The following is a 42,090-nucleotide window of genomic DNA, read 5'->3' as shown; positions in this document are numbered from 1 at the left end:
AAAACGATTTGTCTCAAAAATATAAAAAATAATGGAGCAACAAGCAAAATATAGCTTGTTTATAAAAAAATGTTACAAATTAAAGAGATTTTTAAAATCAACACAAAATAATTTGAAAAATCTACTGCGTTTTATACCATAAAAAAATTACCTAAACTTATGTAAATATACGATAAATATATATGAGAAAGAAGAATTAAAAATTTGGACATATAAGTTAACATAAGCTCTATTTAACTTGATATCAATGTAGTAATAAGGTTGTTCGAACAAATAATGTCAATATCAATTGATGAACCAACATTTAAATCTGTTGTTTTCATAACTGAGTGTTTCTTTTTATAACTACTATTTAAAAAATGATTTTTTGAGTGCATTTTTTGAGTTTTAATTTGATAATCAAGTTGTTTTGGACTATGTGAGTTATCAACTACACTATTTTCCATGTCTATTAGAATTTTTTGTAAATTTACCCTTTTGTTAGCAATACCATCATCAAAAATATATTGAGAGTTAATTTCTGAGTGGAAGAAATTCAGAGTCTTTAACTTTAATTTATTTCAAATGAATGATTCGAAATGAGAATATGATTTAAAATCCATACAAAAAACTTCTGAAGAAACTTCTAGAAAAATTCCTAAAAATTCATGAAGTATAACATTTTTAATTTCTGCTGGATCAATAGATACCTTACCAAAGACTCAACTAATTTTTCTAGACAAAACATCTATTGACTTACTGTGCTGTATACTGAAAGCAGAAATGATTTTTGAAACTGAATAATACTTGTCATTTTCGAGTTTCAAAAATTCAGAGAGAAACTTATCGTTCAAATGATATTTTCTTATCATTTAGTTAATGCATCGAACACAATAATACCTGTTGCTACTGATACATTTAAAGATTGCACATTCCCCCTTTGTGGAATATAGATTGTTTGATCAGTGACTGAAAGCACGCTTTTTGATACTCCATCGCCTTCGTTACCTACAACTAAAATTGTAGGTCTGTCGTATTCCACTGTTGTGTATGGGAGAGCTTTTTCATCTAATACAGTCGAATAAACTCAATAACCTCTTTTTTTGAGTTGAGTTAAGGTTGCATTAAGACTATTAACTCTGTAAAAATTCATATTTACAAATCCACCTGATGAAACCTTTAATACAGTTGAATTAATTACAGCTGCATTATCTTTAGGGAAAATAATATGTTTAATTCCCCCGGCATTTGCTGTTCTTATAATTGCACCAAAGTTATGTGGATCTTGAATTTTATCCAACACAAGAATTGGCGAATTATCCTTATGCAATCTTTCTAAATCGTCAAGTCCCTTGTAATTAACAGATTTTAAGATTGCTTTAAAACCTTGATGGTTTTCTTTTGTTTCTTCATCTAAAGTTTTCTTATTAGTGATAACAATTTTTATACCCCTTAAAGTGTTATCGTCTTTAAAGTACTTTAAACTTCCTTCATCAGTTATGTGTATTTCAGAAATATCTAATTTATTATTGACACAGTCAATAACAGAATTTTTCCCATACACAATTAATTCTCCCACTTTTTTAGTGGTCATATCATATTTTTTTTGTTTTTCGTGTAATTTTTTCATATTTACCCTATATTAAATTATTTTCAATCAATTCGTTTCTTAATTTGTCGGCATTTTGATAATCTTTTTGAGCTAAAAACTCTTGTCATTTTTGATAAATTGGAACATATTTTTTGTAATCGAATTTATTAAATTCAAAACCTAACTTATTAAAAATATATACTAATGTAGCTATGTCCAAGGTGTTTTTGTCTTTATTAATATTTTTAATTAGATCATTAATAAGTTTATTAAAGTCAGAAAACCTCTGTTCAAAAATATATGTGAATGCTTCTTTAGCTAATTCATTGTTAATTTGTGAATCGTTTTGTTTGTTTAATAGTGCATTTAAGAAGTAAATTTTGCTAATTTTCTTGAAAATCACTTCAACATTATTAATTAAATTCTCATCAATATTAATCAAACCTGTAAATGAGTTTAATAATAAAATCATTTTAAAATAGTCAGCTGAATAATTTTTAAGAAAGTCAGAAGCTAAAATTACGTTTTGTAATGACTTTGACATCTTAATTCCATTTAAATTAATTTGACCTGTTCTTAATCATTTATTCGAAAGCTGTTTTTGATTTAAAGCATAGAATTGAATATTTTCATTTTCATGGTGTGGGAATGTTAAGTCCATCCCTCCTCCGTGAATATCTAAACCAGAATCCCCAAAATGTTTTTCAATTAAGGCAACACATTCTGTGTGTCATCCTGGTCTACCTTCACCAAAAGAAACATTGTATTTAACACCCTCAGTTGTGTTTTTTCATAAAGCAAAATCAGCAGGTGATTTTTTATTTGAAGAAAGTTCACTATCTTCAAATTTCATGTTTTCAATTTTTTGATTTGAAACAATACCATAGTCATTTTGGTTTTTTATGACATCAAATCAAACATTACCTTCATTATCTAAATATGCATTATTCGATTTAATTAATCTTTTAATGAAGTTATCAATTAAATCAATATTTTTAGTTACGTATTCAATGTCAGTTATAGTGTCAACACTGAATTGTTTAAGTAAATCTAAATATAAATTGCCATACTTTTCCGATACTTGAGTTTCTGAAACACATTGCTCTTGGGCTTTTTTGATAATTTTGTCATCAATATCAGTAATATTATGAACAAATTTATATTCAATTCCTAGTTGTTTTGCAGCTTTTAAAATTAAGTCCATAGTTACAATCGGTCTCATATTTCCTATATGAACATCATTGTAAACTGTGGGTCCACATACATATATTTTTAACATATTGTTATTATAATAAAAAATAATATTTAATTACCATTTTATATAAGCAAAATTAACTTTTATAACTATGTATAAGGTACATAAAACTAGTTGTTTCCTAGCTATATAAAAAATATTTTTTAATATAATAGATATATAAAATATATCTATAAATAAGGAGGATTATGACGCTAAAAGAACAGTTAAAACAAAACATCATTGACGCAGTTATGAAGTTGCAAAATGAAGATTTTGTTAATAAGGATCTTAATGTGAAAGATTTAGTTTTTAATATCACTCAACCTAATGTTCCTGACAATATTAACATCGATCAAGTTGTTTATGACTTTAGTACAAATATTGCATTTATTTTAAAAAATCATTGTGCTGTTAAAAATCCAATTGAAGTAGCAAATAAATTGGTTACTAAAATGTCAAATTCAAATATCTACCAAAAAATAGACATTGCTGTACCTGGATTTATCAATATTGTTTTAAGTAATCAATTATTTTTATCAACAGTACAAAACATTAACTTAAATCCAACAAAATATGGAGCTGACTTTATTAATAAAGAACATGTTAATGTTGAATTTGTTTCAGCTAATCCAACAGGATTTTTACACGTTGGTCATGCTAGAGGTGCTGCTTATGGAGATTCTTTAATTAGAATTTTAAGACATGCTGGTTACGATGTTGAAGCAGAATATTATGTAAATGATGCAGGTAATCAAATTAATGTACTTACAAATTCAGTTTATGTAAGATATCAAAACTTATTTGGTATTGATGCACAATTACCTGAAGATTGCTACAGAGGTCAAGATGTAGTTTGATGTGCCACAAAAATTAAAGAAAAATATGGTGATTATTTCTTAAATGCTGATGAAGTTAAATTAAGTGAATTATCAACTGTGGCTAAAGATATTATGCTTGATAAAATCAGAGAGGATCTTGGTAGATTAAATGTTTCATTTGATACATTTGCTTCTGAAAAAGCAATTAAAGAAGATGGTTTAATTGAATCAGTTCTTAAAAAATTAAGCAAATACACATACACAGAAGATGGTGCATTATTTTTAAAAACTAAAGAATTTGGCGACGATAAAGACCGTGTGCTTATCAAAGCCGATGGAAATTACACTTATTTCTTACCTGATATTGCTTATCACGAACTTAAGTTCCAAAAGTCACCTAAACTTATTAATATCTGAGGAGCAGACCATTCAGGATACATTCAAAGAATGAAAATTGCGATGCAATGCTTAGGTTATAATCCAGACAATTTAGATATATTAACTATTCAATTAGTAAGATTAATCAAAGATGGAGAAGAATTTAAAATGTCTAAAAGAGCTGGTACAGCAGTTACTTTGCAAGATCTTTTAGATTACTCTTCAGCTGATGCAGTTAGATTTATGATGCTCACTAGGGAAATCAATAATAAATTTGATTTTGATATTGATGCAGCTAACTCAACTGATGTTAATAACCCTGTATTTATAGTTCAATACGCTCACTCAAGATCTGTATCATTATTAAATAGATTAAAACAAGAAGAAGTTAATGCTCAAATTAACTTTACAAACAAAGCTAAAAAACTTATTATTGAATTAGACTCATTCCCTGAATTAATTAAAACAATTGTGTCAACTTCAAAAGTCAACTTATTAACACAATACTTAATTAATTTAGCTAAATCATTTAACAGTTTTTATGCTGAAACTAAATTATTAGGCCACGAAGATGAAGCGACATATGCTCACCTTATCAAATCAGTTCAAGCAATTTTAGCTCTTGGACTTAACTTAATTGGTGTTTCTGCACCTTTATCAATGTAATTGAAGGAGAATTTATTATGTACAAAACAATGTTAGAAATCGCATACGAATTAGTATCATCACGTCCAACAGACGAATTTGCATTTATGGAAATCTTTGAAAATGTTGAAGACGAGTTAAGATATGACTGAGAAGACAGATTCGTTTCAATGAACACACCATATGAAAAAGTTAGAGAAAGAAAAATTGGTGAGTTATACCGTTTATTAACAGTTGATAAAAGATTCAACAGACTTGCAAACGGAAACTGAGAATTAAGAAATATCTAATAAGTAGGTTTTTATGTCATTAGTTAATGCAAAAGATATGCTCAAGAGAGCTAAAAAAGGTAAGTACGCAGTTCCTCATTTTAATATTAATAACTTAGAATGAACAAAAGCAATTCTTACAACATGTCAACAAATGAATTCACCTGTTATTTTAGGAGTTTCAGAAGGAGCACTTAAATATATAGGTGGATATGAAACTGTAACAGGTTTAGTTTCAGGTCTTATTAAGGACTTAAAAATTTCAATTCCTGTAGCTCTTCATTTAGATCACGGTTCATTTGATGCTTGTGTTAAAGCTATTGAGTCAGATGGTTTCACTTCAATTATGTTCGATGGTTCACACCTACCATTTGCTGAAAATAAAGAATTAACTCAAAAACTTGTTTACTTAGCTCAAGGCAAAAATATGACTGTTGAAGCTGAGGTTGGCTCAATCGGTGGTGAAGAAGATGGCGTTATTGGAAACGGCGAAATTGCAGATATTGAAGAAGCTAAACAATTAGCTGCTGAAAAAATCACAATTCTAGCAGCAGGAATCGGAAACATCCACGGTAAATATCCAAAAAACTGACAAGGTCTTAATTTTGAAGTTCTTGAAAAATTATCAAGTGAAACTGGTTTAGGAATTGTTCTTCACGGTGGTAGCGAAATTCCACTTGACCAAATCCAAAAAGCAATCAGTTTAGGTGTTACAAAAATTAACATCAACACCGATTTACAATTAGCAAACCACGCTGCAATTAGAGAATTTATTATTAGCAACAAAGATCTTGAAGATAAAAATTATGATCCTAGAAAACTTTACAAACCTGGTTATGAAGCTATGTGTAGGGTAATTAAACAAAAAATATTAGAGTTCGGATCAAATGATAAAGCTTAGCATCATCTTGATGCTTTTTTATACACATTATTTCTAAATAGGAATAAAATTATATTTATATACAAATAGAAAAGAGACAAGATGAAATTTAAAAAATTATCTTTATTCAGTTCACTTGCAATTTTACCAGTTGCTACTACATTATCTATTTCATGTGGTAATAAAAACGATGTTCCAAAAGAATCATCAAATCCTATTAATAATGCAAATAGTGAACTTATCCAAAAACTAGAAACAGTTAAAACTAATTATTCAACTGACAATAATTTGGTCGAATTAGTTGACGGCTACAAAAATAAAATAAACTCAAACAGTACTAATCAAGATTTATTAACTCAAGCAGGAAATGTTGTAAAAGTTTTTGATAGTGCTAATGAAATGACTGCTGAAATTAGACGCCAATGATTTTTAGGTTCAAAAACATATAACAATTTAACTGAAACATCAAGATTTTTAAGACAAACTTATGCAAATGAGCAAAACTTAATTGAATCACTTGATAAAATTGATGTAAATTTAGAAATTTATAAAAGTAAATTATTTTTAGCTTTTGCTAGTCAGCAAGAGATGGATTACTTGTCATCATTAAATTTACAAACAAGTTTAGGTTTTAGCACAACAATTAAAAAAACATTACCACAAAACTATGCTGTCGTTGATATGTCAGGAATTGTTGATGGCGACACATTATATGGTGCATATATGAATTTAGTTAGTGGTATTCAACCAGGAACTCAATCAACTAATCGTCGTAATGGCAAAAGTCTAGGATTAAGATCTAGAGGAATCGATACTCCTGAAACAGATAAAGGTTCAAATTCAGATGAATTAGCTTCAAAAGAAAATTATTGAGCTCAAATTTCTAAAAAATACTACGTAGAGCAAGTTCAATCACATGGTTTCTTCTTCTGCTTTAATAAGTTAAAAGAAGATGATTATGGAAGATGAGTTGTATTCTTATATCCAGACGAAAGAAAAAATCCTGATTTAGAGTTTGGAAACCAGCTTATTAGATCAGGTTTAGCTAGAGTTGCTTACATTACATTAGACCCTTCAGATACAAAATTCTACGCAGAAACTGAAGAAGAACAAACAATGTATCACACAATTAAGAATTCTCAAAATTATGCAAAAGAAAATAGATTAGGTTTCTGAGTTGACCCAATCGAAGATGTATTTTATAAGAACCCTAGAAAGAACTGATAATTTGATCAAGCGAAAGCTTGATTTTTTTATCTAGTTTGAATATCTTAAATTATGCATATTAGATATGCATATATCAGTTAGTAAAAATAGACATTTTTTTACTTTTATCATAGTGTACAAGCTGTAAAAGTAAAAACGAACTTGCACAAATATAACAATCTATTTTTCTGAAAAATCTATATAATATTTTAATAAATATGTAATATTTATTAAAATTTACATTCCACATGGAGGTATAGATGTCTGAAGTTAAAAAAGAGCATAATTATGATGCAAGTAATATTCAGTTTTTAGAAGGGTTAGAACACGTTAGAAAAAGACCTGGTATGTACATTGGGTCAACATCTAAATCGGGTTTACACCACTTAATTTGAGAGATTGTAGATAACTCTGTCGATGAAGCTATGGCTGGTTTTGCTAATAGAATTGATATTGTCATTACACAAGATAACTCAATTATTGTTGAAGATAATGGTCGTGGAATTCCCGTTGATACTCACGCAAGATTTGGAATTAGTGCACTTGAGGTTGTTTTAACAAAGCTTAATGCTGGTGGTAAATTCGAATCTAATGCATATAAAGTTTCTGGTGGACTTCACGGGGTTGGGGCTAGTGTTGTTAATGCTTTATCAGACTCATTTAAAGCTTGAGTTAAAAGAAACGGAAACTTATACTATGCAGAGTTCGCTAATGGTGGAAAAACTATTAAGTCAACAGAAGCTATTGAAAAACTTACTAACCCAAATGAAACAGGAACAAAAATTCAATTCCATCCTGACTATTCAGTTATGGAAGAATTACCATTTGATAAAGAAATTATTTTAGACCACGCGAAACAAATTGCACACCTTAACAAAGGTTTATATGTTTCAGTATCTGACTACAGAGATAACACACACTATGAATTCTTATATGAAAACGGAATTATTGACTACGTACACGAATTAAGCGACGGTTACAAACCAGTTACACCTGTTATTTATGCAGATGGAGAATTCGCTGTTAAAAATAATAAAGATGAGGATGTTGTTATTGGTGTTGAAGTCGGTATGCAATACTTATCTGATTTATATCGTGGAAACATTATTTCATATACAAACAATATTTCAACACATGAAGGTGGTTCTCACGTTTCTGGTTTCTATGATGCTTTAATGCGTTTAATTAATAACTATGCAATTGAAAAAGGTGTTATTAAATCTGAAAGTGACAAATTTACTCGTGACGATTTAATCGAAGGTGTTACAGCAGTTATCTCAATCAAACACCCTGATCCAGAATTTGAAGGGCAAACAAAAGGGAAATTAGGTTCAAAAGATGCTCGTCAAGCTGTTAACAGAGTGTTTAGTCCAATTTTAGAAAGATTCTTAAACGAAAACCCTGCTGATGCTAAGAAAATTATTGAAATTGCATCTATGGCTAAAAAAGGACGTTTAGCTTCTAATGCAGCTAGAGAAAATGCAAGAAGAAAAAATGTTTTCGAATCAGGTGGATTACCAGGTAAATTAGCTGACTGTACATCTAAAAATCCTGAAATTTCTGAATTATATATTGTCGAAGGGAACTCAGCTGGTGGTTCGGCTAAAATGGGTAGAGATAGAAAAACTCAAGCTATCTTGCCATTAAGAGGGAAAATTATTAACGTTGAAAAATCTCGTCAAGAAAAAGTTCTTTCTTCAGAAGAAATTTCATCATTAATGACAGCTATTGGTACAGGTTGAGGAGAAACATTTAACATCAACAAATTAAGATACCACAAGATTGTTATTATGACTGACGCCGACGTCGATGGTGCTCACATTAGAACTTTATTATTAACATTCTTCTACAGATACTTTAGACCTTTAATCGAGTATGGATTTATTTACATAGCTCAACCTCCTTTATACAAAATTCAACAAAATAAATTTGTTAAATACGCTTTCAACGATAATCAAAAAGATGAAATAATCGCAACATTAAACCCAAGTCAAAAAATTACAATTCAACGTTACAAAGGGCTTGGAGAAATGGATCCTGAACAACTATGAGAAACAACTATGGATCCTGAACGTAGAAAAATGCTTCAAGTGCAAATTGAAGACATTTATAAATCAGATTCAATTTTTGAAACCTTAATGGGTGAAAGAGTTGAACCGAGAAGAGAATTCATTCAAAAGAATGCAAAATACGTAAAAAATATCGATTTATAATGTCAAAAATGCACATCCAAAAATGAACTGGATGTGCATTTTTGTTCACTAAAATTTAGGCTTAGATTTAAAACTTTATTGCAACTAATTCTTAACAAAAATTACAAAATCCTAAAATTACATGAATGGAATATATAAAATTTTTTGAACCTCAAAATAAGGAAAAACTTTTATCACTTACACACTATTCTAAAAGTCAAAAATTATTTTAAAAAATATTTTTATGCTCATAATTTTCTTTACTAAAAAGGAATATGATATAAGTGCGACAAGTATATTGTCGCAACAAAAGGGAAATTCTTTTATATATCAAAAAATATTCTATTATTTTAAAATTTAATTTATTCAGTCACAAAATAGACAGACATTTATTATTAATCATTAAAATTATTAGGTTTTTTATACAAGTTTATTATTATCAATAAAGATATTCACTATATTTTTGTTATATATTATATTTAGTTGTTTTAACTTTTTATTTTTATCATTATTTTATAGAGTAAATTTTGGATTTACACTTCTTTAAAATAAAGAAATTTTAATCATATTTATTTGAGTAATTTTGTAAATTTAAACACACAGTTCGTCATATATAAATTTTAAATTTTCAAAATATTAACTATCTTTATTAATTAGTAGATATTAATATTCTTTGGTAATTCCATAGATTACTCCTTTATCAAAATTGATTTTTCAATTAAATAATTTGGTTCGAGAGTCGTCACTTGAACCAATCATAAAATATACATATAATATCCTATTAGCACATCCAATTTAATGGTAGTTGGATGTGTTTTTTTGTACAAAAAAAGATGCAAAAAGCATCTACATTTTGTTCATTTTTTCCTCAATTTTAAGCAAATTATGAATTGCTTTATTAACTGCATCAGTTGCAGCTTGTCTACTTGTAGCCATCACTTCAGCAACTTCTGCATATGATAAATCTTGCTCATAATATAACTTAAAAACTTGTTGTTGATTTTGAGTTAATAAATTACCATATTTATCAAATAACTCTGTGTATTTAATTACGTTTTCTAACGACTTATTGTTCATTATCAATTAATGCTTTTGTCATTTGATAAATAAATAATTCAAGATCAAATTCTTGTAAGTCATCTAGCTTTTCACCTAAACCAACATATTTAACATCAAGGTCATATTCATCTTTAATTGATAAAACAATTCCACCTTTTGATGTTCCATCCATTTTAGTAAGAATAATCCCAGTTAAGTTAGCAATTTCTTTGAAGTTTCTTGCTTGAGATAATCCATTTTGACCTGTAGTTGCATCAAGAACTAATAATGATTCATGTGGTGCTGAAGGTTCAAATTTTCTAATAACACCAATCATTTTTTCAAGCTCTTTCATAAGGTTAACTTTATTTTGCAATCTACCGGCAGTGTCGATGATTAATAAATCATAATTTTCTTCTTTAGCTTTAGAAACTGCATGATAAACAACACTAGAAGGATCAGCTCCTTCGTGAGCAGGTTTAACAATTTCTGCACCAATTCTTTGTGCTCAAACACCCAATTGATCAACAGCACCGGCCCTGAAAGTATCAGCAGCAGCTATTAAAACTTTTTTGCCTTCTTTAACATATTTGTTTGCTATTTTAGCAATAGAAGTTGTTTTACCTGATCCATTAACACCAACAAAAACAAAAACATTTAATCTACCAGCTTCATAGTTTAGGTTTGTATTAACAACTGAGTTATTTGTGTAAATTGTAAACATTTGATCAGCGACAATTTCTCCAATCATTTTTGGATCATCAATATTGTTTAATCTAATTTCTTGTTTAATTCTTTCTACCATAACATCAACTAATGAAGCATTAATATCAGACATAATCAATAACTCTTCAAACTCATCAAAAAAGTCTTCATCAAGTTTTACGTGTCTATTTTGTAGCTCTAAAAGTTTTTTTCCAAATGATGCAGAAGAATTTAAACCTTGTTCATATTTCTTAAATTTCTCACTTGTGATTATTTTTTTATGCTCTTTTTTGTCTAATTCTTCTTGAACTTGTTCAACATCTTTAGGTTTTCTATTGAAAACCTTATTTACTAAATTTTTAAAAAATCCCATATCTATATTTTACTTTATAAATCAAAATATCACATCAGCTAAATAAAACTAAAAACATAGTGTGCAAGTCGTAAAAATAAAAATATATTTGTGCTTTATATTGGGTATAGGTATTTAAATATAGTAAAATAATTTTATGAGTAGTTTAGTAATGGTAGCTATGCAAGTAATACTTACTTTAATCATTTATTACTGTGCATATAGATTAATCAATTACCTTAAATTAATTAAGGGTAAATTCGCATACAAAGATATGCAAATGAAATCAATTTATTCAGCTTTAGCTGGATTTGGCTTCTTTGCAATTAGCTTAATTTTATTTGTTTTAAATGCTACAGAAGTAATTAAATTAATTGGTTCGCAAGTTAATGAAAAAACAAAAATAGCCGAAACAGTCACACTTTCATTCAGTGCAATTTCAGTTTCATCAATAGTATTCTATTTATCTTGTGTTATGCTTGCAGTTTTAATTTCATTTATGATTATTGTGATTGTATTTGTTCAAAAATCAAGAATTCAAATTTCTAAGAAAGAATTTGATGAATTTGATATCGAAAAATATGACATTAACATTCTTGGTTCATTCACAAGAGCAAACAAATATTCAAGAAACATACCTGTAACATTCAGGGATCAAGTTGGGAATATGTTGTTTTTCAAGAAATTTGGAACAAAAATGTTTTTAAGCAAAATTGTAGATCAATCAATTTTCTTTATTTCGCAATCACCGTATGTTAATAAAGTTTATGAACAAAATGAAGTGACTTTTACAGAAGATACATTGTTAGCTTCACATTTTAGCAATAACAAAGAATATATCCTTTTTGTGCTTAAATCAGCACAAAAAGAAGTGTCAGTTATTAACAAAATTGATGAAAAATTATTTGAGGAAATAGTACTTAAAAAGTTTGCATAAAGAGCTTAAATGCTCTTTTTTTGTAATAAATTAATATTATTAATTTATTATGCTAAAATAAAAAGGAATTTAAAGAGGTACGTAAAAATGAGTGTTGATAGAGAAACTAAATTATTTAAAAGAATGAAAATTCTTGCAATAAATGATGATGAAGAATTGAAAAAAGAATATGAATGGTTGTATAAAACATTTTCAAACACTTCTGTTTTTATCCCAAAATACATCAACACCATTTCAAACACTAAAACAATACCTAAATCAGATTTGTATAAACCTCATGAACAAATCTTAAAAATCAAAGAGCAATTAAATAAGCTTGAATTAAATCTTGAAATCAAATCAATTGACTTCATGGATGATTATGTAATTTTCGATAATAATCTACCTGAATTAAAATATGTCCTAAATTCTCTTTATCCAGAGAACAATAAACAGGAAGATACAAAAAGTACAAAAATCAATAAAAATAAAATAAAACTTTAAAGAGGTAAATATGAGAAAAGTTAATATAGCTATTGATGGTCCAAACGGTGTCGGTAAATCAACTGTTTCTAAAAATCTTGCTCAAAGATTAGATTACACTTTTATTAACAGTGGTTCAGTTTATAGAGCAATCACATTAAATGCTCTTGAACACAATATTTTAACAACTGATACAGCAGGTGTAATTAAATCTCTTGAAACAATCAACATTGAGTTATTACCTAACGATATAACTTTACTAGATGGAAATGATATCTCACTCAAAATTAGAGCTGACTATATTTCAAAAGTTACTCCTACTGTGGCTAAAATTCCTGAAGTTAGAGCATTTGTTGTTAAATTTATTCAACATATGACTTTAAGACACAAGGGTTACATCATTGATGGAAGAGATACAACTTTCAGAATTCTACCTCACGCTGAAGTTAAAATTTTCTTATGAGCTACACCAGAAATCAGAGCGCAAAGAAGATATGAACAAAACAAAATATTAGGTTACAACACAAACTACCAAGAGGTTCTAAAAGAAGTTGAATTACGTGATCAACAAGATATCCATAGAGAAGTTGATCCATTACATAAAACAGAAGATGCTATTTATATTGATTGTACTGAACTAACAACTCAAGAAGTTGAAAACAAAATTATTGATATTGTTAACCAAAAATTAAAAGCAAAGAAGGAACAAAATGCGTAATACAGTTGCAATTGTAGGGAAACCAAATGTAGGGAAAAGTACTTTTTTCAATAAGCTTGTAGGAAGAAAAGTTTCTATTGTGCACGATCAACCTGGTGTTACACGTGACAGACTTTACGAACGTATTGTTTGAACTGGTCACGAAATTAAAATAATTGACACTGGTGGAATTGAAATTGAAAACAGACCATTCCAAGAACAAATTCAAATCCAAGCTAAAATCGCTATTGAAGAAGCTGATGCAATCATCTTCTTATTTGATGGAACTAGTGAAATTACAAATGATGATTTATTCATTATGAACATTTTACGTAGATCTAAAAAACCAATCATTGCTGTAGCTAACAAACTTGAAGACACACAACAATTTGATTACTCTTGATATAGTTTAGGAGTTGATCACATTTATCCAATTTCAGCTCTTCACGGAGAAGGGATTGGGGATGTTTTAACTAAATGTATTGAAGTTTTAGATTATTCAGACCCTGAAGAAATCGATGCATTTAATTTAGCTATTATCGGAAAACCTAACGCAGGTAAATCTTCACTTTTAAACAATTTAGCTAAAGAGGAGCGTTCAATTGTTTCAGATATTGCCGGTACAACTCGTGATTCAGTTACATCATTAATTGATATTGATGGAAAAACATACAATGTTATTGATACTGCCGGTATAACTAAGAAGTCAAAATTAGTTGAATCAGTTGATCACTATGCACTTATGCGTGCTATGAACTCACTTTCAGAAGCTGATTTATCACTTATTGTTATTGATGCTTCACAAGAAGAAGTTTCACACTTTGATTCAAGAATTATCGGTTATGCATTAGATAATGAAAAACCAGTTATCATTGTAATTAACAAGTGAGACTTAATCGAAAAAGAAACAAACACAATGGCTGAATATGAAAAAAGACTTAGAAACAAATTCCACTTTGTTCCATGAGTTCCTTTTGTATTTATTTCAGCTAAATACAATCAAAGATTAAACAAACTTTATGACACAATTAACTTAGTTAGAACAAACTTAGAACGTCAAATCAAACCATCATTATTATCAAACTTGATCTTAGAGACTCAAATTATTCAACCTGCTATTCCATTCAATGGTGGTAGATTAAATATCTACTTTGCAAGACAAGAAAAAGCAAAAATTCCTACATTCACTTTCTTTGTTAACAATAAAAAATACTTACACTTCTCATATCAAAGATTCCTTGAAAATCAATTGCGTCAAACATTTGATTTTAGAGGTTGCCCTATTAAAATGAACTTCAAAAACAAGAAAGATGCTATTGAATAATTAAAAACCATGCATATGATTTCGATCATATGCATTTTTTATCGAAACATAAAACTCTCTTAACAACATGAAAAATAAAATTAAAATAAAAAAGATAGCCTAATGCTATCTTTGAATAAATTAATTAGCCTTCTTAATATCCTTTCATAAATAAGGAAATCTTTTTGGTGTATTTTCTAATTTCTTAATTGAGACAATGTAATTTTCTCTATCAATATTCTCATCAATAAAAGGTTTTACTAAATATTGAACTTTAACATCTTTTAAAACGCTCTTTGCATCATTAAGTTCTTCGTTAGCTTTTTTACCTTTTAATAAAGATAACGAACCATTAATTTTAACTAAGTGTAAAGCGGCCATACTTAAAGCTTTTACAGTTGCTACAGCTCTTGCTGTAACAACATCAAATTGATTAGTTTCATTTACATCTTCAGCTCTATATTTGTAAACAGATACATAATCTGATAAGTTTAACTTCTCAATAACTTCGTTTAAGAAGTTTACTCTTTTTAAAAGTGGTTCATATATAACTACTTTGTTTTTAGGTTTTGTTAACACATATGGAATTGATGGGAAACCTGCTCCAGCTCCAATGTCTAAAATAGTTCCACTTTGTAAGTCTTTAGTGATTTCAATCATAAATACTAAAGATTCGTAAATACCTTCATTTCAAAGTCTTTCATCTGAAAAACCAGTTAAATTCATAACTTTGTTTTTCTCTTCAATTAGATTAACATAAGCTTCAAATAAGCTAAAATCTCAGTTATTTTTAATGCATAATTCTCTAACAAGTTCTTTACTTCTCATCATTGTAATTATTTATTTGTTCCTTTATTTCTGCGTATACATTTGTAATGCTTCCACCATTTAGAGATGCATTAATCACTTTTCCTATAAATTCACCTAATGAAACAATTTGTAATTTTGAGTATTTTTCTAGTAACTCAGAGTTATCAATACTGTCTGTAACAATAACTTTTTCAATGTTAGGGTCGTTTTCGAAAATATCAAACCCTTTTGAAAACACACCGTGTGTTGCAACAACAATAATTTTATTAGCACCATTATCTTTTAATGTTTGTGCTGCTTTTTTAATTGTTCCACCTGTATCAATAATATCGTCCACAATAACTGCATTTTGATCTTTGATATCACCGATAATACCCATTACTTCAGTTTGATTATCAGCATTTCTTCTCTTGTCGATAATTGTAATTTTAATTGTGTTTGCTATTAATTCAGCAAGTTTTCTAGCTCTTACAGTTCCACCGTGGTCTGGAGATACAACTGTGAATGATGTATTAAGTTTTCTCAATGCTAATGCAAGTGGATATTGTGCTCTTAAATCATCAACAGGAATATCAAAGAACCCTTGAATTGAAGGGTTATGTAAGTCAACGCAAATCATTCTAGTAGCACCTGCTACTTGAAGTAAATTAGCAACTAATTTAGCTCCAATTGGTTGTCTTCCTGATGCTTTTCTATCTTGACGAGCATATCCATAGTAGCTTAAGCATACATTAATCGAACCTGCGCTTGCTCTTTTAAGTGAGTCAATAAATAACAATAATTCCATTAAATTATCATTTACAGGCTTTGACGTTGAAGCAATGATGTAAACATCTTTGTTTCTAACAGTTTCTTCAGCTACTCACATGGCTTCACCATCAGTATAAACTGTTCTTGTTGCTTTTGAAAGTGGTATATTAATAAGTTCAGAAATCTTTTTTGCTAATTTTTCTGAATTATGCATACCAAAAATAACTGTTTGATCTTTATTCATTTTTCCTCATTTATATTTTACCCCTTTTGTTATTTTATTATTTAAATAAAAATATTAAAAAAATACTTTGTTTTATTTTTTCTGTGTTATAATATTCAAGCAAAAAGAAATGCCCAGGTGGTGGAATGGTAGACACAAGGGACTTAAAATCCCTCGGTAGCAATACCGTGCTGGTTCAAGTCCAGTCCTGGGCACCAAAAAATGTGCGTCCTTAGCTCAGCAGGTAGAGCAAATGGCTTTTAACCATTGGGTCAGAGGTTCGAATCCTCTAGGACGTACCATTTCAAGAAATTGACCGAGGAACCTTAAAAGGTTCTTTTTTTATTCCTTTTTTACTTTTACAGTAGTGAGCTAGTCATATAAGTAAAAAATCAATTTCTTTAATTTATAAAAAAGAGCAAGAAAAAACCAACTATTTCTAGTTGGTAAAAATAAGGTCATCTTTATGAAATGGTGCGAACGAATGGACTTGAACCATCGACCTCACGATTATCAGTCGTGTGCTCTAACCAGCTGAGCTACGCTCGCATAAATGTACTTCTATTATAGCATAAAACTATAAAAACAGAAGTACAAAATATTATTAATTTTATTAACGTTTTGAGAATTGTCTTGCACGACGTGCTGCACGTAAACCTGGTTTTTTACGTTCTTTAGCACGAGCATCTCTTGTAAGCATTCCAGCTACTTTTAAAGCTGAACGATATTCAGGGTTAGCTTCTAATAAAGCACGTGCAATACCTAATCTAATAGCACCTGCTTGACCACTAAGACCACCACCACTTACGTTTACACTAACATCAAATGTTCCAAATGTATCTGTTAAAACAAAAGGTTGGTTAGCATCTTTTAAGTAAATGTCAGATGTTAAGTATTCTCTAGCATCACGGTTGTTAATAACAAATTTACCTTTACCTGGTGTTAATCTAACACGAGCAACTGAAGATTTTCTTCTTCCTAATCCACGGTACATAACTGTTTCTTTAGCCATAATTATTTAACCTCTAATCTTTCTGGTTGTTGAGCTTCGTGTTTGTGGTTTGGTCCAGCATACACAAATAAACTACGACGTTGTTTGTTTCCTAATTTTGTGTGAGGAATCATTCCACTTACTGCTTTTTCAATTAAAGCTGTAGGTCTTTTAACTCTTAATTTTGCTGCTGTAATGCTTTTTAATCCACCTGGGTATCCTGAGTGTGAGTAGTAAATTTTGTTTTCTTCTTTTTTAGCTGTTAAAACTACTTTTTCTGCATTTACGATGATAACAAAGTCACCCATATCTGCGTTAGGTGTAAATGTAGGTTTGTTTTTCCCTCTTAAAATTGATGCAACTTGAGCAGCTAAACGCCCTAATACTTGTCCTTCAGCATCAATAACATATCATTTTTTGTTAGCTTGTTGAGTATTAACTATTGTTGTTTGTCTCACGCTATCCTCCTATATACGTTAATAATAAAAAATTTATCTCGGTTTATAAATTTATAAATTGCTTATTTATTATACCACATAAGTTTTTTTATACTCATTTTTTTACATATGGTTTATTATGTTTTTTAGACCTATAGTCTAGGTATTTTATATATTTTCTTAATTAATTTTATTAATCAATTTTCATTTGCGATAACATGAAAATTGCTGCTGTTTCTGCTCTTAAAATTCTTGAACCTAATGAAACAACTTTTACATTATTTTTTGCAGCTAAATTGATTTCTTCATCTGAAAAACCACCTTCAGGTCCAACTAAGAAAATAACATCACTATCAATTGGTTGTGGTAAGTTTGATGAAATATCAATTTTTTCATGCGCTATATATTTATTTTGAATTGACAGATTTAACACTTGTTTTAATGTCATTAATTCGGTTAAAACTGGAATTTTATTTCTAAACGATTGCTCAGCTGCATTTTGCAAAATAGTTTTAAATCTTTCATATTTGGAGCTAAATTTATTAAATTTAAGCAAGTCGTGATTTGTGTATTGAGTTTTTAGTGGAATTATTTTTGTAACTCCAAGTTCTGTAGCTTTTTGTAGCGCTCATTCAAAACGATCTAACTTAATTACAGCCATTGCAAGAACAACTTCGTATTTATGTTCGTGATTTTGTTCTATTTTTTTAATTATTTTCGCTGCATTATTATCTAATACACATTCATAAAATTTTTCATTATAAACACAAATAAAAGGTTTTGTGTCTATTCTGATAACTTGAAGATGTTTTAATGTTTCTTTCGATAAAACAAAAGAGTCATTGTTTTTCTCTGTTACAAAAAATCTATTCATAATTAGTTATCTTGCATAATTTCTTCATATTCTTCAAGAGAACCTCTGAATAAGAAGCTCTTTGTAGGTGATTGAAGTTCTAAAATAACATCGGCACATTGGTTAACAAATGCTCTGTTGTATGTTGTGAAAATTGCTCCACCCTTGAAGTTTTTAACACCTTCAATAACTGAGTCAATACTTTCAGCATCTAAGTGATCTAATGGTTGGTCTAAGATAATAAAGTTAGATTCAAGAAGCATCATTCTTGAGAACATTAATCTAGCTTTTTCTCCCCCACTAGTTACTTTAACTTTTTTGAATACTGAATCATTGCTAAATAACATACGGCCTAAGAACCCACGCATTCTAGCATCATCATTTTCTCTGTTTTCTTTTTCTTTATTTTCAAGTGGTCACTTAGAAATTCATTCAAGAATGTTTTCGTCTGTATCAAAGTATTTACTATTTTCATTAGGGAAGTATGAAGGTGTAATTGTTTGTCCTCATTCAACTGTTCCTGAAGTTGGTTTATTAATTCCAAGTAAACATTCTAATAATTTTGTTTTAGCAATGTCATCTTCTCCAACAATAACCATTTTTTCACCTGGTTTCAGTGAGAATGATACGTTTTCAAATAAAGTTTCACCTTTATCATTTTTGTATGTTAAACCTTCAACATTTAAAATTTGTTTACCGTGATCACGGTTCATTTCTCAACGAACGAATGGATATTTTCTATTTGAAGGTTTAATTTCATCAAGTGAAATTTTTTCAAGAGCTTTCTTACGTGATGTAGCTTGTCTTGATTTAGATGCATTAGCACTGAAACGTGCGATGAATTCTTTAAGTTTTTCGATTTGTGCTTCTTTTTTAAGATTTGATTGCTTCATCATTTCTCTAGCTAACTCTGAACTTTGTTTTCAGAATGAATAGTTACCTGTGTAAATTTTTGCTTCGTTGTAATCAATGTCAACAATATGTGTACAGATAGCATCTAAGAAGTCACTGTCGTGGCTAACTACAATAACAACGTTAGGATAGTCAATCAAGAAGTTTTCAAGTCATCTAATACTTCTAAGGTCTAAGTGGTTAGTTGGCTCATCCATAATTAAAATATCAGGATTTCCAAATAATGCTTTAGCTAAAAGAACTTTGATTTTTTGATTAGCTGTAAGCTCTCTCATTGGAGCTTCTCATTTTTCTTTAGGTATGTGTAAGTTACTTAAAAGTTCTTGCGCATCATTTTCTGCTGTTCATCCACCTAACATACCATATTTTTCTTCTAAATCAGCTGCTCTTTCATAATCTTTATCAGTTGCATCAGGATTCATGTAAATTGCATCTTTTTCTTCTTTTATTTTGTATAAATCAGTGTTCCCCATAATTACAACTTCGGTAACATTGTAATCATCATATGCATTATGATCCTGACTTAATACAGAAATACGTTTATTTTTCTCGATAACAATATTTCCACCTGATGGTTCAATGTCACCTGCAACTATTTTTAAAAATGTTGACTTACCAGCACCATTAGCACCGATAATTCCATAAGTGTTACCTTCTGTGAATTTTAAGTTTACGTTTTCAAATAATTTTTTATCACTAAAAATCTTGCTTAAATTTTGAACTTCAATCATATTTAGCTCCTTTGTTTTAATTAACAATATATAAATTAATGATTTATATATTTTATATTATTTTGAATAAAAAAACCTTCAAATTGAAGGCAGTACACATCTAAGTTTTCACTTCGATGTCGGCTCCTAAAAATAATACCATAAAAATAAAAATCACATAGCAAATTTGCTATGTGAAAGATAAATTATTTTTTGAATTCTGTAATAACTTCTTCACTGTATTCTCTGAATTTGTTTGCAACTGGATGTAATGTGTAGTAGTTTTTAACAATAACTTCTTCAACTACTTGTTCTGTAGATACTCTAACTGCTTCTTCTACTCTTTCTTCAACTTGTTCACAGTTACATTCACCTACGCAGCATGTTTGTTTTTCTTGTTCACAGTTACATTCACCTTCACAGCATGTTTGTTTTTCTTGTTCACATCCACATTCTTCTTTAGCTAATGCTGATGAGCTGTAAACAACTTCTGCTTCTCTTTTAATCATATTAGCGTTTCTGTTTGCTAAGCAGTGTCCACCACATCTGTGTCCACCAACAGGTTCGATAATATTTTCTTCACGTGTTAAGTCTGATTCAACGTAAACGTATTCTTCTTTAGGTTCATCTTTTACTTCTGAATATACAACTGTTTCTTTTTCTTCTACTGGTTGTTCTTCTTCAACTACAGTTTCTTCTACTAATACTTCTTCGTTTTTAACTTCTTCAACAATTGTCATTTGTTCAACGTGGTATTTTCCACCTAAACAAGGACATGAGAAACAAACACATTGAACTCTTGGTGATTTACATACTTTACAATTTCCATCTAATTTAACTTCTAATTCTACTTGTGCCATAAGGATCTCCTTTTATTTTCAAACTATTTAGATTTAATAAATTTATGATTTTGAACAATTTTTATTTATGTTTTACATAAACATTGATATTTAGCCTTGGTCTTTGTGGTTGTCTTCTTTTTGGTGCAAGAGCTACTGAACGACTAATTTTATGTTCATTATCTTTAATATAAGCAATATTACTACAATTATAAAGTTTATTATCAAGATTTATAGCAATATTTTTATTAGTTTTATCACTTTGTTTTTTAACTTTTTTTGGTTTTTCATCTAATCTAACTACTTCTTGATTTTGTAGTTGATTTTCAGCCGGAACTTCAATTGGTTCACTAGCTGTTTGAGCTAATTTTTCTTGCTCAGCTTTCTTTTGTTGCTCTAGGTCTTCCATTCTTTTCTTAATTAACTCGTAAGTTTCAACAACAACTCTTTCTTGCTCTTCAATTGATTTGTATGGATCAATTCTGAATGATGAAAGAATTTGTTGGAATATTGGATCAGCTTTCATTTGTTTTGTGAATAATGTCTTCATTCCAATTCTGTCTGAGAAGACTTTTAAAAGCACTCCATAAGCAATATCATCAATCATTTTGTAGAAAGCTTTTGTCCCTTCCTCTGTATAAATTTGGTAAGGGTTCTTTTGTGAATATTGAGCTAAGTTAACGTTTGAACGTAATTTGTCCATTAAGTTGATATGACTTTGTCATTTTTCATCTAATGTGCCTAAAATAAGTGCTCTTAAGTGTCTTATTAACTCTTCTTCTGAAGTGTTTTCTATTGCATTCTTTTCTCAATCTTGATAAATTGAAAGAATAATGTTAGCAATATATTCTGGCAAATCTGTTTCGTGAACTTTTGAAATGTCATTAATATCAAAGTGGAATTTAATGAATTTACCAATGTTTTCATTTAAAAAGTCTACAAGAGCTTCATAATGATAAACATTATTATGCAATCTATATTCACCACTTCTAACAATAGTTCTAGCAGCAGATGCTATCATTCTTTGAACGATAAACACTATGTCACTGCTGTATAAGATTAAATCACGTTGCGCATAAATTAAGTCACGTTGTTGTCTAATAACGTCGTCATAATTTAAAACTGATTTACGTGAGTCATAGTTGAAACCTTCAATTTTCTTTTGAGCGTGATTAAAAGCAAATCTAAGTTGTTTATTAGTAACTTCTTTGTCTCCATCTTTTGAATAAGCATCTCTGAAACTTTCATAGTTTGCAAAACGTTGCATTAATTGATCTTCAATAGAAATAAAGAATTTACTTGTACCAATATCCCCTTGACGTCCTGAACGTCCTCTTAGCTGGTTATCAATTCTTCTTGATTCAGCTTTATCTGTTCCTAAAACGTATAATCCACCAAGTTCTAAAGCTTCAGGTGTAGGTTTAATGTCAGTTCCACGACCAGCCATATTTGTGGCAATAGTAACTGATTTAACTTCACCAGCATGCGAAATAATTTCAGCTTCAGATGCATTTTGTTTAGCATTTAAAACTCTATGAGGAATTGCTCTATGTGTTAAAAGTCTATGAATAACTTCTGAATCTTCAATTTGAGCAGTACCAACTAAAACTGGTTGACCTTTTTTGTAAAGTTCTTCAATTTTATTAGCAACTGCATTTCATTTTGCTTTAGCAGTTGCAAAAATTGCATCAGGTTCATCTACACGAGCAATTGGTTTATTTGTAGGAACAACATTAACTCTCATATTGTAGATATCAATGAATTCTTGCTCTTCAGTTTTTCCTGTACCGGTCATTCCACAAAGCTTTTTGAACATTCTGAAAAAGTTTTGGTAAGTAATGGTTGCTAAAGTTTTTGTTTCAGGTTCAACTTCAACCATTTCTTTAGCTTGGATAGCTTGTTGAAGCCCTTCTGAATAGCTACGTCCATCCATTATACGACCAGTGAATGCATCAACTAATTCGATTTTTCCTTCACGGACAATGTACTCAACATCAATACGCATAATTTTATGTGCTCTTAATGCGTTTTGGATTAAGTGAACATTTTCAGAGTTTTCAATTTTATAAAGTCCATCAGTTTTGTAAAACTCATTAGCTTTAGCGATCCCTGAGTGTGTTAGTGCTACAGCTTTTGACTCTTCATCAATTATGTAATCTTCAGGACCAAGAGTTCTAACGAATTGGTCAGCAGCAAAGTAAGCTGCTGTATCATCTTTTTCTCCACCTGAAATGATAAGAGGTGTTTTAGCTTCATCGATTAAGATTGAGTCAACCTCATCGATTAAACAGAACTGAAGTCCTCTTTGAACTTTGTTATTCTTATTTGAGACCATATTATCTCTTAAGTAATCGAACCCAAGTTCAGAGTGAACTGAATAAGTAATATCAGCTGCATAAGCTCTTCTTTTATCATCCTCATTCATTTGTGCTTTATTAATCCCAACAGTAAGTCCTAAGAAATTAAACACAGCACCCATTTCAGTTGCATCACGTTCAGTTAAGTATTCGTTAACTGTAGATACAATCGCACCTTTACCTAAAAGAGCATTCAAGTAAACTGGAGCAATAGATGTAATTGTTTTACCTTCACCAGTTTTCATTTCAGCTACTGAACCTAAATCTAAAAGTAATCCACCTAATATTTGAACATCATAAGGTCTTTTACCTAAAACCCTCTTTGTTGCTTCTCTAGCTACTGCAAAAGCATCATTACGAATGTCTTCTAATGAATAACCTTTTTCTAATAGCTTTTTAAAGTATTCTGTTTTAGATTTAAGTTCTTCATCTGTAAACTTAGAAACTATGCTTTCAAGCTGATTAATTTTCTTTAAAGCTTTCTCAGCAATACGCATTTCTGACGTTTTGAAGTCTAATAATTGTTTTCAACTTTTCATAAGTTCAATTATACTTTTTTATTTATAAAATAAAAAAGACCTATTAACTTTTATGAGTTGAATAGGTCTTTTTGACTTTTAATACTATGTGTGTGTTGAAAAAGTAATTTTCAGGTTAATAATTGTTGTATAAATATTTAGTTAAAAATAAAGTTTTACACCATTTATTTTTAACGTTTTTTAGATCTAAAATTAAACTAAAAATCATAATCTTGTTTGTAGTTATTTGCTAATGTGAATTTTCGTTTTGGAAGTTTAATTTTCTCGCCAAGCACAGATCTCCTATACTCATAATGGAACATCTCAGGTTTTAATTCTATTTTCCCTAATTTTCATAATGCATCATCACAAAATAACAGATCTAAATAAATATCCATTTTTCTTGTTTTTGATTTCTTTAGGAAACTTAATCTAAGGTGCATTCATGGATAAACAGATGCACTTATATTATATTTGACAGAATATCATACTGTTTTTAATCTCACTTTTTCATTTAATAGAAATTGCATTTTATGATCAGGATTTTTAAATCTATTATCATAAAAATTATCGTCAGGTAATGATTTTGATTTATCACGATATATCTCTAATTCTCTCAGAAAATATTCTCAACGTTCTCTTATTACTCCATATTTTTTAAATACAAACATAAAAATACTACTACTTACTAGGAAACCAATACTAAGACCACAATTTGATACTAAAAACATAGATAATGAATCGGATAAATTTACATAAACCCTGTTCAAAGCAAATAATACAATACAGGCAGGAATCAAATACAAAACTGATAATGACATTAAAACATAAAAGATTCTCTCATAGATTACTTCGAATTTTAATCTCTTTTTAAAAATTATTGTCAAATAATCAAATAATTCATCTCTTAATTTAAAACCTGAATCCACAAGCCTTATAACAACATAAAGCTTATATTCAGCAAGTCTCAGTCTTGGTTGAAAAAGTTTTGTGAGGAATAATAACAATGCAAATATCATAACTTATCTAGTATTAATAAATAAATTAACCTAGATTATCCTCTTTAGTTTTATTTGGAATTCTCTTAATATATTGACCGCGAGTTTTTGATTTAACTTTTATAAATCCATTCATACCCAATTCTCTTTTAGACACATTTAAAAAGTGTGATAAATGACTTGTTTGCTTTATTTTCAAATTAAAGAAATATCGGTTTTTTCCTCCTCTTTCAAATTCATTATATGGTTTATCTAATTTCGTTTCATCAATTACAACTCACTCAATTGTTTCCATTTTTGACATTTGATTTGAAAATCCAGCAATTCTATCTGATAAAGCATTTTGTTTTTTTAAACTTGCGTCTAGGTCTTTACTTGTTTCAACTAAACCCACAACACCTGAAGCCAATGAAATTGCTGTAGAACCAAGCGAAAAGAATTTTGATTCCATAGTTATTTTTCCTTTAATTAATTAAATATTCTTTTTATGTTTTAATGTTATCACTATGAAAAATAAATGACTGAAAATAGTGATATTTCTTCTTATTTTTTCACAAAATGTGAAAAAATATAAACAAATTAATACTCAATAATAATCATTCATCATAGTTTTGAAGTTCACATTAGTCATTCATTAGAAATAAATTTTAAAAAAAAGAGTCAAAATTTTTGACTCAATTATTTACATAGAAGTAAAAAACTTAAATATCAATTTCTCTAGACTTATAATTTTGACCCAATACAATTTTTTGCTTTGGTGGTTTTATATTTTCATTAAGAATTGTTCTTTTATATTCATAATAAAACATTTCAGGTTTTAATTCAATATTACTAAGTTTTCACATACCATCACCACATAACAACATTACTAAATAAATATCCATTTTCTTAGTTTTTGATTTCTTTAAAAATTTAATTTTAATATGCATTCAAGGAAATCACACTGAAGATATGTCCACTCTAACTGAAGGCCACACTGTTTTAAATTTTGTCTTTTCATTTATTAAAAAATGAACTTCGGAATGAGCATTTAGAATTAAATTATCATATAAATTTTCATTGGATAATCTTGCATTCTTACTTGAATATTCTGGTATTAAGTAATTTATATAATCATCCAAATATGATTTTAGATTACCTCATATTCAAAGACCCAAAAGTGATGAACCCTCACAAAGTAAAATAATAGAAGCAGGTAATCCTGTGTAGAAACAGAAACTGGTGATAGTATTTATTTTAGCAAAATAAATGCATGCCAAAATTATCGAAATAATTGTGTGTATAGCCGATATTATGATGATTACAAGAAAAACGATTAATAATATCTGTTCGAATTTCAATCTTTTAAGAAATTTTTCTTTTAAGTAATCAAAAATTTCAGGACGTATTTTCGTGCCTGAATCAATTAATCGTATAATGTCAAAGAGTTTATGTCATATAAATCTCATTTTTCCATCTATCAGCCAGGATAGATAATAAATAATCATTAATATCATTCTTGATTCCTTTTCTTAATATTTAAATAATATCACCCATTCCATAAAATAATTAAAAATAAATAGTTATTGAATGTTAAGTAAAAAAAGAGCTCATCGAGCTCTCAAATTTATCTAATATCCTAAACTAGTTTTATTAATCACATTTTGTTTATAAACTCATTTTAAAAATGGATAAATTGCTATTGAAATTATTACTAAAACACCCCATTCAACCAGCATATTTACTCAAATTAATGTTAATCAAACCGATGGTGATGATACTTCTTTTATGCCTATGAATTGAATTCCGATAAAAATAAAAATCGAAACAAATAATGTATTGGCAGCAAAAATTAAGAAAGCAAAGATTGTACTTGTGAATATATTGAATTTACCTATTTTAAAGCATAAATAATATGCTCCTACTAAAAATAAAGCTAAAGCGATTCTTGGCACAAATGAATATAAGATGTTATTGAAAATTGGATACCCTAAAACAATCGAACCTATTCAAGATCAAAATCCAAATGACAGCGTACTTCATAAAGTTCCAATCATACCTAAATGAATTGAAGTAATTAAAATAACAATTGGAACGGTTGTTATTGATATAACACCAATCGTAATATAGCCTGTGTAGGGCGTAAAAGTTAAAATTACAATAATTGCCATATACATAGCTAAGTAAGCTATGTTTTTTATTGTGAAAAGATTTTGTTCGGGTTTATGTCTAGTTTGTTGTTGTTTATTTGAATTTGCAATTCATATTAATTCTTTATTAGAGCAAGAATTATGATTTTGTGAATTATGTAGTTCCATAAATTAAGAAAAGAAAAATTCAGCTTAATTACTGAATTTCACACTTAAAATTTCAATCATGTATTTTGTTTGTGCATCAACTTCGACAACATCACCAGCTACATGTCCCATCATTGCTACTGCAAGTGGACTTTTGTTTGAAATTTTATTTTCAAATGGGTTTGTATCGTGTGTACCCATAATTGTAACTTCTTTAACTTGATTTGTGTCTTTTTTAACAAATTGAACTGTTGTACCAATTCCAACTGTGTTTTGTGTTGACTCATCTTTAGCTTCAATAATTTTTGCATTATCTAAAATTTGTTCTAATTCACTAATTCTACCTTCAACAGCACCTTGTCTATCTCTAGCTGCATCATATTCAGCGTTTTCTGATAAGTCCCCTTGTGCTCTAGCTTCTTTTAAGGCAGCTTGAACAGCAGGTCTTTCAATATTAACTAAATGTTCGTATTCTTTTTTATATCTATCGTAAGTTTCTTGCGATAGGTAAACAACACCTTTTAATTCTTCATTGTTCATAATCATTCTCCTTATGTTATTTTGAGAAAAGTTAATTTAATTATATTTTATTTTAGTCTGATTTTATCTTTTTACTATAAAAAGAAATTTAGAACTTAAAAACGATACTTCATATGGGATTGAAGACATTCTAAGTAATGAAATTAATCTTTTAATTTCAGATCTTTTTGCATTATCATAACTAATAATACACATACCTTTTTGCATCTTGTGAACATACTTATCATATAAGTCATTTATGTCTTGCTCAGTACGTAAAATCGCAACAAAATCTAATTCTTGATCTTTATATTCTATTATTCCTTTACCAGCTTCATTACCAAAATTCTCTTTAACTTTATCATATAAGTCTTTATTTAAATTAGAGTTTAAATAATAAATATTTGATTTTGTTTTTGAGTCAATTGCAACTATTGGGAACATATCTTTTTCATCGATAATTAAACAATTTTGATAATGATTTTGATAAATTGTATTAATAATACCTTCAATGTCTAAATCGTTTGCTTTTGATTTTAGGAAGTCTTTAATATCAAAAGGTAATACACCAAGTTCACTACGTAAAGATTCAATTTGAACAAGTGCTTCAGCTTGCGCTTTTGCTAAATATTTTTTACGAATCTTTCTTGAGTAAATATTTAACCCAATGTAAATACCAATACCTAAAACAAACACAACTATAGCAGATACCATTAAAATTGTTCTTGTTGTATCACTCATTATTTACCTCATTTATGTTTATAGTAATCTAAATAATCATTAAGTATGATTTGTGCTGCAAGCTTATCTTTATGATCTTTTCTTTTCTTTCTAGTTAAACCGGCTTCAATCATAGTCTCATGGGCTTTTTTAGTTGAATATTGTTCATTGACCAATAAAACAGGTAAGTTAAATTTTTCTTCAAGTTGCTTTTTGAAATCTTCAACCATTAAAGTTCTATCACTCTTATCTCCACTAATTTTAAGTGGGTAACCAAGTACTATTCCATCAATTTTGTTTTTATAAACTTCATTAATGTAGTAGCTAATTCTGTCAAGAGCTTGGGCAAATTTATATTCTTCGAATTTAAAGTTTTCTAATCCTGATGCAATGATTTCACTTTCATCAGTTATTGCAATTCCACAACTTTTAGTTCCTAAATCTAGACCTATTTTTCTCATGTAATCTCTTCTAATGCAGCAATTAAGTTATTAGCAGTTGCAACTTTACCCATAGATAAGATAGCGTTTCCTCCACCACGTCCATTAAGTTTTGCAAATAATTGTTGTGCAATAGCATTTGAATTGTATTCTTTTGAAGCTACAACAATCATTGGATTGGTTTCATCATTTGATGTAAGCACAACTAAAATGTCGTTGTATTTTTCTCTTAATGTAGAAGCTACTGTTTTAATGTTTGATTTATCAACTGTTTGATTTACATAAACTTTGTTTCCATTCATTGTTAAGACTTCAATTGAGTCATAATCAAATTCAAATGAATTTTGTAAATCTTTTTGAATTTGTTTATTCTCTTCTTTAAGTTTTTCAATTGTTTCTTCTAAGTAGTCAATTGCTTCTTCTTTTGCAGTAGGAATATTTAAATCAAAGTTGTATGAAGCTTGTAGCTTAGTGTTTTTGTCAATTAATTTTTCTGCTTCAATAATTAATTTATCAATTTCTTCATCTAAAAACTCATCAACTAAAGCATTTGATGAAATAGCTCTAATTCTATATACACCAGCAGCTTTCTTATCAACGTTTGTAATTTTGAAGTTTTCTAATTTAGCTGTATTTGATAAGTGTGTACCTCCACATAAGTCAGCTGTAATATTGTCGAATTTAACAATTCTTACATTTAATGGGTTCATATATTCTTGTTCTTCAAGAGTCATAATTGCACCCATTTCTTTAGCTTGGTCTGTAGTCATATTCAAGTAATGTCTTACAGCGTCCATCTTAATGTACTCACGAACTAAGTTTTCGATTGCTTTAATTTCTTCTTTTGTAGGTCTTGTATCAGCTGGTAAATCAAATGTTAAACGTTCTTCATTGTTATTTGAACCTAATTGTTTGATTTGATTTCCTAAAACACTTCTAAGTGCACTGAATAATAAGTGTGTTCCAGAGTGGTTTCTTTCAAGACCTAGTCTAATTGTTTCGTCAACAAAGCACTCTACAGGTAAGTTTTTAACAATTTTTCCTTCAACTTTGTGAATGTGGTTTCCAAATTTATCTTTGAAAACATCTAAGATTAAAATTGTATTTGTACCTTGTTTTATGTAACCGCGGTCGTGTTTTTGTCCACCACTAGTTGCATAAAAAGGAGTTCTATCAAGAACAACATATGAAATTCCGTTAGCTTGCTCAATTTCTGTTTCAGTATCTAGTAAGTATAAAATGTTTGAAACTGATTTTGTGTATTCATAACCAATAAATTCATCAACTTTTGATTTGATTAAAGTTAATGAGTTGATTACTTTATCCATTCCTGAAACTTTTATTCCCTTACTCATTTCAGCGTGTTTTTGTTTTGCTGCTTCAAAAGCTTCATAATCAATTTGGATATTTTGTTGAGCTAAAATTTCTGCAGTTAATTCAACAGGGAAACCATATGTTTCGAATAATTTAAATGCAATGTCTCCTGGGAAAACTTTTAAATCTTCAACAATAAAGTCAGATAGAATTTGTTTTCCATTTTCAATAGTTTTAGCAAAAGTTAATTCTTCATCTTCAATAACTTTTTTAATTGGATTTACATCATATTCAAAAGGTAATGTTTCTTTAATCACATCAACAAGTTTGTATAAGAAAGGTTCTTGAATATTTAATTGCATAGCTTTGTAAACACTACGTCTAATTAATCTTCTTAAAATGTAACCTCTACCAACATTAGATGGTTTAGCTCCATCAGCAATAGCATTAGTTACTGTTCTCATGTGATCGGCAATAACTTTAAAATATGAGTTAATTAAAGTTTGATCTTTGTCATTTACAAAATAATTGTTTGTATCATATCTATAATTTGTGAATTTCTCGATTTCGTGAATAATAGGTAAAAATAAGTCAGTATCAAAGTTTGTAGGTGCATCTTGCATAATTGAGACAATTCTTTCTAATCCAGCACCAGTATCAATATTTTTTTGCTTTAATTCTGTATATTCACCTTCACCATTTGAGTTGTATGTTGAAAACACAATGTTTCAGATTTCAATGTATCTGTCATTTTCAATGTCTTCTTTAAGTAACTCGATTCCTCTTGAATCATACTTCTCACCACGATCATAGAAAATTTCTGTGTTAGGACCACAAGGGCCTGAACCAACTTCTCAGAAGTTAGTATCTTTGCCACCTGGTATCATGTGTGATTCGTCAAAACCGTGAGCCATTCAGTAATTTTTAGTTTCTAAATCTTCATAGTAGTATGTGAAATATAATCTGTCTTTATCAAGTTTTAGAACATCTAATAGAAACTCAACAGCAAAATCAATAGCTTCTTTTTTAAAGTAATCTCCAATTGAGAAGTTTCCTAACATTTCAAAGAATGTATGATGTCTAGCTGTAATACCAACATTTTCGATGTCATTTGTTCTAATTGCTTTTTGTGAGTTAGTTAATCTTTTTGCAGGAGCTTCTTTTTTACCTGAAAAGTAATCTTTCAAAGTCGCAACACCACTATTGATTCAAAGTAATGATGGGTCATTTTGAGGAACTAAACTTTTTGAAGGAACAACAAAGTGTCCTTTAGATTCGAAAAACTTTAATCATGATTCTCTAATTTGTTTTGAATTCATACTTACCTTCCTTATGTTCTTTTATTTCTTTGAAATAAAAGTAAAAATATTACTAAATTATATTAAAAAGATTTTTAAACAGTTTAAATTTTCAATTTGTTTTAATTAATATCCTTATTTTCATTTTTATTACTAAAACATCTTGTACAATACGTTAAAAGTTTAAATTGCAGATTTGAATTAAAAATAATTAGCACAAAATTTTGTTAATTTCAGTTAATTAAAATAACCAAGTTAAATTCTATAAAGTGTAAAATTATATTAATTGGGAGAAATATGAAATTAAAAACAAAAAATATTTTTAAATTATTAACATTAACTGGTGCTATTTCATCAGTAACAGGAACTATCGCATGTTCTCAAGAATCACCAAAAGAACCTAAACCAGGCAATCCGATTGCAAATCCAGGTGACACAGCTCAAACAATTGCTAAAAAAGAGGAATTATTGGATTTCTCAAAATCACTCAGCGCTACTACAATGGCGCTTACACCAAATCTTTTTAATAACTATGTCAATTTAGTTAAATCGCTAACAAATATAGATATTAATGATAATTCCGAGAATTACGTGGAAGCTCTAAAAATTAAAGGCCAAATAGTAAAAAACTTACAAGATATCAAATTATTAGAAGAAGGTAAAAAAGAGGTTGAAGGAATCACCTTTTCAAATATTCCTCTAACAAATGAAGTTATCTTATTAATTGAAAAGACAAAAAAATATGTGACTTCAAAATATCAATCTTCAATCGAAAAGCTAAATAGTACCAACATAAAAGAATTAGACGATTTTGAACTAGATAAACTGATTGCTTTAACCTCTTATGCGTTGAAATTGACCAGTTCATCATTTGATAACATGTATCCGATAGTTATGAAGGTTATTAGAGATAAATATATCTTACTTAATAGAATGGATATAAATTCTTTGAATGATCTATTTACAAATTTAAAGGATCAGGAGCAAGTTAAACAATTCTTTCTTGCTGCAATCACGGAATTATATGAATCTTTTGATGATACCGATAAAACTGTTAAAGCATCACAGAATAATTCTCTTCTTTTTCCGTTTTTGAATTATTCTAATCCGGAATCTGATATTCAAGCTGAAAGAAGATTGCATATCGAAACTTATGGAATGGCAGAAACAATTGTTGATATTTCTGAATTAGTAAATTCTGTAATAAATAATCCTGAAACGCTTGATTCATTAGGAACTGAGAAAAAAGATGAAATCTTAACTTTCTTAAAAGAAATAAATAATAAACATAAAGGTAATACCAATTTGAACTTATATACAATCGGCCAAATGCTTAATAACGATGCCATAAAGATTGAAAAAAACATAATAGTTAACATTGTATGAGCTATGTTTCTTCAAAAAGATGAAACTACAACAATGCTAAAGTCAATCATTAGTGAATTTACCGATTTCTTTTTAAAGAAACAAAACAATACTGTTTTAGGACTTAAATACGAAATTCCAGAAAAACAAATACCTATTTTCTTAAATGAAAATTACACTGCAATTATTGAGGAAGCATTTAAGGATAAAAAAGTTTCATATGTTTATGCTCCATATGTTGAAAAAATTGGGAAAGATTCATTAAATACAGAAGATATTAGAAATGTATTTTTACCAAAAGTAACTTATTTAGGACAAAATGCAATTAGACATCAATTGTTAGCAGAATTTGCAAATACAGTTCCAGAAAGCTTTAAAAAACAAATTAAAATTAATGAGAATACTTATGTATCTGTGGATAGCGAAGCAACTGATGTGCAAATAACTTCAGATAAGCCGCTTTATTTTGTAAATGGTTTATTCAAGAGCAATGAAAATATAAATACAGTTACAATTACTTCAACACAACCAGTTTATATTTCAGAAGAAATGTTTAAACACAGTACACTTAGATCAATAACAATTCAAGCACCCGAAGTTTATATTGCAAATGAAGCATTCGCAGATACTCCAGCACTTGAAACATTTGATGTTCAAAATGTTCAAAACATAGGTGAGTATGCATTTTTTGGTTCAAAATGATACTATGACCACATTTCAAACTCAAATGAAGAGCAAATTAAATTAGGTTCAGTTTTAATTGGTTACAAAAATATCAATAATAAAGCCGAAATCACTTTAGACCCATCAATTACACAAATCTACAACTCTGCATTTTCATTTGACAATAAAATTCCAGAAGCAGCAACTGCTAATGAAGTTATTACAAGTATAGCGGCAGAAAATGTTAAATCAGTAAATCAAGGAACATTTGGGTCATTATCAAACTTAACAAGTTTAAACTTACCTAACTTAACTTCTCTAGGTGCAATAGCGCTTCAAGGGACACCATATTACTATAACATCTTAAACGATCAAGAAAGCACAAAAGCGATGTTAGGGAAAGTTTTAATTAAACTTAAATCTGATAACCCTTATGTTACATTGTCTGATGACGTTGAATTTATTTACACAACTGCATTCAAGAACTCAAACCAAATAAACTCAATTCAAGGAGAAAATGTTAAGGGTATTGCTTCAAATACATTTGCAAATGGATTTGGAACAATTTCTGCACTTAACTTCCCTAACTTGGAAAGTGTCGGTTCATCTTGAGCAACATCAATTTCTCCACAAAGTGAAACTCCAGTTCTAGTTGCACCTAAATTAAATGTAGTTAATAAAAACCAATTAATTGGAAATTAAGATAAGAAAAATCATATGAGTTAATTTAACACTCATATGATTTTTTATATATATCATTTTTTAGTTTCATCATCATAAACTTCATCAATTGTTGCTCCACCAATACATTTGTCTCCATCATATAAAACAACTTGTTGACCCGGTGTAACAGCTGATGAACCCTCAGGATAGAATACTCTGATTTTATCATCGCCTAAAAATTCAACGGAAACTTTAATATCTTTTTGTCTATATCTAAATTTAGCAGTTAAATTATCAGGATTAAAATCTTTGTTATTTAAGGTTAATCCTGAAGCGATTAAATTATTTGAAATTAAGTATTCAGGTTTTGAGTTAGGTGCAACATATAAAATATTTTTTTGCACATCGTGACCACAAACATAATATGGTTCAGTCATACCACCTAAATTTAAACCTTTTCTTTGTCCAATTGTGTAATAGAAACATCCAACATGTCTTCCAATAACTTTATTTGTTGTAATATCCACAATATCTCCATCTTGTGCTGGTATATAGTTTTGTAAGAATTGACCAAAGTTTCTTTCTCCAATGAAACAAATTCCTGTTGAATCTTTTTTAGTTGCAGTAATTAGACCTAACTCAGAAGCAATTTGTCTAATTTCAGGTTTAGTTAATGCAGCAAGTGGCATAATAACCTTTTTAAGTTGATCATGACTTAATTGAGCCAAAAAGTAAGTTTGATCTTTATCTTCATCTTTCGCTCTGTATAAGTGACCATCAATTACATTTGCATAGTGTCCCATAGCAATATAGTCTGCTTTAAGTTCATTAAATGCATAGTTAGCAAAAGCATTGAATTTTATGTACTTGTTACATAAAATGTCCGGGTTAGGTGTTCTTCCTTTTTTGAATTCTTCAATAAAGTTTTCAAAAACATTATCTCAATATTCTTTGACAAAGTCAACTCTTTCAAGTTTGATAGATAATGAATTTGCAACTGATTGAGCATCCATATAATCTCTTTCCTGTGGACACATATCTTGTTTAAGATCATTGTTTCCAAGAAAATCATTATTAACAACACTGTCTCAGTTACGCATAAATAATCCTACTACTTCGTAACCTTGCTTTTGCAATAAATAAGCAGCAACTGATGAATCAACACCACCACTCATACCTATAACAACTCTTTTAGACATATTTCTCCTTTATATACTTAAATAAGTATATAAATTGTAATATAAAAACCAAAAAAGCGAAATTTTTTGGTTTTTAATGTAAAAATTTAACTTTTTGCTATTAAGCAAATGGTTCTCATAACTCAAGAACAACTGATTTATCAGCTTTAAGATATTCTTCTGGAACATATTTAGGATTCACAATAACTGAGAAGTTGTATTCATCAAATCATTCATCAGACATTGAGTAGACACCTTTTTTACCAGAATCATCACCTCAACTGTTTTCAACTTTTCAAGCAATCGGTTTACCGTTTTCTGTTTTAACACCTACAAAAGCCATCGCGTGATTTAACATTGAGTTAAAGTAGATAATTCTATCTTCTTTATTAAAGTCACTAATTGGTTCAAAAACTGAATCAAAATCATAAAGTTTTGGGTCAAAAATTCCTGATTTATTATCTTTGAAAGGATCAACATCACAAGCAAATCAAACTGGTAAGTTATCTTTTAATGAAGCAATTACAGCACTCTTAATTACATCTAATGGAACGTTAATCATTTCAACATCTTGATCTTCATAAACTGATTTTTGATATTTAAGAACATATTTAGTTCCATAGTCATAAAGATTTCTTGGGTCGTGAACTAGATTAACTTTTTTATCAAAATCTTTTCCTACATATTTTTCGAAAAACTCTACAGGAGTTATGTTTTCAATTTTGTGATACTTATTATCTTTATCTTTGTATTCATAAGTGAACTCAGTAACTGGTGTTCCTAAACATTTAGAAACGATGTCATAAACTCTGTAAAGTGTATCTTCTTTAACTGATTGAATTTGTGTCTTATCAGCACCTTGTGCAACAAGTACTCTAATTTTCTTCATTCCATTTTTAAGATGTTTATCAATTTGTTCATTCATATCTGTTGTATTTCCTGAATGGAATGTTTCAGGCATAATTGATTTGGGAACTGCACCATATTTTTTAAGTAAGTTAGCAAAATATTCTCAGTATCCACCATCTGAAGCAACATTTCTATTAATTAAGTGATAAACTTCTCTATTTTCTAATGGCAAGTTCGCTGTTTGGATTGCATAATTTAAAAATGTATTTGCTTTTTCAATTTTGTCATAGAAAGCAAAGTAGTTTTGTGAAAACTCAAAGCTACTTACATTTAAGTTTTTAGCAGCTTCAACTCTGGCCATATTTAATGAAGCGAAAATTCAACATCTTCCACTATTTTTTTGTGATGTTATATCGCCTAATGTTGTTTCTATGTCAAAAACGTGATCGTGTTTGATAAATGTTTTATGATCAAAAACTGTATTCTTAATACCATTTTTGATGATTGAGTTTTGAATCATTTTATTGTTTGATTTTGATTCAAATTTTGACTTAAATCCATCTAATAAGTTTTTAGTTACATTCATTTTTACTCCTATATACCTTGTAAATTAGTTATTAATATAGTTTAGTTTAATTCATAATGTATTACAATTTAAATTATGAATAATCAAGAAACTATTAAAGCAGTTCCTGATGTTAAATCAGGATCTGTAAAATTATTTTATGGAATTATACTATTAACAAGCACTGGTGGATTGTTTTTATTATCATTATTATCAATCTTCTTTATGTGAATTGATTTACTAATACTAAATTCAATGTCAAAATGGTTTTATCAACTTTTATTTCTAATAATGATGATAATCGTCCCTTTTATTGGAATTATGATTCTGAGTTTTATAAAACCGAAAAATGAATCTCAAAATGTAATACTCTTGAGCATCAAGTTCTTCTTCTATGCATTATTCTATGGAATTGTAATCGGAACAGCTTTATTATTAATTAGTTTTGGAACATACACATATGATAACTCTGCATTAGAAATTATCAAGTATGCATCATTGCAATTAGCATCAGTTATTTTAATACCAGTAGGAATATTATTCTTGACCGGAATATTAGGAATGTTAAAAATTATTAATGTAAGATCACTAATAGTAATGATTTCAGTTCTATCATTCGCAATATTAGTTACATTCTTAATTTCATTCTTTGCTTTTAGACAAAGAGATAACATTAACTGATGAATCGGAATTTTAATGGTTGCATTAATCTCATTATTTATGATTCTTCAATGATATTCAATTAGAAAAACAGCTGATTATGTCGAGTATATGAGTAGAAAATCATTAATCACTTTAGGGATTCAGCACGGATTTCAGTTATTTATTTCATTAGCTCAACTACTTTATTTCGTTATTGTTATATTAGTTAAAAGAAGATAAAACAATTTACTCTCAACACTAAGGTGTTGATTTTTTTGTTAAAAACGCAAAGAAAATACACAGACCTAAATCTGTGCATTTGAAATTTTTTGTGAAAAACAATTAGTCAAATTATTTAACAATTTTTGTAACTGTTCCTGCACCAACTGTACGTCCACCTTCACGGATTGAGAATTTTGTTCCTTCTTCAACAGCGATAGGTGCGATTAATTTAACTTTTAAGTTAACATTTTCCCCTGGCATAACCATTTCACGTCCTGGTTCGAATTCAATTCCCCCTGTAACGTCTGTTGTACGGAAGTAGAATTGAGGTTTGTAGTTTTTAAGGAATGGAGTGTGACGTCCTCCTTCTTCTTTTTTAAGAACGTAAATAGCAGCTTCGAATTCTGTGTGAGGAACGATTGAACCTGGTTTAGCTAAAACTTGTCCACGTTCAACTTCATCACGGTTAACTCCACGAAGTAATAATCCAGCGTTATCTCCAGCTTGTGCTTCTTTAAGGTTTTTACGGAACATTTCGATTCCTGTAACAACTGTTTTCTTAGTAGGTTTTAATCCAACGATTTCAACTTCGTCGTTTAATTTAAGTGTTCCACGTTCTACACGTCCTGTAGCAACTGTTCCACGTCCTGTAATTGTGAAAACGTCTTCAACAGCCATTAAGAATGGTTTGTCAAATTCTTTAACAGGTGTTTGGATGTATGAATCAACTGAATCCATAAGTTCCATAATTTTTTCTTCGTATTTTGCATCACCTTCTAATGCTTTAAGAGCTGATCCACGAATGATTGGAGCATTGTCTCCATCAAATCCGTATTCTGAAAGAAGTCCACGGATTTCCATTTCAACAAGTTCGATCATTTCTTCTTCACCTTCAAGCATATCTACTTTGTTTAAGAATACAACGATACGAGGAACCCCAACTTGTTTAGATAAAAGAATGTGTTCACGTGTTTGAGGCATTGGTCCATCTGTTGCAGCAACAACTAAGATAGCTCCATCCATTTGAGCTGCCCCTGTAATCATGTTTTTAACATAGTCAGCGTGACCAGGACAGTCAACGTGTGCATAGTGACGTTTTTCTGTTTGGTATTCGATGTGTGATGTGTTAATTGTGATTCCACGTGCTCTTTCTTCTGGTGCGTTATCGATAGAAGCGTAATCACGAGCTTCTGATAATCCTTTTTTAGCTAAAACTGTAGCAATAGCAGCAGTTAAAGTTGTTTTACCATGGTCAACGTGTCCGATTGTTCCAACGTTAACGTGTTCTTTACTACGATCAAAATCTAATTTTGCCATGTAATTTCCTTTCTATTTTATATATATAAAATTGTTTAATAAATGTATTGTGTTTTAGCGCCAAAACCAACCTATGCCTAGCCTTTCATCTAGGTCCTGTCCATTTGTTAAATTAGCACATTAATTTTATCAAAAATAATTTTTGAAAACATTATTTCCAATAACATTTAAATTAGTTTTTATATTGTACCACAAAATGCAATTTCTGTTATTTCTGTCTAATAATGAAACTAATAGAGATGCAGTTTTATATAAAATCATCAATTAAATTTAATAAAAATATATGCGATAAATAATACTAAAAATTTCTAAAAATTAATTATATAAATGCACAAAATTCAAGCAGCTTGATAGTGCAAAATATTGGTTATTTTCGGTTTTGTTTAAAAAATAAATAAAGTAAAATAATGATACATTAAGTTACAAAACGTTTTTAACTTGATGTTTAAATTTATTTCGAAATAAAATCAAACAAAAAAGGAAACAAGATGAAAAAAACTTTATTTGATAGTAAAAATTATTTAGATAAAGTGCATGCTTGATGACGTGCTGCTAACTATCTTTCAGTTGGGCAAATGTTTTTAAGAAACAACCCTTTACTTAGAGAAGAGTTAAAAGCCGAAGATGTTAAGATGTACCCAATTGGTCACTGAGGAACAATCCCAGGACAAAACTTAATCTATGCCCACTTAAACCGTGTTATTAACAAATACGACTTAGAAATGTTCTACATTGAAGGTCCAGGACACGGTGGTCAAGTTATGATTTCTAACTCATACTTAGATGGAAGCTACACAGAATTATTCCCAGAAATCTCACAAGATGAAGAGGGATTAAAAAGAATGTTCAAGAGATTCTCATTCCCTGGTGGAACTGCATCTCACGCTGCTCCTGAAACACCTGGATCAATTCACGAAGGTGGAGAGTTAGGATACGCATTATCACACGCAACAGGTGCTATTTTAGATAACCCACAAATCATTGCTGCTACAGTAATCGGTGATGGGGAAGCTGAAACAGGACCACTTACAGCAGGATGATTCTCATCATCATTCATTAACCCAGTTAATGATGGAGCTGTATTACCAATCATCCACATCAATGGTGGAAAAATTGCAAACCCAACAATCTTAGCTAGAAAATCAGATAAAGAAATCAGAGATATGTTAGCTGGATTTGGATGAGAAGCTATCTTTGTTGAAGCTGATGTTTTTGACCAAAGAGGAATTCACAAACCAATGGCAAAAGCATTTGACAAAGCTATTGAAAAAATCCAAAAGATTCAAGCAAAAGCAAGACAAAAATCAGCTGAAGAAGCTACAAGACCTATTTGACCAGCTCTTGTTGTTAGAACACCAAAAGGTTGAACAGGACCTCACACATACAATGGTTTAACATATGAAGGAAGCTTTAGATCACACCAAGTTCCTCTTCCTGTTACATCAGAAAAACCAGCTACATTAGACTTATTAAAAGAATGATTAACTTCATATCATCCAGAAGAATTATTTGATGAAAATGCTAAATTCAAAGCTGAATATGCTGAAATTGCTCCTAAAGGTGCAAAAAGAATGGCAATGCACCCTATTACAAATGGTGGTGTAAACCCTAGAGCATTAAATTTACCAGAATGAACACAATTTGCATTAGACATCAAAAAACCTGGTTCAGTTCAAGACCAAGATATGGTTAACGCTGGAAAATGATTTGCTGAAGTAATCAAAATGAACCCAGATAACTTCCGTGTATTCGGACCAGATGAAACTAAATCTAACAGACTTTACGATGTTCTTAAAGTTACAAACAGACAATGATTGGAAAGAGTAAATCCTGAATTAGATGAAGCTATCGGACCAGTTGGAAGAGTTATCGATTCACAATTATCAGAACACCAAGCTGAAGGATTCTTAGAAGGATACGTATTGACAGGACGTCACGGAATGTTTGCTTCATACGAATCATTCTTAAGAGTTGTTGATTCAATGCTTACACAACACATGAAATGAGTTGCTAAAGCAAGAAAAGTTCACTGAAGAAAAGATTATCCATCTCTTAACGTTATTGCTACATCAACAGCATTCCAACAAGATCACAACGGTTACACACACCAAGATCCAGGTATTTTAGGTCACTTAGCTGACAAAAAACCTGAATTAATTCGTGAATACTTACCAGCTGACTCTAACACATTATTAGCTGTATTAGATAAAGCTTACAGAGAAAGAGATGTAATTAACCTTATCGTTGCTTCTAAACAACCAAGAGACCAATTCTACAATGTAGAAGAAGCTAAAGAATTAGTTGAAAAAGGTCTTAAAGTTATTGATTGAGCTTCTACAACAAAACCAGGTGAAGAACCAGACTTAGTTGTTGTTGCATCAGGTACAGAACCAAACTTAGAAGCATTAGCATCATTAGAATACATCAACAAAGCATTCCCTTCACTTAAAATTAGATTCGTTAACGTAGTTGATTTATTAAAATTACGTCACCCAAGCATTGACCCACGTGGATTATCAGATGCTGAATTCAACGCAATCTTTACAAAGAACAAACCAGTTGTATTCGCATTCCACGGATACGAAGGTCTTATTAGAGATATCTTCTTCTCACGTCAAAACCACAACTTATTTGTTCACGGTTACAGAGAAAACGGAGACATTACAACATCATTTGACATTAGACAAATGAGCCACATGGATAGATTCCACATCTCAATCACAGCTGCTAAAGCAGTTTACGGTGATAAAGCAGCTGACTTCGTAAAACAAATGGAAGAAAAAGTTGCATACCACAACAGATACATTAAAGAAGTTGGAATTGACATTGACGAAGTTAGATTCTGAAAATGATCAGGTCTTAAAAAATAAGACAAATACTTTATAAGTGTTAAAAGATAATCAAAAACACCTTAGTATAAACTAGGACACAAAAATTGGACAAAAGTTTAATTTGTCATAACACCTCAAGAT

36 protein-coding genes and 3 tRNA genes are annotated in these 42,090 nt (G+C 29.4%); 14 read left to right on the top strand and 25 right to left on the bottom strand.

Annotated elements, in window-relative coordinates:
- Positions 1-233: 233 nt before the first annotated feature.
- From VBM86_RS01720 to VBM86_RS01710, 3 genes are read right to left on the bottom strand one after another with little or no spacing between them, the layout of a single operon-like run.
- Positions 234-833, bottom strand: coding sequence for a hypothetical protein (locus VBM86_RS01720; RefSeq protein ID WP_323189658.1), 600 nt, complete (start codon positions 831-833; stop codon positions 234-236).
- 11 nt (positions 834-844) lie between these two features.
- Positions 845-1,609, bottom strand: a complete 765-nt coding sequence (rlmB, locus tag VBM86_RS01715; RefSeq protein WP_323189657.1) for a 23S rRNA (guanosine(2251)-2'-O)-methyltransferase RlmB — start codon at positions 1,607-1,609, stop codon at positions 845-847.
- A 7-nt stretch (positions 1,610-1,616) separates the two neighbouring features.
- Positions 1,617-2,849 carry a class I tRNA ligase family protein gene (locus VBM86_RS01710; protein WP_323189656.1) on the bottom strand — a complete coding sequence of 411 codons (1,233 nt, stop codon included), beginning with the start codon at positions 2,847-2,849 and terminating at the stop codon, positions 1,617-1,619.
- 164 nt (positions 2,850-3,013) lie between these two features.
- Here VBM86_RS01710 and argS point away from each other — a divergent pair, with 164 nt between their 5' ends.
- From argS to VBM86_RS01685, 5 genes are all read left to right on the top strand, one after another.
- On the top strand, positions 3,014-4,669 hold the full coding sequence (gene argS, locus VBM86_RS01705) for an arginine--tRNA ligase (RefSeq protein ID WP_323189655.1): 1,656 nt from the start codon (positions 3,014-3,016) through the stop codon (positions 4,667-4,669).
- 17 nt (positions 4,670-4,686) lie between these two features.
- Positions 4,687-4,938 carry a DNA-directed RNA polymerase subunit delta gene (gene rpoE, locus VBM86_RS01700; RefSeq protein ID WP_323189654.1) on the top strand — a complete coding sequence of 84 codons (252 nt, stop codon included), beginning with the start codon at positions 4,687-4,689 and terminating at the stop codon, positions 4,936-4,938.
- Between the two features lie 13 nt (positions 4,939-4,951).
- The gene (gene fba / locus VBM86_RS01695) at positions 4,952-5,818 is read left to right on the top strand and encodes a class II fructose-1,6-bisphosphate aldolase (protein ID WP_323189653.1); all 867 of its coding nucleotides are present in this window, start codon (positions 4,952-4,954) and stop codon (positions 5,816-5,818) included.
- An 81-nt stretch (positions 5,819-5,899) separates the two neighbouring features.
- Entirely contained in the window at positions 5,900-7,024 is a 1,125-nt protein-coding gene (locus tag VBM86_RS01690) for a thermonuclease family protein (protein ID WP_323189652.1), read from the top strand.
- 239 nt (positions 7,025-7,263) lie between these two features.
- A complete protein-coding gene (locus tag VBM86_RS01685; RefSeq protein WP_323189651.1) occupies positions 7,264-9,216 on the top strand; it encodes a DNA topoisomerase subunit B in 1,953 nt (650 codons plus the stop codon).
- Positions 9,217-10,041: 825 nt separating this feature from the next.
- On the opposite strand, the gene VBM86_RS01680 is transcribed toward VBM86_RS01685, so the two are convergent.
- Both VBM86_RS01680 and ftsY read right to left on the bottom strand, forming a co-directional pair.
- Entirely contained in the window at positions 10,042-10,272 is a 231-nt protein-coding gene (locus VBM86_RS01680; protein ID WP_257089415.1) for a sigma factor-like helix-turn-helix DNA-binding protein, read from the bottom strand.
- Entirely contained in the window at positions 10,262-11,311 is a 1,050-nt protein-coding gene (gene ftsY / locus VBM86_RS01675) for a signal recognition particle-docking protein FtsY (protein ID WP_323189650.1), read from the bottom strand. The genes VBM86_RS01680 and ftsY overlap by 11 nt, the downstream gene beginning before the upstream one ends.
- A 136-nt stretch (positions 11,312-11,447) precedes the next feature.
- On the opposite strand from ftsY, the gene VBM86_RS01670 reads away from it, so the two are divergent.
- From VBM86_RS01670 to der, 4 genes are all read left to right on the top strand, one after another.
- Positions 11,448-12,227, top strand: coding sequence for a hypothetical protein (locus VBM86_RS01670; RefSeq protein WP_323189649.1), 780 nt, complete (start codon positions 11,448-11,450; stop codon positions 12,225-12,227).
- Positions 12,228-12,314: 87 nt separating this feature from the next.
- Positions 12,315-12,710: a hypothetical protein gene (locus VBM86_RS01665; protein ID WP_323189648.1), complete on the top strand. Its 396-nt coding sequence runs from the start codon at positions 12,315-12,317 to the stop codon at positions 12,708-12,710.
- A 10-nt stretch (positions 12,711-12,720) separates the two neighbouring features.
- Entirely contained in the window at positions 12,721-13,407 is a 687-nt protein-coding gene (gene cmk, locus VBM86_RS01660) for a (d)CMP kinase (RefSeq protein WP_323189647.1), read from the top strand.
- Positions 13,400-14,710, top strand: coding sequence for a ribosome biogenesis GTPase Der (gene der, locus VBM86_RS01655; protein WP_323188960.1), 1,311 nt, complete (start codon positions 13,400-13,402; stop codon positions 14,708-14,710). The genes cmk and der overlap by 8 nt, the downstream gene beginning before the upstream one ends.
- Positions 14,711-14,830: 120 nt before the next feature.
- Here the strand turns inward: der and rsmG are convergent, their stop codons facing one another.
- Both rsmG and VBM86_RS01645 read right to left on the bottom strand, forming a co-directional pair.
- The gene (gene rsmG, locus VBM86_RS01650) at positions 14,831-15,520 is read right to left on the bottom strand and encodes a 16S rRNA (guanine(527)-N(7))-methyltransferase RsmG (RefSeq protein ID WP_323189646.1); all 690 of its coding nucleotides are present in this window, start codon (positions 15,518-15,520) and stop codon (positions 14,831-14,833) included.
- Positions 15,507-16,493, bottom strand: a complete 987-nt coding sequence (locus tag VBM86_RS01645) for a ribose-phosphate pyrophosphokinase (RefSeq protein ID WP_323189645.1) — start codon at positions 16,491-16,493, stop codon at positions 15,507-15,509. Before VBM86_RS01645 ends, rsmG begins: the two co-directional genes overlap by 14 nt.
- 111 nt (positions 16,494-16,604) lie before the next feature.
- On the opposite strand from VBM86_RS01645, the gene VBM86_RS01640 reads away from it, so the two are divergent.
- Both VBM86_RS01640 and VBM86_RS01635 read left to right on the top strand, forming a co-directional pair.
- A tRNA-Leu gene (locus tag VBM86_RS01640) sits at positions 16,605-16,690 on the top strand.
- Between the two features lie 8 nt (positions 16,691-16,698).
- Positions 16,699-16,774: transfer RNA gene (locus VBM86_RS01635), tRNA-Lys, on the top strand.
- Between the two features lie 170 nt (positions 16,775-16,944).
- On the opposite strand, the gene VBM86_RS01630 is transcribed toward VBM86_RS01635, so the two are convergent.
- The 15 genes from VBM86_RS01630 to alaS all read right to left on the bottom strand — a co-directional run bounded on the left by VBM86_RS01630 (position 16,945) and on the right by alaS (position 31,675).
- Positions 16,945-17,021, bottom strand: a tRNA-Ile gene (locus VBM86_RS01630).
- 64 nt (positions 17,022-17,085) lie between these two features.
- Positions 17,086-17,484: a 30S ribosomal protein S9 gene (rpsI, locus tag VBM86_RS01625; protein ID WP_323176655.1), complete on the bottom strand. Its 399-nt coding sequence runs from the start codon at positions 17,482-17,484 to the stop codon at positions 17,086-17,088.
- A 2-nt stretch (positions 17,485-17,486) separates the two neighbouring features.
- The gene (gene rplM, locus VBM86_RS01620) at positions 17,487-17,921 is read right to left on the bottom strand and encodes a 50S ribosomal protein L13 (RefSeq protein WP_257089389.1); all 435 of its coding nucleotides are present in this window, start codon (positions 17,919-17,921) and stop codon (positions 17,487-17,489) included.
- A 172-nt stretch (positions 17,922-18,093) separates the two neighbouring features.
- A complete protein-coding gene (locus VBM86_RS01615) occupies positions 18,094-18,774 on the bottom strand; it encodes a 16S rRNA (uracil(1498)-N(3))-methyltransferase (protein WP_323189644.1) in 681 nt (226 codons plus the stop codon).
- Positions 18,775-18,776: 2 nt separating this feature from the next.
- Positions 18,777-20,396, bottom strand: coding sequence for an ABC-F family ATP-binding cassette domain-containing protein (locus VBM86_RS01610; protein WP_323176657.1), 1,620 nt, complete (start codon positions 20,394-20,396; stop codon positions 18,777-18,779).
- A 185-nt stretch (positions 20,397-20,581) separates the two neighbouring features.
- Positions 20,582-21,235, bottom strand: coding sequence for a hypothetical protein (locus tag VBM86_RS01605; RefSeq protein ID WP_323189643.1), 654 nt, complete (start codon positions 21,233-21,235; stop codon positions 20,582-20,584).
- Positions 21,236-21,296: 61 nt separating this feature from the next.
- Positions 21,297-24,110: a preprotein translocase subunit SecA gene (gene secA, locus VBM86_RS01600; protein ID WP_323189642.1), complete on the bottom strand. Its 2,814-nt coding sequence runs from the start codon at positions 24,108-24,110 to the stop codon at positions 21,297-21,299.
- Positions 24,111-24,307: 197 nt separating this feature from the next.
- Positions 24,308-24,760: a hypothetical protein gene (locus VBM86_RS01595; RefSeq protein WP_323189641.1), complete on the bottom strand. Its 453-nt coding sequence runs from the start codon at positions 24,758-24,760 to the stop codon at positions 24,308-24,310.
- Positions 24,761-25,133: 373 nt separating this feature from the next.
- On the bottom strand, positions 25,134-25,538 hold the full coding sequence (locus VBM86_RS01590; protein WP_323189640.1) for a hypothetical protein: 405 nt from the start codon (positions 25,536-25,538) through the stop codon (positions 25,134-25,136).
- Positions 25,539-25,788: 250 nt separating this feature from the next.
- Positions 25,789-26,583 (bottom strand): hypothetical protein, encoded by a 795-nt coding sequence (locus tag VBM86_RS01585; protein WP_323189639.1) that lies wholly within the window; start codon positions 26,581-26,583, stop codon positions 25,789-25,791.
- 114 nt (positions 26,584-26,697) lie between these two features.
- Complete coding sequence (locus tag VBM86_RS01580) at positions 26,698-27,384, bottom strand: hypothetical protein (protein ID WP_323189638.1); 687 nt, start codon at positions 27,382-27,384, stop codon at positions 26,698-26,700.
- A 24-nt stretch (positions 27,385-27,408) separates the two neighbouring features.
- Complete coding sequence (greA, locus tag VBM86_RS01575; RefSeq protein WP_323189637.1) at positions 27,409-27,903, bottom strand: transcription elongation factor GreA; 495 nt, start codon at positions 27,901-27,903, stop codon at positions 27,409-27,411.
- Between the two features lie 63 nt (positions 27,904-27,966).
- Positions 27,967-28,623, bottom strand: a complete 657-nt coding sequence (locus tag VBM86_RS01570; protein ID WP_323189636.1) for a BC85_0335 family putative methyltransferase — start codon at positions 28,621-28,623, stop codon at positions 27,967-27,969.
- Complete coding sequence (ruvX, locus tag VBM86_RS01565; protein ID WP_323189635.1) at positions 28,623-29,063, bottom strand: Holliday junction resolvase RuvX; 441 nt, start codon at positions 29,061-29,063, stop codon at positions 28,623-28,625. The genes VBM86_RS01570 and ruvX overlap by 1 nt, the downstream gene beginning before the upstream one ends.
- Positions 29,051-31,675 carry an alanine--tRNA ligase gene (alaS, locus tag VBM86_RS01560; RefSeq protein WP_323189634.1) on the bottom strand — a complete coding sequence of 875 codons (2,625 nt, stop codon included), beginning with the start codon at positions 31,673-31,675 and terminating at the stop codon, positions 29,051-29,053. The genes ruvX and alaS overlap by 13 nt, the downstream gene beginning before the upstream one ends.
- Positions 31,676-31,951: 276 nt before the next feature.
- Here alaS and VBM86_RS01555 point away from each other — a divergent pair, with 276 nt between their 5' ends.
- Positions 31,952-34,384: a leucine-rich repeat protein gene (locus VBM86_RS01555; RefSeq protein ID WP_323189633.1), complete on the top strand. Its 2,433-nt coding sequence runs from the start codon at positions 31,952-31,954 to the stop codon at positions 34,382-34,384.
- 44 nt (positions 34,385-34,428) lie between these two features.
- Here the strand turns inward: VBM86_RS01555 and mnmA are convergent, their stop codons facing one another.
- Positions 34,429-35,544: a tRNA 2-thiouridine(34) synthase MnmA gene (gene mnmA, locus VBM86_RS01550; RefSeq protein ID WP_323189632.1), complete on the bottom strand. Its 1,116-nt coding sequence runs from the start codon at positions 35,542-35,544 to the stop codon at positions 34,429-34,431.
- 100 nt (positions 35,545-35,644) lie between these two features.
- Positions 35,645-36,958 carry an aminopeptidase C gene (locus VBM86_RS01545; RefSeq protein WP_323189631.1) on the bottom strand — a complete coding sequence of 438 codons (1,314 nt, stop codon included), beginning with the start codon at positions 36,956-36,958 and terminating at the stop codon, positions 35,645-35,647.
- A gap of 75 nt (positions 36,959-37,033) precedes the next feature.
- Between VBM86_RS01545 and VBM86_RS01540 the strand changes: the two genes are divergently transcribed.
- Positions 37,034-37,819, top strand: a complete 786-nt coding sequence (locus tag VBM86_RS01540; RefSeq protein WP_323189630.1) for an MAG0110 family membrane protein — start codon at positions 37,034-37,036, stop codon at positions 37,817-37,819.
- A 111-nt stretch (positions 37,820-37,930) separates the two neighbouring features.
- Here the strand turns inward: VBM86_RS01540 and tuf are convergent, their stop codons facing one another.
- Positions 37,931-39,118 carry an elongation factor Tu gene (gene tuf, locus VBM86_RS01535; protein WP_257089347.1) on the bottom strand — a complete coding sequence of 396 codons (1,188 nt, stop codon included), beginning with the start codon at positions 39,116-39,118 and terminating at the stop codon, positions 37,931-37,933.
- Positions 39,119-39,606: 488 nt separating this feature from the next.
- Between tuf and VBM86_RS01530 the strand changes: the two genes are divergently transcribed.
- The gene (locus tag VBM86_RS01530) at positions 39,607-41,988 is read left to right on the top strand and encodes a phosphoketolase (RefSeq protein ID WP_323189629.1); all 2,382 of its coding nucleotides are present in this window, start codon (positions 39,607-39,609) and stop codon (positions 41,986-41,988) included.
- Positions 41,989-42,090 lie beyond the last annotated feature (102 nt).

It is taken from the genome of Mycoplasma sp. 21DD0573 (genome assembly GCF_034863425.1).
Classification (GTDB): domain Bacteria; phylum Bacillota_I; class Bacilli_A; order Mycoplasmatales; family Metamycoplasmataceae; genus Mycoplasmopsis.
The sequence above is the reverse complement of the archived record's forward strand: the minus strand, read 5'-3'. Positions and strand labels throughout refer to the sequence as shown.